The following is a 55,770-nucleotide window of genomic DNA, read 5'->3' as shown; positions in this document are numbered from 1 at the left end:
GAAACGACTGATATTGACGCCGATTCGCTCGCTTCTTAATGCTGTAGAACTTTTGACTGTCCAGTATATATTCCTTAGCTTTTTTAGATTGTTATTTATAATTTCTACATTTTCTGATAATTCCCTCCCCAAATATTCCAATTTTCCTAGGTCAAAGTATCTATCATAATTATATGGTTTAGTGCTAGAGAAATATTTAGAATTCCTGCGGGAGAAATAAATGTACTCGCTCCCGTCAAGTTAACGTAATCGCGTACTTTCCGCTTAATGCGATGTCCGCGACAATGCCCTGCATCGTCTTCGGGTCGACCCGTGAAAGGTTACCGTTGTCCGGACGATCGTTCGGGAATCAAACAAAGAAGTATGCTCGTTCTTTGAATATATCGCCGGGGGAAGCACTTTCTTTCAGCGAAATTACCTGTAGCTATATTGGCTACATTAATTCAGCCAAAAGCAAAAAAAATCTCATGGCTACAAAATGGGTTCAATTTAAGGGTAATGAAAAGCCCAGCCCTCACGCGGACTAGGTTTTCATGATAGAGGCGGGGATCTAATTTCAACCACCGATTGCCTTGTTTAAGACATTCCTGAGCAAGACATTACATTTATCCACCAGACTATTTATTAAAACCTGAATTCATATTTCTTGAACCCAGATTTGAAATAGTATGGGATCCCGCCCAAATATTGATAATGGTTCTTCTGAAACGAGGGACTGCTAAAATTTTTGGAAAATATGAAATAATTAACGGAAGTCCAAACTTGAGCAATGATGGGCATCCACCTGCCAGCGTATGGAGTTGTTCCAACAACTTGGAATTGCCAAATGGATCGATTGCTTTAGCGAAATTTGGCTTATGATATTTTTCCATGACTAATTATTCATCATAGAAATCTCAATGTCTCTGTACTGTGAAGGGTTAAACCCAAACATACTTCCATGAACTGTTTATCCCAAGTAACGTTTGATTCGCAACCAATCAAACTTTTGCTGTTCAAAAGGTCTGTTTCTCTGTCCTAAACTACCGCAATGTAAGACTGGAAACACAGCTTTGTTCTCGCCGATGATTACAGAAGACTCCTGTTCAACTAGTTCCCTGAAGTTTGCGCCTCTGAACCCATATTCACGTAACAATGACTTGGTAGCTTCTTCCCCCTAATGTGACAACAATTTGGTTGAATGATATCAATGAGAGGCTTTAAAAATAAGGTAACACAATTTCGAAACCATGATCCTTTCACTTTGCCGGCTAAACCACCTTCTGTTTTCAGACATAAAATAGCATCCGTAAAAAATAAATCGCCGTGTTTGTTTTTGGAAGTACTTTCGTTAATGTCCACGCCAGCAACATTAAAAGTTTAACTAGCGAACGATTAGTGACGCTGTTGTCCACATCGCATCCCCCCTGTTTTTCAAGGGTTTTAAAATCACCCCAATCCTGACCGACAACCATCACTTTTGCATCCAGACTGCCTTGCCAATCCGTCCAGTGTCCGATTTCATCTGTATCCAACTGTCCGTTCAGGGCTTTGCTTGGATTTTGAAGTTTGCATTGCAAAGGATCACACAATATGCAATCCTTCCGCCGATTCACAAGAGTCTTGTAGGCAATTTGTTTGTTTTCCTTAGTCACAATTATGGCTCCTCATTATTGAGATACAGTAGATAGCGAGCTTTAATACGATTTGGATCCTCATTAATCTCTGTTTATCAGTTATGTGCTAAAACCCGCAGTTTTTATACAATTCCTGATTAAATTGGTTTCTAAACCTAATTATACCATTTTATCTGGACAACTTTTGCTCATGTTTGTAAATTAAATGGATTTCAAATCCAATTGATATATCTCCTTTCAAATTCTCAAAATTATATCTCATATCCCTCACCTTATTTCGTTCAATTTGATGTATCTCCATTCCAATATCAATAATAATAGTAATGCGGCGGTACATACGGATCTCCTCAGCGATAATTCGGATATTTGGTAATGTGCATAAAAAATGACCTCATACAAGTCTGTCAAGAATTTTGAGTAAGCTCTCAAACCGATCTATTAAACTGCTGTGCTGCGGCTTGACATGGCACCTCTGACGTTCCAGCACTTTCAAGTCTTTACCGTTTCAAAATTTATATATGTTCACATTTTTTTAAAAAGCGAAAACCCGCTCTGTAAGCGGGTTTTCAGTACATAGGGAGAGTATCTAACATTTATATTGAAACTACCTCCTTGCGGAATTATTTGTGAGTGTTCAGAAGGATCCAGCAGTACAGCGCATACCATAGACGGAAACATCCCCGCCCAGCCACGCGGCTAAGCGAGGATTGTAATTATTATTTCGTCGCGAACCAAACTCCACCAGTGCCGTCATAATCTCTTGCATAGGCAATAGTAGGATTGGCATCGTCTTTTTTCACGGTAAATACTGCCCAGCCAGTATGAGAGGCACCAGCGTAAAGGTTGGAATCTATTTCATCCTCTAAGACTACGCCCAGTGTAATGTCGTAGTCTTTCCCATCGCTGGAAACGAGCGTAAAATCAACGGAGGATATGTCTGCTTTTGCGCCTTCTTTGTCAATTGAATCGATGCTGATAGTAATTTTAGCAAGCAGATACTCATATCCGTCCTTAGCCTCTTGGTTGAATCTGTTAGCTTGGGATATGATCTTCCAAGCCTCTTCTCCTCTAATCACTTCATCCACGGAAACAGATCCGAAGTACTTTTCAACGATCCATTCCTTCTCGAAATTCACCTTGGTGCCAATGGCCGCTGGATGACTTCTGGATGTTTTCTTTGACGGCGATTCTTGCTTAGGAGCTACTTTCTCAGGTTCTTGTATAGCAGCAGCCTCCTCTCCACCAAGTACAACCTTGTTAGCATCGGCGTCATACGCTACAGATAAACCCATAGCATTACCGATAGACCTCACCGGTAGGTAAGTGTTGCCGTCATAAGTTATTGGGTACAATACCCCTCCCTGCTCGTCCTTTAGATCGATGCTTTTGCCGTTAAGCTCAACCTGTATATCTTTGTTGAGTAGAGCCTTTACCTCCTCCAGGTTGGCTCCGGCATAAGCACCTACGGACATAGCCAATGCCAGAGCGCCGGTGATGATTCCGGTAGACAAGAATTTCTTTCTCAAATTAAACCCTCCCACAATTGGTAATATATTCCTACCCATTGTATCACAATACCGGTTTTTGTTAAGGGCTTCATATCGCAATTCTATTCCGTTGCCCCCAGCAGAAACTATCCTATACAACCAATCCAACTCTGATGCATTCAGTTTTCCGTATAAGCCTTTTCCATAATCGCCAAGCCACCCCATGACCCTGGGCTTAGGTTTTTGTCACACAATGTCGCGATTAATCATAATATTTGATAACTATTTACATTCACATTTTGAACAGAAAGTTATTTGCACCCGGATGAATATGAAATAGTAAGACAGGACTTGTGAGGAGGAGTTACTTTTGGCTAAAAAGAAGCTGGTTATTATGGGAATTGATCATGGGAACGGATACTTTAAGGGGTACAGCAACAAGGTGAAACAATTAGTACTCCCAAGTGGATTCCTTACCAAAGAAAATTCATTAAGAGAAGATTCCACAGGAGAAGGCGAGCCGGTACACTACAATGAATTTGAGTCCATCGATTTTCCAGGGGAACGATACGTGTGGGGCAATGAGGTTAATACAGCAAAAGGCAAGTTCCTTTCCACCTATACAACGGAAGACAGGTACACTCAAAAATATTATAAGTTGCTCAGTCAATTCGGCTTAGCCAGCCTAATCAAGGAAGAAGAAGGGTCCTTCGATGTTATGCTTATAACCGGTTGTCCGTCAAGGCAAAAAGGGACCATTCGCGAACAAGAGCTGATTGAATTATTCAAGGGCAGACACGTTGTATTAATGAATGACAAAGAAAAAACCATTGAAGTAAAGGAATGCAAAGTTTTGCCTCAGCCCCTTGGTAGTATCCTGGATTTATATATTGATGAAGCAGGAAATGTCATCCGTCATGACATCGGAACTTCTTATATCGGCATCGTAGACATTGGTTTGGGTACGACTGATTGCGATGGCATTGATTCATTAAAAGCGGTACCTGACGACCGCCATACCATTCAGGTAGGGGTTCATGAAATATATCAACGTCTGGCAGATTATATAAATACCGTAAATCCCGATGCTTACGCGACACCTAAAACGGTGGAGGTCCAATTTGAAAACGATGTTTATAGAGCTTCCAAACGTCTTGTGATACCGATCAAAGAGGTCAAGGAAAGAATCATCCGTGAAACAGCGGAGTACCTCATCAATGAACTGCAAATACGTTGGCAAAACAGAAGCAAGTTTGACATGGTTTTTTTAACGGGTGGGGGAGCGCAATTAATGGAGCCCTGGTTTAAGGAATTTGTTACAGATATTCATGTATTGCCGGATCACCAAATTTCAAATGCCAGAGGTTTCTTTAAATTCGGACTCTTGCTTGCAAAAGAATACGAGGTTGAGGAAATTCCGGAAACCAACCTTCTTCAAACAACCTAGGGGTGAACCATGTGAAAAAAGTCCAATCCATTAGTTTTCAGATAGACGTAACCGCCCTTCAGAAGAATAGGCTGTTAACACTTTACAAACGACTCCTAAAGAATCGTGCCCTTACACGATTCTGTCGGGAGGCTTTCATTGAGAAAGCCGATCGTTATCTGAACGGGTTGGATCAATCGTATGCACAGCTTAATAAATGCATCAAAGCAAAAGGCATTGAATACGTTTTGGAGGCAATCCAAGAGAAGGAGGCCGGTGTACCCAAAACCGATGTATCCAGTACCGATGTATCCAGCACCGGTGTATCCCGCACAGATGAAAGCGTGATCCAGAAAGTCGCCGAAGAAATTAAACTAGCCATTATAAACGAATTGCAAAAAGAGTCCTCTCCTTCTACCCAACCCATAAATTCTACGAGAGCACAAAATCCAGCTAATAGTAAATTGCACGCTGCATCCCACAAAAAAACAATCACAGCGACGAAAGGAAACAAGGACGTTTTCCAAGATAAGCCTGACCTCGAAAAGTTAAAAGCTTTACTGTCATAAACCCCAAACACGAAAACAGGGGCAGTCCGCTTGCCGGCACAAGCCCCTTTCTTGTTTGATCATTTTATGCCTAACGCTCGGTTGTGGATTTAGCATTAGCTGAAGCCCACAACCTTTTTGTTTTCTCTCCGAATAAACTCGAAACGAAACGTAGGTGTTCCTAGAAAAAATTGGATATCCCCCGCTTGGCCGTGTGGCTGGGTGGGGTCATCTTTTTTATGCGTCTGCGCCAGCCTCCGGCCACTATCTGACTCTTGACAAAAAAAGTTTGAGGCTTTAACCACAGTTTCCCGTACCATTCGACCTCCGCATTACGAATGTCTGCTCCAAACACCTGAATTTAAGTATTTATCCAAAACACTTGACTATGACGTTAGGTCATAGTGCATTATTCTCACTATAAACTACAAGGAGTTAGAGATATGAATATTAAATCATTGCGTTCAGACCGAATTTAACAAAAAGTTTCCCAAGCTTCGCCCGAGGAAAAGCTTGAATTGTTAAGAAACGAAATGATGGCCCCCTTTATGAAACAATGGCAAATTCAACAAATCCCTTTTAGAGCTGAAGAGGCGAATGGATTTGACGTTATAACGTTTAATAGTATGATGCATCGATCCCCTGACCAGATAACCCAGCAGATTTCACCTGAGATAGAGTTGATTTCATCAGATTCTTTTTGGTTAGAGTGTGAGAACGCTGTAAGGAAGGGTCTCAATTTATTTATAGAACATGGAATAAGTCTCCCCGTATCGGAATATTTGTTCACAATTCTACTAGGGAATCCGGAAAGTCGTGCCTTAACCATAAACGAAGGATATAGCGGCTTTGGGGGCATTCCCGGGTTTATCTGGGGTACAATCCTGCCAAATGAGTACACGATTCCTCGAATGAAGGCTGCGCTGGCGCACGAATGCAACCATAATGTTCGATACCAATTTATTCAGTGGGATCACACCGTTAATTTGGGCGAGCTCATTGTAAGTGAAGGATTAGCTGAAAACTATGCTGCGTTCATGTTTGGAGAAGAATTGCTCGGCCCCTGGGTAACGAAAACAAACGCAGAAACACTTAACAGGCACATAAAGCCCGTGCTTAGAGAGAAATTGCAATTAACCGGTTTTGAGAAATTTGCACCGTATCTTTACGGTGACGAGATCGCAAAGCTTCAAAACTTTGAACCGGTCAATATGCCATATAGCGCTGGCTATGCTTGCGGATATTATTTAATCCAATATTATTTAAGAAAAACAGGAAGAACGATCTTTGAAGCCACAATTACACCTGCTGCTCAAATACTGGACGAAGTGAAAGGATTTTGGGATGAAGAAACCATTATTAGCGGTTAAAGATATTGTTCAGATTACAGGCATTACAGCTCGGACCCTGCATTATTACGATAGAATCGATTTATTTAAACCGACACATCTGACGGAAAAGGGGTATCGCCTATATGATCGAAGCAGTTTGGAAAAACTTCAAACCATTTTGTTCTTAAAGGAAATGGATTTTTCCTTGAAGGAAATTGCGGATATTATAAAGCTGACCAAACAAGAACAGAAACAAATATTAAAGAATCAGAGACAAACCTTATTATCCAGAAAACAAAGACTAGAAACAATCATGGTTGCTCTTGATGAATACGTTTCGGGGAATGATATTAGTAATTTGCAGCTCTTCAACAATTCTTCCGTTTTGCCATTGAAAGAGCAGTATGCAAATGAGGCAAGATTCATTTATGGCGAAACAGAGGCGTATAAAGTGTATAACGAAACGATGGGAAAATTATCACCAGATGAAAAAGAGAAACGATTTTCATCCATGGAGGAAATATTTATACAAATTGCGTCTTGTATCCATCAGGATCCTTCCTCGGATGAAGTGCAGCGATTAATCGAGGAGTGGAAAAAAAGTCTAATGCAATTCACTACATGTGATTCAGAGTTATTGGCTTGTATTGCCCATACCTACAAATTCGATGCACGATTCAAAAACTACTTTAATCAATATAGCAATGAAGATTTAGCAGATTTTCTATACAATGCAATTATGCATAATATCAATGGGTTGAACGTCTCTCAATTGTCCTAAAAATCGAATGGCAAATAATGGTTTAATTGAAATCCAGCGTAGCTAAAAATATTGTAGTCTTTAATACCAGGATCCTCATCACGTTTTTCTGTAATGCTATTGGCTATAACATTTTCCACCTCTTCTTCAAATGATAAATAACAGAAATAGATCGTCAAGGCGTATAATACTTTAAATCGTTCAAGTTAGTTTGCATTAAGGCCAAAAGCCCGTGAACCTAATTTTTGCTTATATATTTGCTCTTGAGAGACAACTATTGATTTTGGCATTGATCTAGGCAATGTACATAATATTGAAAACTGGAAACTGTTGTATCTTTCCGGATCTCTCTCTAGTAACTCTTTCAGCAAAGCATTGTGTCCGTGAGGAATATCCGCATAATTACGCCAACGTCCCAATATACCTTCTTCACCGCTAGCCGAGCCAATATATTGTCTACCATCTACTGAATCCAAAATTAGATAGACACCGCTTACGGAAGAAAGCATAAGATGCCATTGTCGGTTTGCATCAGGGTTTTTAATGATTTTTCTTAATTGTTGGTATGACAAAATTATTTGATCAAAACCGGGAAAGGCATTCACATATCCTTCTGGATAAATCTCAACTACTTTTTTTGATTCTCCTTTGCCCAACCATTGATCCCATTTTAAAGTAGATTTTCCCCAGTCGATAATCAGTCGGTTTTCCAAATCTTTAAGCAAATCGATTTTTTTAAGTTGGTATTTGTATCCATACTCATGGTTGTTAAATATATCTTGATACGGAAAGCCAGACGGAAGAGAAATTGCAGCCCTTTCAAGGTATTCTCCAGATCCTATCTTTTCATAAGCTCCAATATATTTAGCCTTGGTGCCTCCTGCACCTATAAAAGCCAAGATGTAATTGCAATCCTTGAATACATCCTTGCTTTGATTGCTTTGATAAAAACAAATAAATCCGCGGTCATGGAGAGTTTCCATACTATAAACTTTATGTTGGTGACGAACAAGTTTTATTGGGTGACTGGTATCAAGATTCCTCATTTGAATAAGTTCACGTAAATTCATTTCATTTCACCTCGGTCACATTTGCTTGCTTTTTACTCTTTCCTTGTAGGAAATCAGAATCCATGCTCCTTAATGGGCGTTTACTCACGTGGACTCCACTTTTCTGCTTTAATATGAAAAAATGGTTCTGACTTCATCTCCTAACAATTATACATCTTCAAGTCAACATAAACCGTACATATAAACCGTACATATGATATGACTGTCTAGTTCAATCACTTAATAATATTTCTCATTCGCCCCCCATAGCATGTGTCACAGGCTGATAGGGATTCCAAATAAGTATGTGGATGTCGCCGTAACCATCCGAACGTTCTGTTTCCATCATTCTCCTCATTCCTTTTCAAATACTTTTGGTTCCCATTTCAAATATACACAGGCATTCCTTATAATTCTAAGACAGTCGCTGTTTACACTACAGAAGCTCTTTGGGATAGCTTCGGAAATCGCATAGAACATGTACTCAGTTTCGAAGAAGCATGTGGCCGGACTCGATTGGGCAGTGAGCAAAAGCCGATTCAAACCGAGGGCTATTTAGAGATTCCCGGATAAGGCGAATCTTTTAAAAAGCAAAAACCGCTTACCCGATTGGATACACCGGGAACCGGCATGCTGGGACCGCTATGGATAAAAAGCCGCACCGGAACAGCCTAGTTTCTCAGTCTGTGTGAGGAGACTCTTCACTACACCTACTATGGTGAAGGTATCAATGGCACTTATCTCCTGACTCGAAGCTATAAAGAAAAGACACCCTTTCGAGTGTCTCCATTACTGAATTCTTGAGCTGTACATTGCTTTTACAATGCGGTAACAAAGCATGAAAAGCCTCGGCGCGGAATGTGCCTTTTCTTTGAGATATAAGAACGCTGAACGATTGCCGCGTTTCGAATTGCATTCGCTGCATGAAGCAATCAAATTCCGAGGAAGATCAGAACCTCCTTTGCTTGAAGGGACGATATGATCTACCGTCGTCGCAGGACAACCGCACCATAAACAAGTATAATGATCTCTTGTTAATGCAGCTTTTCGATAAGCCTGGAATCGAAATGGGTTGTAAAGCAATTTAATGGTCTGCTCGTCGATCCAGACAGCACGGGCTCGGTTGACTTCCCGCCAAGCCCGGTGAGGCAAACATGGAGTTAGCTCTTGCCCATCCACATTAAGAACTGTTATCATCATCTATCACTCCTTCGAAATATGCTTGGAAAATGCAAAAAACCGACCACACGGTCTGGTTTTCCTAGGAGGCATGGGGAGTATCCAACATCCTTATTGAACCTGCTCTCGAAGCTGATCCTGTCGACGACAACCTTATCGGTAATGTTAGATGCCGTGTTTGTCCGCTTGATGCCTTAACCCCGAAGCTCACCCAACCGCTGCCTGCGCGCGGTTGACCCGCGGGGTTCTGCCTCCCCCTCCATAGCACAACAAAAAAACACCCTCTTCGGGGTGTCTTTTGTTGTGCTATGGAGGCGAGGGGAGTTGAACCCCTGTCCGAAGATAACGCCACACAGGCTTCTACGGGTGTAGTTGCAGATTTGATGTCACCCTAGGAGGCCCCCTGCAACTGGGTTCTCTTAAGGTCAGCCTGATTGTCTTCTTCCGTTAGCCCCAGGCGGAGACTAAGCGGCGTATCCCACTATAGTTGAGCCCCTGGCCCGGCACATGGGCGATGCAGAGTAGGAGCGTAGCGACTGCTTATTAGGCAGCCAGAGCTACAGGTTGATTGTTAGTTTTGCCGTTTAAATTTGGCTTACGCGTTTTATAGTGGACGCGAGCCCCACTACCCGCTACCCATGCTCGAACTACCCCCGTCGAATCCATAAACGCCCCCGTAATAAGGCCGATAGGATCGATGGTCAACGTTCGGAATGACTACTCCCGGAACGTCTGCATCATCGAGATCATGAGCCTAAAATAAGCCGTTCCAAGAACGGACTGATACCTCTAGTATACCATAAACCACCCTCATCTGCATGGGCGTTTCATGGAAAGCAAGGAGATCTCTGGCTTTGCTAAACCATTAGAGAACTCCGGCGAGACAGCATATCTATCAAGCATTATCATAAGTGCTGATTGACACCACACGCATCCAGTAAACGGGAATATGAGAGATAAGGTCTTAACGGGACAACCTTCCACAAACCCACGTGATAACAGCGGTCCCAACACAACAACAAATTGCCTGGGAGCTACTTAACGTGCAACCTTCTGCTTCTCCCGCAGCGCTCGTTGGATGTCGCGGTTGGCGTCGCGTTTAGCAGCGGATTGGCGCTTGTCGTACTGCTTCTTCCCTTTGCCCAGTCCGATCAGCAGCTTGGCATAGCCGTTGCGCACGTAAACCTTCAAGGGAACCAGCGTATAGCCTTCCTGCTTAACCGCACCGATCAGCTTGTTGATCTCGGCTCGCTTAAGAAGCAGCTTGCGGGCCCTTGTAGGATCGGTCGGATTGAACCGATTTCCCTGTTCGAAAGGGCTTATATGCATATTGTGCACAAATGCTTCTCCATTACGAATCGTAGCGAAGCTGTCACTGATGTTGGCTCTGCCCCCGCGCAGAGATTTGATCTCTGTGCCGGTAAGCACCAGGCCGCATTCGTAAGTTTCCTCGATAAAGTAATCATGGGAAGCCTTCTTGTTCTGGGCGAGCGTCTTGCTCTCGCTATTCTTGCCCATAACAATCACTCCTTCATCTAACTAGGAGCTAATTGTACCAACTCCCGGGGCATAAATCAAGGGATCTCCCCGGGAGTTTTTCGTTATATCCGATCTTTCACTTCTTCCGCCGCCGCTTCTTCACGCCGGCGTAGAACGGCGCCGCCGCCTTGCGCTTCCGCCTCTTCGCGGCCCCTTCATCCCCGCCCTCCCGGCCGGGGACGAAGACGCCTGCGGCGCGGCTCTTGCGCGCGGCTCCCGCGCGGCCCGCTGCGGCGGCACCTTGGTCCCCCTCCCCCGGAGCGGGGACCAAGGCTTCGCCGGCCGCTTGGCGCTTGGCGCTTCGGCGGCCTGCGCCTTCCGCTCCCTTCTTGGAGCGGGCGGCGGACGAGCCGCCGTTCCGGCCGCGCTTGGCGGCGCCGATCAGCTCGCGGGCCTCTCCCTTCGAGCTGCGGGCTATCGCTTCGACGAGCTCGAAGTCGATCGTATGCTCGTCGAGATTGACGCGAGCTACCCTCACCTTCACCTCATCCCCGATGCGGTAAATTCTCGAGGTCCGCTCTCCGATCAACAGATGCTGCATCTCGTGATAGTGATAATAATCATCAGCGAGATCGCTCAGGCGGATCAGCCCCTCCACCGTATTCTCCAGCTCGACGAACATTCCGAAGTTGGTGACGCTGCTGATGATGCCGGTGAACTCTTCTCCGACTTTATCGAGCATATACTCGGCCTTCTTCAGCGCATCGGTTTCCCGCTCCGCCTCGACCGCTAATCTCTCCCGTTCCGAAGACTGACGAGCGATGTCCTCCATGCGGGAGGCCAAATATTCCGTCCGCTTCTCCGACAAATTCCCCTGCTCCAGCACCTCGCGAATGATGCGGTGGATAATCAGGTCCGGATAACGGCGGATCGGAGAAGTAAAGTGGGAATAGAACTCCGCCGACAAGCCGAAGTGCCCCAGGCTCTCGGCGTCATACCGGGCCTGCTTCATCGACCGGAGCAGCACGGTGCTGATGACCGTCTCCTCTTTCTTTCCCTTGATTTCCTCCAGCAGAGTTTGCAGCGCCCGGGGATGAACCGTATTCCCCTTACCCTTGACTGTATATCCGAAATTTGTAACAAAGCCCATAAAATGCATCAATTTTTCCGAATCCGGGTCTTCGTGAATCCGGTACAGAAACGGCACCTTCAACCAATGAAAATGCTCCGACACCGTCTCATTCGCTTTCAGCATGAACTCCTCGATGATTTGCTCGGCAATCGTCCGCTCCCTTTTGACAATATCCAGAGGCTTGCCGTTCTCATCGACAATGATCTTCGATTCCTGAAAGTCGAAATCGATGGCTCCCCGCTGCATGCGGTAAGCTCTCAGCTTGAGCGCCAGCTCTTCCATCAGCTTGAAATCGTCGACCAGATCTTTGTACCGCTCCAGCAGCTCGGGCTCTTCACCGGTCAAAATTTTGCGCACATTGTTATAAGTCATTCTCTCCGTAGTCCGGATGACACTGGTAAAGATGTCATGGTTAACGACTTTCCCCTTGGTGTCGATTTCCATCTCGCAGGACATCGTCAGACGGTCCACCTTCGGGTTCAAGCTGCAGATTCCATTGGACAGCCTGTGCGGCAGCATCGGGATGACCCGGTCCACCAGATACACGCTGCAGCCCCGATTGTAAGCTTCCCGGTCGAGAGCGGAATTTTCCTTCACATAATAGCTGACATCGGCGATATGCACGCCCAACAAATAATTTCCGTTAGGAAGCCGTTCCACATTGACCGCATCGTCCAGATCCTTCGCATCTTCGCCGTCGATCGTCACGATCCGCTTGTTCCTCAGGTCCCGCCGTCCGCGCAGCTCCTCTTCGCTGATCGTATCGGGCACCGCCTGGGCTTCCGCCATCACTTCGCCGCTGAACTGCTCCGGAAGCTGGAATTTGCGAATAATCGATAAAATGTCCACACCGGGGTCATTCTTATGTCCGAGAATTTCAATGACTTCCCCTTGGGCAGCCGCCCTTCCTTCCGGGTAGCTGATAATTCGGGCTACCACCTTCTGGCCGTGGACCGCGCCCATATATCCTTCCTTCGCCACGAAAATATCCCGGGAAATCCGCTTGTCATCCGGAATGACAAAAGCAAAGCTGTCGTGATCCTCGAAAACTCCGACCACCTGGGTGGTAGCCCGGTGAACGATTTTGATCACTTCGCCCTCGAGCCTTCCTCCCGCCGGGCCCTTCACGGAAATTCGGACGAGAACGGTATCTCCATTCATGGCTCCGCCCATGTCGTTGGCATGAATGTATACATCGGCCAGATCTTTGTCTTCCGGAATCAGGAAGCCGAATCCTTTGGGATGCGCCTGCAGCCGGCCCTTGATCAAATTCAGGCGATCCGGCAGGGCGTACCGCTCGTTGCGGGTCCGGTATACCGTCCCTTCCTCCTCCATCCGGTTTAACATTTTCAGAAATTGTTTATAATCTTGCGAATCGCTAATTTCAAAATGCTGCTCCAATTCGCGATAAGTCATCGGACGATAGTCCGGATCATTCAGCAGCTTCAGTATTTCTTCTTCCGTTATCATTAGCATCTCCTTTAGTCATTTATAAAGTCCCGGTTTATGGCTTCCTACTTCAAAGTATTTACCCAAAGAACAGGGACTAATCCCCCTTACGTACATGAAATCCGTTAAAGGGTGAAAAAAACTTCTGTGTGAGTCAATTAGTGGCGAGCGAAGCATTCAGATACGTTGGCCATACCGTAAACTCGTCCACAAGCGCCCTTTCATCCTCCGCTAATGGAATGTCCATCTTATCGCCAACATATTAGCGTTTTATAATATTCCCTGAAGGGAATTTCCGTTCACACCGGGTTATGTATTCGGATCAAAGCCTCAGAAATACAAAAACAGCAGGAAAACTCCTGCTGCATTCGAATTCGCTCTTTATTTTACGAAATAACCGATCAACAAAGCAACAATGATAAAGCCCGCAGCCAAAACAGCCGTCAACCGGGACAAGAGAAGATCCAGCCCGCGAGCTTTCTGCTTACCGAACAGATGTTCCGCACCCCCGGAGATGGCACCTGACAAGCCTGCGCTTTTCCCTTTTTGAAGGAGCACAACGGCAATCAAGCCTAGCGAAAAGATAATCAAGATGATTTTCAATGCAACAACCATAATTCCACCTCCTAAGACAAGTTCCAGTGCAGCATCGTCCGTCAGCGTTGATTTGTTTCTCCATGAGAAATAAAGCCGAAACCGACACAGCAAACTTATTTTAACATACGCCGGCCCAAAATACAATTAATGTTTGTCCTAATCCCAAAACATTCCATGTCATTAATGGTAAACCATTCTAACCTTTGAAGGCCTTAAGCATTCATGGTTTTGCTTGAAGAAGTCGGCGGCATTTGCAGGCATTCTCCCCTAGAACAACTGGCTCTCGTTAGATGCTGTAACCGGTTTGGGTGCATTCTTGGGCCGGATGAAGGTCATCAGAGCTTTGACTGCGCACCATAAGGAGAATACGGTGAAAAATCCTGCCCACACGATCGCCGGAAGCGGCGTATGTTGGCTCAGCAGAGTGGCATCTCCCGCACTCATCGAATCCTCCCAGGCGTACAGAATCAAGGAGAACGAGCCGAATACAGAATCCTCCAGCATCAGGAAGGAAATGAGCAAATAATAGAAGCGGCCAAGCTTCCGGCCCCCCACCAGCAGGACGACGACGGTCAGCGCGATAAATCCGGCGAGCCACAGCATTCCGAACGAGTTGCGAACGAACAGGATCAGACTCAGTACGGCAATGCCGGTTATGATCGACAATGCGAGCTTCTGCTTGCCCTTGGCGTCCAGGGAGAACATAAACCAGGCAAACAACGAAGAAGTCGTATATCCGGCTAAAGCGACGGGAATGAAGGCCCAGGAATCCTTGACCGCCGACCGGGTTACTCCGCTGTGGTCGGAATACAGCTCAATATACAGCACCTTGCCGGACAGAACCAATGTCGTCAGGGCGTGCCCGAACTCGTGAATCAACGTATTCAAATTGCGGAAGAAGGATGAGAAGGGAATCCATTGGGTCAAAAAGGCGCTCACTATCAAAAAAAGTATCGTTACCAGCCATCTTCCCATCCGATCCCCTCCAGTATTTTTTCGGTCTAATGATGAATTACCACCTTACTACTTAACCTTGCACGGTAAATATGGTTGCCAATGAATCTTCCTTAGTATCAAGCTTTAGGTTAACCGCGACTCTTCCGAGCCACACTTCCGGTCCTTGTTATATTACGTTCCTCCGGACGTTAAGTTTCAGCGTCCTATTTTCGATTGGCCTCATAATAATCCCAATCTATAAGTTAGGCTATGCTGAATGATCTCAGCATAGCCCGTTTGTTTCGCCCTTAAAGCTGGGGCATCCCCTCATCTTCAAGCAGACGTATTATTTAAAGTTCTTCAGGTTGTAAAATGCTTGCTTGCCGCCATATTGGCTGACGCTGCCCAGTTGGTCCTCGATGCGGAGCAATTGGTTGTACTTCGCCACGCGGTCCGTACGGGAAGGTGCACCGGTCTTGATTTGGCCGGCATTGGTAGCTACGGCGATATCGGCAATCGTGCTGTCTTCGCTTTCCCCGGAACGGTGGGAGATAACGGCCGTGTAGCCGGCGCGCTTCGCCATCTCGATAGCATCGAAGGTCTCGGTCAGCGTACCGATTTGGTTTACTTTAACCAGGATCGAGTTGCCTACGCCCTTCTCGATTCCATCGGACAGACGGCTCGTGTTCGTAACGAACAGATCGTCTCCGACGAGCTGAACTTTGCCGCCCAGTTTATCGGTCAGCAGCTTCCAGCCATCCCAATCGTCCTCTGCGCAGCCGTCTTCGATCGTGATGATCGGATATTTTTCTACCCAGGAAGCAAGGAAATCAACGAACTCTGCGGAAGTGAAGGATTTGCCTTCGCCCTCCAGATGATACTTGCCATCCTTGAAGAATTCGGTGGAAGCAACGTCCATTCCGAGGAATACGTCTACTCCCGGCTTATAGCCTGCACGCTCGATAGCGGAAATAATCGTCGTAATCGCTTCTTCGTTGGAAGCCAGGTTAGGAGCGAAGCCGCCTTCGTCGCCTACAGCGGTGTTCAGTCCTTTTTCCTTGAGTACGGACTTCAAGCTGTGGAAAATTTCCGTTCCGATCCGCAGAGCTTCCTTGAAGGAAGGAGCACCGACTGGAAGAACCATGAATTCCTGCACGTCCACGTTGTTGTCTGCATGGGCTCCGCCGTTCAGAATGTTCATCATCGGAACAGGCAAGGTCTTAGCGTTGAAGCCGCCAAGATAAGTGTACAGAGGAACATCCAGCGCTTCCGCAGCCGCACGGGCAACCGCCATCGAAACGGCCAGAATGGCGTTGGCTCCCAGCTTCGCTTTGTTCGGGGTGCCGTCCAGCTCGATCATTTTCTTGTCGATAGCGACTTGGTCGATAGCATCCAGACCGATAATTTCCGGAGCGATGATCGAATTTACGTTATCGACCGCTTTTTGAACCCCTTTGCCCAAATAACGGGACTTGTCACCGTCGCGAAGCTCTACCGCTTCATAAGCTCCGGTAGAAGCTCCCGAAGGAACGATCGCGCGCCCCCTGGCTCCGGATTCCAAAGCAACTTCCACTTCTACGGTCGGATTTCCGCGGGAATCCAACACTTCGCGGGCGTATACATCTGCAATAATAGTCATTTCGTCAGCTCTCCTTTGTCATATTCTATCCGATCATATCATCAGATTAAGACACTCGTCCATATGCGGGGACTCTAACCAGGCCGAACATCATCTTCGTTCGATTTCCTGTGTTAGCTTCGCCCGGACGAAATTACTTACTCACGATCAGAGTTTGGCCGGTCATCTGCTCAGGCTGCTCCAGATTGAGCAAGCTCAGCATTGTCGGGGCGATATCGGCCAGAATCCCGCCTTCCCTGAGGGAAACGTTGTTGTCCGTCACGATAAAAGGCACAGGATTGGTCGTATGGGCCGTAAACGGACGGTCCTGCTCATCGCGGACAATATCCGCGTTGCCGTGGTCGGCTGTGATGACGGCCGTTCCGCCTTTGGCCAGGATGGCCTCCACGAGCTTGCCGAGGCACTCATCCACCGCTTCGACCGCACGAACGGTCGGCTCCACCAGACCGGAATGGCCTACCATATCCGGATTGGCGAAATTGAGAATAATGACATCATGCTTGCCGGACTCAATCTCGCGGAGGGTCGATTCGGTCAATTCGTAAGCGCTCATCTCCGGCTTCAAATCGTAGGTGGCCACTTTCGGAGAGTCGATCAGAACTCTCGTTTCACCCGGCAGCTCTACATCCCGGCCGCCGCTGAAGAAGAAGGTGACGTGCGGATATTTTTCCGTCTCGGCGGTCCTCAGCTGGGTCAGGCCGTTCTGCGCGAGCACTTCTCCGAGCGTATTATCCAGATCCTTCGGCTTGTAGGCGACGAATCCTCCAACCGTTTCACTGAACAGCGTCATACAGACGAAGTGCAGATTGGTTGGGAAATGCTCTCCGCGGTCGAAGGAACGGAAATCACTGTTCGTGAATACCTGGGACAGCTGAATCGCACGGTCCGGACGGAAGTTGAAGAAAATGACGGAATCCTCCGACTCCACCCGGCCCGCCGGTTCGCCGTTCTCATCAACGATAACCGTCGGCAGGACGAACTCGTCATAGACGGATTGCTCATAGGATTGCACGATCGCTTCGATCGGATCGCGGAATTTCGGGCCTTCGCCGTATACCATGGCGCGGTACGATTTCTCTACCCGGTCCCAGCGCTTGTCACGGTCCATGGCATAGTATCTGCCCTGAACGGTAGCAACCCGGCCGACTCCGATTTCCTCGATCTTGCTCAACAATTGCTCCATATAGGTCTTGGCGCTATCCGGTGCCACATCCCGGCCGTCCAGGAACGCATGAATATAAACATCCTGAACGCCTTCCTTCTTGCACAGCTCCAGCAAGGCATACAAATGATCAATATGGCTATGTACGCCGCCATCCGATAGCAAGCCGTACAGATGAACCTTCTTGTTGTTCTGCTTCGCGTGAAGGATAGCCTCCTGCAGCACCTCGTTGCTGTAGAACTCCCCTTCACGAATCGACTTCGAGATGCGGGTCAGGTCCTGATAGACGATCCGGCCGGCACCGATGTTCAGATGGCCTACCTCGGAGTTGCCCATCTGCCCTTCCGGCAGTCCGACGGCCTCTCCGCATGCGGTCAGAGTCGTGTGAGGATATTGCTGCCAGTAACGGTCGTAATTAGGCTTGTTGGCTTGAGCGACAGCATTGCCCTGGACCTCTTCGCGAAGGCCGAATCCATCCAGAATAATAAGCGCCAACGGTTTCGGTCTGGACATCGCTTATCGAGCTCCTTCCACTAGTTGGATGTAGGAATCCGGCTCCAGGCTGGCTCCGCCCACGAGAGCTCCGTCAATATCGGACATCTGCATATACTCGCGGATGTTCCCCGGCTTCACGCTTCCGCCGTATTGAATGCGGATCGCTTCCGCCGTTGCCGCATCGAATTGCTCCTGAACCAACTGGCGAATGTAGCTGATGACGTCATTGGCGTCTTCCGCCGTGGACGATTTGCCCGTACCGATCGCCCAAATAGGCTCATAGGCAATGACTACCTGAGCAGCCTGCTCGGCAGTCAGGCCTTGCAAAGCTCCGGCCGTTTGAGTCTTGCATACTTCCTTCGTGCGGCCGGCTTCTCTTTCCTCCAGCTTCTCGCCCACGCATACGATCGGGGTCAAGCCATATTTAAAAGCGGCATGCACCTTCTTGTTGACGGTTTCGTCCGTTTCAGCGAAATAAGCGCGGCGCTCGGAATGCCCGATGATGACATACTGCACCCCGGTCTCCTGCAGCATCGGTCCGCTGATTTCCCCGGTGTAAGCTCCGCTTTCTTCCCAGTGAAGGTTCTGTGCCCCAACCTTGATCGACGTTCCCTGAAGCGCATCAACTAGCGCGGCCAGTTGGGTATAGGGAGCGCAAATGACGGCTTCTACCCCGTCCACTTCCGCCTTGCCTTTCACTTGAGAGGCAAACTCGCGGGCTTCCTTGACCGTTTTGAACATTTTCCAGTTCCCGGCGATAATTGGTTTTCTCATTTTCATCCGCTCCTTTCAGGCTAGATTATTTATCGTTAAGAGCGACTACGCCCGGCAGTGCTTTCCCTTCCATGAACTCCAGAGAAGCGCCTCCGCCTGTAGAGATATGATCCATCCGGTCGGCCAGGTTGAACTTCTCGGCAGCCGCTGCGGAATCTCCGCCCCCGATAATGGTGTAAGCTTCCGTCTCCGCACAAGCTTCGCCTACCGCGAGGGTGCCTTTGGAGAACGGCTCGATTTCGAACACGCCCATCGGCCCGTTCCATACGACCAGCTTGGATTTTTTAATAACGTCGGCGTAGATTTCGCGTGTTTTCGGTCCGATGTCGATTCCTTCCCAATCCGCAGGAATTTGATCGATGCCGACCACCTTCGTGTTGGCATTCTCGCTGAAATCGTCCGTCACGACAATATCAACCGGCAGCAGGAAATTAACTCCCTTCTCCTTCGCCTTCTTGATAAAGTCCAGAGCCAAATCTAGCTTCTCGTTGTCGACCAGCGATTTGCCGATTTCATGGCCCTGAGCCTTGATGAACGTGTAGGACAAGCCGCCCCCGATAATCAGATTATCCGCGAGGTTAAGCAGATTGTCGATGACATCGATTTTGTCCTTAACCTTGGCTCCTCCGATGATCGCTGTAAACGGACGGTCCGGATTGTTCAGCGCCTTGCCCAGCACCTCCAGCTCCTTCTCCATCAGCAGGCCGGATACGGCAGGGAGATGATGCGCGATGCCTTCCGTCGAAGCATGAGCCCGGTGAGCGGCACCGAAAGCGTCGTTCACATACAGATCGGCAAGCGATGCGAACGCCTTCGCCAATTCGGGATCATTCTTCTCTTCTCCGGGATAGAAGCGGACATTCTCCAGAAGGAGAACGTCTCCTTCCTTCAGCTCGGCTGCCATGGCTTGAACTTTCTCGCCAATAGCCTCGTCGGCTTTGGCCACCGGCTTGCCCAACAGCTCGGACAGACGCTGTGCCGCCGGGGTCAGACGCAGCTCCTCGACAACCTGTCCCTTGGGACGGCCCAGATGGCTGGCCAGAATAACCTTCGCGCCGTTATCGATCAAATAACGGATGGTGGGTAAAGTTTCGCGAATCCGGGTATCGTCGGTAATTTCACCGTTCTGGAGCGGCACATTAAAATCTACACGGACAAAAACCCTTTTCCCTTTGACATCTATATCACGGACGCTTTTCTTGTTCAAGGGAGTCCCTCCTTCTCACATTCGTTTCGGTTTACATTCAAAATTAGAGGAGAATGATTATTCTCCTCTAATTTGTTAGCTTCTTATTACAGGCCTTTAGCTGCGATGTAAATAGCAAGATCGACTACGCGGTTCGAATAGCCCCACTCGTTGTCGTACCAGGAAACGACTTTAACCATGTTGTCTCCAACTACCATAGTGGACAGTGCGTCGATAGTGGAGGAAGCCGGATCTCCGTTGAAGTCGCTGGATACAAGCGGCTCTTCCGTGTAGTTCATGATACCTTTCAGCGGGCCTTCGGCAGCCGCTCTCAATGCTGCGTTTACTTCGTCTACGGTTACGTTCGTTTTCAACTCAGCGACAAGGTCGGTAACCGATACGTTCGGAGTAGGTACGCGGAAAGCCATTCCGTTCAGCTTGCCCTTTAGCTCAGGCAGAACAAGGGAAACCGCTTTGGCTGCTCCAGTAGTGGAAGGAATGATGTTCTCGGCGGCAGCGCGGGAACGACGGGCGTCCTTATGCGGCAGATCCAGTACGTTCTGGTCGTTCGTGTAGGAGTGAACCGTCGTCATCATTCCTTTGACAATACCGAACTTGTCGTTCAATACTTTGGCGAAAGGAGCCAGACAGTTGGTCGTACAGGATGCGTTGGAGATGATGTTGTGCTGGGCCGGATCATACTTGTCTTCGTTAACGCCCATAACGATCGTGATGTCTTCGTTAGTAGCCGGAGCAGAGATGATAACCTTCTTGGCTCCGCCTTTCATATGAGCTTCAGCTTTCTCTTTGGCTGTGAAAATACCCGTCGACTCAACGACGATTTCTACGCCAAGGCTGCCCCAAGGCAGGTTGCCCGGATCACGCTCTGCGAATACTTTAACTTCTTTACCGTTAACAATGATGCTGCCTTCTCCCGCTTCTACAGATCCTTCGAATCTGCCATGAGTGGTATCATATTTGAGCAGATGAGCAAGCATCTTCACGTCTGTCAAATCGTTAATGGCTACGATCTCGACTTCCGGGTTGTTAAACGCTGCGCGGAAAACGTTGCGGCCAATCCGTCCAAAACCGTTAATCCCTACTTTTACCATGGTGTGTTTCCTCCTCATTCTTGTGCTTAATATATATCTCAAGACGAACCGGATAAGGCCCGTCAAGATCACTTGGTTATCCTTTTTCTATCAAAAAACTGGCTTCACTGAAGATGATTCATCATTTCCGTAGCCGCAGCCTCGTCGATGACGAGAACATGCTCCTTGCCGTACTTGAGCACCGAAGCTATACTTTCGCCCTTGCTCCTGCCGCCGGCGACAGCAATCACCTTCGTATTCTGCAAATCTTCCAGCCGGAGTCCCGCGGTAGGCATCTTGTGCACCACCCGGCCTTCCCGGTCGAAATAGTAGCCGAATGCTTCCGCCAGAGCGCCGTCCGCCAGCAGACGATCGATCGTATTCCTGTCCAGCTTGCGTCTCTTGGCCATAACAATAGCTTCTCCGATTCCGTGAACGACAATCCGGGTATCCCGGATGACCTCAATAATCTCGCGGATATTCGGGTCCTGAATCAGAGACTGATAGGCTTCCTCCCCGAGATGATCGGGAACGTGCAGCAGCCGGTACTGGCCTCCGGTTTTCTTGGCCATAATAGATGCGATCGTGTTGGCCTGCAGCTCCACACTCTCCCCGAGGCCTCCCCTGGCCGGCACGAACAGGCTGCCCTTAAGCGGGGTCGTAGGAGTCAGGTGATTGGCTACCTCATGCATCGTGGAACCGCCGGTCACGGCGATCACGCCGGCTTCCTGGGCCATCTTGCGCAGTGCCGAAGCCCCGGCTCGGCCCAACTCCTTCTTCGTGGAAGGAGACTGATCGGAATCACCGGGAACGATGATGACCTTCTCCAATCCGAACGCATCCCGGATCTGCTTCTCCATGTCGGATAAGCCGAACAGCTCTTTAATCATCGGCTCCAGCTGCTCCAACAGCTTCTGGCCCGCCTCACTAACCCTCATGCCGTAGCTTTCCACTTCCAGCAAGCCCTGGGTCTTCAGAAACTCGACCTCGCCCCTTAACACGCGCTCAGTCATATTCAGGGAAGAAGCGAGCGTTCGGCGGCCTACCAGACGAGATACCTGAATGTGATGCAGGATCGTGTATCTTTTTTTCAACATTTCGATCATGTCGGGCATCAACTGCTTTTGAATTTCCAGAATGGCCCTCATGGCTTATATCACTCCCGCCAATCTTAGGATTCCACGCTTTGGCAACCATGGACGCGAAATGTCCCGCATACACATTTTCAGTCCCATATACTCATAAAAAAAAGAACTTTATGGACACATTGTATCCAATTTTCATAAAATTTGCAAGAAGGGGATGCCCTAAAAAATAACCGCACAAAGTGACACATGCCCTTCGAAGCCTATTCCGTCGCACCATGGCCGGGTCGCATTTTTTATTCCCGCAAAATCTTCTCCATCGCTTTTCTCTTTGCCAACTCATCAATTAGCTTATCCAAATAACGAATTTCAACGGGCCATTCCAGGGAACTCCATGCCACCGAACACCCTCCCCACTTATGTAAAATGGAACCCTCTCCCTTTCATTAATCGCCGGTATATAAAAAAAGAAAGTTCACTGAGACATCTCAATGAACTTTCTCCTACTCTATATTAATCAGGCATCGAAGTTTTGGTCGGCTGTGCATATCCTTCCTGATAGGCCTTATCGATTACTTGACGAATGTCTTTGTCCGTCATTCCTTGTTCCTTCATTTGGGCGGACACCTCCGCAATTTCAATACACACGTTGCACCGGGTGCCATGATCATCCCAGACCACCGAACCGTCTTCACGGACTTCCTTAATGAAGCAGTTTTTATTGTTGCTATGTCCGGCCACCTCTCCGCAGCCGCAGTAGCAAGGAATCCAATCGAGAAGCTCCATATTCGCGGCAGCCGTTTGGTACGCATGGACAATCACCTCATGCTTGCCATCCAGAAAGGCGGGCAGTTGATCGGTCGATGCCGTTATTTCCTGAAGGTCTCCGTTCGGCAGACGGGTCACCTTATGGGATTCGTGCCCTCCCGAGTTGGCCTCCTTCGCGCCGCAGGCGGTTGCCAGCATGGAAGCAAGCAGCAGCAAAGCCATCGGAAAAATCCAGCGAGTCCGCACAAGCCGGCGATTTCTCATATTATCGCCTCCTTAGTAAATTAGTCTAAAGACAGCCTCTGTCCATCAAACAAAATCCATTATACAATGAGTAGTGTCACTTTTGCTAGTTGCGTCCTATTCTGATAAGAACAAGCTATTTAAGTAATTGCTATCCTTACAGACTCCCTCCGAATAGCGCATTTCTACTCATAAGACGCCAGGAATTCAGGACAAGCGATAGCGGCAAGGCTTGATTTATACAGCTAGTTTGCTCCTCAAGAGCGAACAACGGAAACTACCTTGAAAATCCGTCTATTTTACCGTCTGCAGGCATCGTTGCAAGCGGAGCGGCACGTCTAACTGTATTTTGTACAGGTAGATTCAAGCGAATGGGCGAAAATGATCAAACTAACTGGATAAACTACAGTTAAAATGGGCACCTTTGGGCGAAACGGATGTTTCGGCGCAAACTAACTGTAGGTTTTCAGGCTGTTGAGAAAAGGGGGTTAAGCAGTTAATTTACGATCCCCAAATACAAAATTGGTTAAACTTGTAAGAAAAGACCGAATCGCATAAGCTGTTCCCGCCAAAGATAGCTTACCTAGATACCGCGCTATCTTCTTGAGGTTCTGTGCGATGGCTGTCATCATTGCCTGCTCTCGGGTCTTCTCGATCCCGCGAAACCGGCAACGGCGAAGCCCATGGAGCTCTTTGGCATCCGCGAAGCTTCGCTCTATCGTTTGACTGCGTAATTTGTACACAGCAATTCCATTCTCGCTTTGTTTGTTCTGGACGACCTGTTCCTTGAAGTCCTCCCATATATGTCGTTGGATCTTTCGTTGTTTTTTTGTTGCTGTACATTGCTCCAGTAGCGGACAAGCTTCACACACAGCAGCATCGGATTTATATTCTCTAAAGCCACTTCGATTTGTGGTAGTGTATGTCAGCTTTTCGCCCATTGGGCATAGATAAGAATCATTTTCCTTGTTATAACTGAAATTCGCCTTAGGTAAAGTGCCTTCTTTGGTCGGGGCGCTGCGTTCTGCAATGACAGGAAACAGGTTCATGCTCAATGTCTTCATACAAATGTAGGGTGTCATATACCCAGAGTCCAAAGCTACGGCTTCTAATGTCTTGGAGAATCCAAACGTTTCAATTTGGCGTGTAAGCCGTTCGATGTAAACCGTGGAGTCATTCACATTACCCGGTGTGACAAAAACATCCGTGATGATATTAAACTTATGGTCAACCGTACGGTGATCAAGATAGAAAAAACCTTCCGGCTTTCCTTTGCGCATCATATACCCACTATCGGGATCGGTCGTACTGACTTTAACTTTCTTCTCTTCAGGCACCTCCTTTGTTGGGGGCAAGGGCTTTTTTCCATGAGTCATCCGGTCTTCGTTAATCGCATTCTCTAATTCGCCGAGATACTCCTGGGGTGTTTCTTGAACGACTTGAATCGTATAGTTATTTTTATTGGCATTAGCCTGAATATGAGTCGAGTCCGAAATCAAAACACGTCCGGCTACCATACGGTGATGAATAGCCAAATGTACCACTTCATCGAAAATATCCTGAAATACATTCGTGCCCGCAAACCGTTTGGTTCGATTCCAACTGATGGTCGAGTGATCGGGTATAGAATCTGAAAAACCAAGACCTAGAAACCAGCGAAAAGCAGCATTAAGAATGATTTCCTGTTCTAATTGTCTTTCGGAACGGATCCCGTATAAGTAACCAATGAGCATCATTTTGAAAAGCAGGATCGGATCAAGTGCCGGACGGCCTTTGTTTTCGCTGTAATAAGGACGCACCTTCTCTATAATAAAGGAGAAGTCCACATGTTCATCGATCAACCGTAGAAGGTGATCCTTGGGTACTAAGGAATCAATGCAAATCATTTCGAGCTGTCCTGAATTAGGATGGGTAGACTTCGTACGCTTCAGCAATGTGTTCACGCGCCTTTTCATTCGTCATTTTAACTAAATTATACAATATTAACGCGTTAAATTGTTGAAATATCCGAAATTTATTGACTTTCTCAACAGCCTGAGGTTTTCCAGTTAGTTTCCATATTTCTTCCGAATATAGAAATCTAACTGTATGAAATCCATTTAGTTTTCAAATTTCACACTATTGAAGCAATTCAACTTTATTCTACCTTGAAAATCCATCCATTTTCATCATCTGATGGTGCCGCTCCAGAGGGCACGGAGGTCTAAATGGATTTTATATTTTATACAGCTAGTTTGCACCTCAAGGGCGAACAATGGAAACTAAATGGAAAAACTCCATCTAGTTTATGCAAAATGGGCAGTATCAACAAAAATATCCCATTCTAACTACATATTTTCCAGTAAGTTTCGTTCATTTTGGCTATTCACTTCAAACTAACTGCATAAAATACAGTTAGCCCCCCGTGTCGCTGACAGAGCTCACACGCTCAAGACTGCTCAAGTCCCAAAAAATCAACGTCGTTCTATACCAGCATGCACTTAATCAGGCCGCTTCTCTATCTCCAAGGAGAGTACATGCGCATTCGGCGGACTTTCTGCAGCGACCCCAAATCGCTAAAATTTGCCACTTGATTTTTTTATGGCAGTATCATATAATTACTTTTGCTTGTCAATTACGATTGTAAAATCATAAGCGCCCGTGGTCCAATGGATATGACGTAGGCCTCCGGAGCCTGAGATCGAGGTTCGATTCCTCGCGGGCGCGCCATTTTATCATTTAAAAGCTAAACACCTTGAACAAGGTGCTTTTTTTATGTCACAGTTTGACCTTTCTTGACCTTTGATAAAATATTAGGTATTATGTATTTAGGTTGAAAATTTAGTCTACACTTAAAGGATCATAATCTGGATAAAATAAGGGAGGAAACGGCTATGAGCTTTATTCCTATGGTTGTTGAACCGGATGCTAGGGGAGAACGCGCTTATGATATCTACTCCCGCCTGCTGAAAGACCGGATCATTTTCTTGGGGACACCTATTAACGATGCCGTTGCAAATACGGTTATCGCGCAGCTTCTGTTCCTGGATGCGCAAGATTCCGATAAAGACATCCATGTGTATATTAACAGCCCTGGCGGATCTATTACTGCCGGAATGGCCATTTATGACACGATGCAGTTTATCAAGAGCGATGTCTCTACGATTTGTGTAGGGTTGGCGGCCTCCATGGGTGCTTTCCTGCTGGCTGCCGGGGAGAAGGGCAAGCGCTTCGCGCTGCCGAACAGTGAAATTATGATTCACCAGCCTCTCGGTGGAGCGGAAGGTCAGGCCAGTGATATCGAAATCCGCGCCAAGCGCATTCTGCGGATGCGGGAGAAGCTTAATCAAATCTTGGCCGACAGAACAGGCCAGCCACTGGAGAAGATTGAGAAGGACACCGACCGCGACTACTTCATGTGGGCCGATCAAGCCAAGGAGTACGGGCTGGTCGATAAAGTGATTCAATCTCTGTAATAGGATGCATCATTCATGCCGGTTCCTCTGGGAACCGGTTTTTTTAAGCATATTAAGAAAGTATAAGAGTTTTCACCCTATATCTGTTCTTATATTTCGTAGGTAAACGCCGCCCGTCCTAAGGACGGCGATAGCCGTTTATCCTTGGCTTCACATAATAGCCAGCACAAAAAAACCTTTCCCAACTCGCCTTCCCTTTAAGTGGAGTTGCGGTTGGAGAAGGTTTCATTGTATGTAGAGCAATTTTTGCTTGATTACTGATTCTCCAATTCTTCTTTGCTGACCAACGCAACTAAAGCGTTTACAGCCTGTTCCGCGTCCGCGCCTTCTGCACTTATGTTTACTTCCGTACCGGAACTGATCGCCAAGCTCATAATTCCCATGATACTCTTGGCGTTTACCCGTTTTTCGTCTTTTTCCACATAAATTTCAGAAGAGAATTTGTTGGCTTCCTGTACAAACAAAGCGGCGGGTCTTGCGTGCAAGCCCGTTTTCAACTTTACGACAACAGGTCGCTTTGTCATGAACCAATACCCCCTACCATTCTTAATCACACCGAATTTTACTCCAGAAAACAACGTTTTTCAAATATTATATCATTTTTCCCACAACTACACTAGAAAAAAAGTCGGCGAACTTATTTTCCTGCCCTAATCTTTTCCGCCATTTCATCAATTTTCCTCAGCCGATGGTTTACCCCTGACTTGCTGACCGTTCCTTTCAACAAATCGCCGACCTCCTTCAGGTTAATATCCGGGTATTGCAGCCGGATCTCGGCGACCTCACGCAGCTTGTCGGGCAAATTCTCCAGGCCGATTTCCTTCTGAAGCAATTTAATGTTCTCGATCTGTCTTACCGCCGCTCCGATCGTCTTATTCAGATTGGCGGTCTCGCAATTGACGATCCGGTTGACCGAATTTCGCATGTCCTTCATGATTCTTACATTTTCGAACTTCAGCAAGGCTTGATGTGCGCCTATCAGGCTTAGGAACTCCGTTATTTTTTCCCCTTCCTTGATGTAGAAGACGAAGCCCTTCTTCCGTTCGATGCATCTGGCATTGAGCTGGAAGCTGTTGGCCAACTGAACGAGTGCCTTGCAATGCTCCTCATACATCGAGGCAATTTCCAAGTGGTAAGAGGATCCCTCCGGATTATTGACCGAGCCTCCCGCCAAGAATGCTCCCCTTAAATAAGCTCTGCGGCAGCAATCCTTACGGATAATCTGCTTGTCGATGCCATCGGTGAACAGGAAGCCCTCCGAGACAATCTTCAGCTCAGCCAATATTTCTTGAACCTGGCTTGGAATTCTCACGATGTACACATTGTTCTTCTTAAGACGCATTTTCTTGCGGACCAGAAGCTCGGTATGCAGCTGGAATTTCTTCTTCATGAGGGAATAAATACGGCGGGCAATGGCGGCATTCTCCGTGGAAATATCCAGAACTACACGCTGATTGGTCAGCTGAACCGTCCCATTCATCCGGATCAGCGCCGCCAGCTCAGCATGCTCGCAGCATTCTTCGCCTTCGATCAGCGTCAATTCCTTCTTCGTCTCCGCCGCAAAAGACATACCGCTCACTCCTTCTCAGACATTCGGCGCTGTACCAAATCATAGATATGGCGGCTTAATTTATCGGCATCATGCCGCAAATAGGTGCGGAACAGCACCAGACGATCCGCAATGACACGGCATCCCCTGCTGGTTACCGCTTCCAGATCAAGCCGCACCACCTCGGCCCCTTCTTCCGCATACTTCTGTTGAACCTGCGGCGGAATGCTGCCGTTATTAACGATAACATAATCGAACAAATCGTGCCCGACATGATCGCAGATAGCTTGCAGATGGTCGCTTACCGAATAATGATCCGTCTCGCCGGGCTGAGTCATGACGTTGCAGACGAAAATTTTGACGGCTTCGGAGCGGACGACCGTCTCAGCGAGCTTCGGAACCAGCAAATTGGGTAAAATGCTGGTATACAAGCTTCCCGGTCCCATAAGAATGGCATCCGCCTCTTCGATGGCTTCAATCGCTTCGTCAAGCGGCTCTACGTCCGCGGGTTCAATAGAGACCCGCTTGATCTTCTTGCCCGCTTGCGGAATCTTGGACTCCCCTTCCACGATCGTCCCATCCTCCATCTCCGCCTTCAAGATGACGGAATGGTTGGAGGCAGGCAGTACTCTGCCGCGAACCGCCAATACCCGGCTTAATTCCCGGACTCCGGATACGAAATCCCCGGTAATTTCCTTCATGGCCGCCAGAATCAAATTCCCCAAGCTGTGGCCGGCCAGGCCGCTCCCGCTATTGAACCGGTGCTGCAGCATTTGGGACAGCATCGGTTCAACATCGGCAAGCGCAGTCAGCACATTGCGGATATCCCCTGGAGGGGGAATCTGCATCTCATCGCGGAGAATGCCCGAGCTGCCCCCGTCATCCGCTACGGTAACGATAGCGGTGATATCGAGCGGCTTCTGCTTCAGTCCGCGCAGCATGACCGACAGTCCGGTGCCGCCGCCGATGACAACAATCTTGGGCCGCGCTCCCTTTCCCCTATCTTCCGCCAAGAACGGTTCCATCCTCATAGGCGATCGCGCTCCGAATCTCTATGGGATACGCGAACCCGTTCGGTATCGCTGGAGCCGAGAGTTTTACCCAAATATTCGGCAATTGCTACGGAACGGTGCTTGCCGCCAGTGCAGCCGATTCCGATGACAATCTGGCTCTTGCCTTCCTTTTTGTACTGGGGAATAAGGAAATGGAGAAGATCCAGCAGCTTGGTCAGGAATTCCTGGGTCTCCGTCCACTTCATAACATAATCGTATACTTCCGGATGCTGTCCGGTATTCGGCCGAAGCTGTTCTATATAATGCGGATTGGGGAGAAAACGAACGTCAAAGATTAAATCCGCATCGATGGGAACGCCGTACTTAAAGCCGAATGAAATGACATCCACCGCCATGACATCCTCGTCCGATTGAATAAAGCGGGAGACAATTTGCTCCTTCAACTGAGCAGGCTTCAGGCTGGTCGTATCGATCACCTGTGTCGCCATCCCCTTCAGTTCCTCCAGCAATTTTCTTTCCTGCAGGATACCGCTGAGGGGCGAACCATCCTTCGCCAGCGGGTGTCTTCTCCGGCTTTCCTTATACCTTTGAACAAGAACCGAATCGATGGCATCCAGAAATAAAATTTCATACGTTATTGTGTAGTTTTCCTTAATATAGCGAAGAGATTCAAAAAGCGCGGTAAAAAATTCACGTCCCCGGAGATCGATAACGAGAGCGACCTTTCCGATCTTGCCGTTAGATTGCTCAATCAGCTCGGCAAACTTGGGAATCAAGACAGGCGGCAAATTATCCACACAGAAAAATCCCAGGTCCTCCAAGCTTTGTACCGCTATCGTTTTGCCTGCTCCGGACATGCCTGTAATGATGACCAGCTTCGCCAGTCCATTCCTCTCTTCCATCCTCCGTCTCTCCTTTCCCCTGCTTCCCTATAGCTACAGCCATTAGCATCCATGCAGTCCCGAAAGAAAGAGCCTTCGAACTCAATCAGCCTGTTACCCTATTCCTATTATGGGATACATTGGAATAAAAATCCATATGATTGCTAAAGCCTTTTACAAAATAATTATTCTGTTATAAGCATTACTTACATTATAGCTGTCTCAGCAGACCGGCCGCTCCCACCATTCCGGCGTCATTGCCGAGCATAGCCGGCACGATGTCGACCCCTTCCCGGGCAGGTGCGGGAGTATACTGCGAGAAAATTTCGCGGATCGGTTCGAACAGAATCTCTCCGGCTCTCGAAACGCCTCCCCCCAGAATAAACCGCTGAGGGTTGACGATAACCGCCAGCATAGACAGAGACCGCCCTAAATAATATGCGGCCCGGTTCACAATCCGGATGGCTGCTTCATCGCCTGCTTTGGCGGCATCGAAGACATCCTTGGCGGTAATTTGCTCCAGCAGCTGCAGGGACGTTTTATCCCCCCGGCCTACGGCATCCTTAGCCATCCGCACGATTCCAGTGGCGGACGATACCGTTTCCAGACAGCCGGTTTGGCCGCAGCCGCATACGATAGCCTCCAAGTCGGGAACGACCTGCATATGTCCCAGCTCGCCGCCCATTCCGGAGAAGCCCTGATGGATTTTACCGTCAATAATAATGCCGCCGCCGACCCCGGTTCCCAAAGTGTAGCAGACCAGATTGGAAATGCCCGCTCCGGCGCCTCCCCAAGCTTCTCCTAGAGCAGCTACATTGGCATCGTTATTGATAATGACCGGTTTGTTAAACCGTTCCTCGAGGATTTGTTTCAACGGCACATTGTGCCAGGCCGGAATATTGGGAGACGACAGGACGATCCCGTTAGGGATATCCAGGAAGCCGGCAACCCCCGCCCCAATTCCTACTACTTGATCTAAAGACAAAGAAGCATCGGCCACCAGCTTGCGGACGTATTCCTCAATTTTGGCAATAATCGATTCCGCTCCCTCGTCAGTCCCCGTAGGCCCTTCATAAGAGTGCAGCAGTTTTCCGGTTTCGTCACATATCCCCACTTTGATGTTGGTGCCTCCTAGATCGACACCGACATACAGATTTCCCGACATTCATGTCACCTCTCCGATTAATGGACTGCCTCTGCCGATTTCTGCTAAACCCTGCACTCATCGGCAAGGATGTTACGGCAGACCGCTTAATGATGATAAGCAATCGGGAAGAAAGGACAAGTTGAACGCAACTCATCCTTTCTTCCTATACGTGCGATAAGAGCCGGAATTTATCCGGAACTTCGCCATCATTCACTTAAGCTTTGACTCCAGTCATGCACCATATTTCCTTCCAGAAACTTCTCGCAGTCCAGAGCGGCCATACAGCCGCTTCCCGCTGCGGTAATCGCCTGCCGGTACTTGTTGTCCTGGACGTCTCCGCAAGCGAAAACTCCCGGAATATTCGTCTCCGAGCTTCCCGGCTTAACCCGAATGTATCCGATCTCGTCCGTATCGATCTGCCCGTTAAGAAACTTCGTGTTAGGGGTATGACCGATAGCAACGAATATACCATCGGCTTCAATGACTTCTTCCGCTCCGGTTTCGTTATTCCTCACCTTCAGGCCGATAACGCCGTTCTCTCCGGAGAGGACCTCAAGAGGAGTACGGTTAAGGCTCCAGGTAATTTTCGAATTCTCGCGGGCGCGATCCTGCATGATCTTGGACGCCCTCAATTCATTGCGGCGATGAACGACATTGACCTCCGTGGCGAAACGGGTCAGGAAGTTGGCTTCCTCCATTGCGGAATCCCCGCCGCCGACCACGATGATCTTCTTGCCGCGGAAGAAGAAGCCGTCACAGGTTGCACAAGTGCTGACTCCGCGTCCGATGCTTTCCTTCTCATTAGGGATTCCCAGCAGCTTCGCCGACGCGCCGGTTGAAATAATAACGGTTTCCGATACGAGCTCGCCCAGTCCTTCGACACTCATCTTGAAGGGGCGTTGGCTCAAATCGATGCTGTTCACCCAGCCCGTCTTAAACTCGGCGCCGAAGCGTTCGGCTTGCTTGCGCATGTTGTCCATGAGCTCGGGACCCATGATTCCATCCGGAAATCCGGGGAAGTTCTCAACATCGGTCGTTGTCGTCAATTGGCCGCCAGGCTCGGGGCCTTCGATGACCAACGGATTCAAATTCGCGCGAGCCAGATAGATGGCGGCAGTCAGTCCTGCCGGACCGGTGCCGATAACTACGGATTTATACATTGTTCTTCCTCCTTACCTGATTGCAAATCCTTCGGAGATAGACCGGATCTTCACATCGGCGGTATCCGGCCTACTTCTCTTCGTCCTGCTTCATGTAGCTGGAAAACTTCGGGAAGATCGCTTCCATCTTCTGCTTCAGTCCGCAGGTTTCATCTATGGACTTCACATGCTTGCAGATCGTGGTTACAGAGATTTGATATCTTTTGGCCACTTCCTCATAGGAGATGGCACGCCGGTGCATCTTGGCGGTCAGGTATTCCAGCGCCGCCGCCCAGCCCTCCGGCTTATGAATGACGGGGACCGAAGGATAAGCTCGGGATAAGTATTCCACCCAGAGGGTCTCCATATCATACTGTTGAATCATATCGTAGCGCTTCTGCATATTTTGGAGCGCCAGCTCCAGCACCCGCTGCCATTTCGGCTCCCATACGGGAAGATCCTGAGAAACCGGCGTTGCAGGAAGAGTGATCGGCTGCCCGGCCATCACCGCCTGCAGCGGCTCATTAACGCCCATGCTCCGCAGCGCGAATAAAGCGACTCTTTTTAAATAATCGTCTTCGCCCGGCTCCAACAGAAACTCCCGTAGCGCTTCTTCCACTTCCGCGTCGGCAATAATGCCGAAGGCTTGGATGACCTGCAGTTTGGCCTCTACATCGCCGTGTCTCAAGGCCCAGAAGAAAGAAGAGCGGACTAGAGGATCCCGTTTAAGACTGTCCGGCAACGCATCCTTCGTCTTGACCATCGTCCGGAACTGCTCTTCGAACGGAAGATGATAGTGATAGCTGAAATAAGGCTTGCCCGCTTCTTCGGAAGGCACCTTCTCCAGCTGACTTAAATAGAAACGCGGGATATCGGAATGCGGGTCCAGCTTCTCGGCTTGCTGCCAATATTTGCGGGCTTCGTTAAGCCTTCCGATGTTATAAGCGGCAACGGCCGTGTAATGGAACAAGCAGGGGTCTTCCCCCGCCTCCCCGCTCTTAATCAGTCTCCTGAACAATACATAGGCGGTCTCGTGCTCACCCAGTATGCCCATCGTCGTAGCCAGCTTAAAGACATGGTCATGATGGAACGGGCAAGTCTTCCTAAGCAGCGACAGCAGCTTCTCCAGCTCCTGCTCTGCCCCGAAATGCTGGTAGAAAATCGCCAGATTGCTTAAAGCATGCAAATTCCCGGCATCCAGCTCCAACACCTGCACAATCGTCTCCATCGCCTTATCAAACTGGCCCATATAGTAATAGGCCAGAGCCAGATTATTGCGCGCCGCCAGAAAATCAGGATACTTCTTAACAAGACGGTTCAGCACCCGGACCGCTTCCCCGAAACGGCCTTCCTCCAACAGGCTTCTGGCCTTGTCATGCTCGAACATGCTTTCCCTGCTCTTGACGAAAGTAAGTCGCGTCGGGCGCTCCAGCTCGTAGCTGAGCAGTTCGATCATCTCTTCGGATTCTTCCAGATACTGTCCGTTGGGATCTTTCTCCAAATACTGGATAATCGCTTTCTCGGCGTTCTCAAAATCCTCCATATTGGCGTAATTGTTCGCCATATAGAAGTAACACTCCGTCATGGACGGATCTACCTCATCTATAATTTGCTTTAAAATCCGGTTGGAATCGGCAAACATGCCCATCTCTGACAATATTCCAGCCAGATTGCAATGGTTGACCGGGTTATCCGGTTCATAATCGACCGCTTTGCGGAAATATTTAAGAGCCTTGTCGTAATGAAGTCGGTCCAACGACCGGACAGCCCTCTCGAAAAAAAAGGTGGCATCCATCTTCAACGAAATCACTTTAGGCTTTGGCTGGTCTGCCACACTCAGTTTCCTTCCCATGGGCAAGGCACCTCCGGCTCATCTGACAAGCGGCTGACCGCTTTATCAGGTTATCAAACAAAAGTATATCATAGTTAATCCGGAATACCTACCGTTAACATCTTCAAGGCTTTTCTTATGCCGATAAAGAGAACAGCGCGCGAACACGGCAAGTGGCTGCCGGTGCTTGGCCCGCTGCATGAATAATTTCTGATTTAGACTCCTCCGTATTTGAACAGGGAGCTGATCGATCCGCCCTCGCGGTTAATACGGATGGCATTAGACAAGAGTGGTGCAACCGACAGCACCTTGAAGCGGTCCGACCTTTCCTCCGGAATGGCGATAGAGTCGGTAATGACCACTTCCTTAATGCTGGGATGATCGAGCCTCTGCAGTGCCGGGCCCGAGAAGACGGGATGTGTAGCACAGACGTATACGTCGTTGGCCCCCCGCTCTTTCAAGCCTTCGACCACGTTAACGATAGTTGTTCCGGTATCAATCAGGTCTTCGATAATAATCGGCGTCTTGCCCTCAACATCCCCAATGATATGAGTAATGACGGATTCGTTATGCGCGGGACGCTTCTTGATCATGATCGCGAACGGCGCGTACAGAATGTTGGCCAGATTCTCCGCGGTCGTGGCTCGTCCGGCATCCGGCGAGACGATAATCGGATTCGGAATGTTCTTCTTCTGGATATAATCGCTGATCAAATCCAGTGCCGTCAGGTGATCGACCGGTATATTGAAGAAGCCTTGAATCGCCGGTGAATGGAGATCAATCGTGATTACCCGGTCCGCACCGACCGTCGTCAGCACATCGGCAACCATCTTCGCAGAAATGGGTTCGCGCGGCGCAGATTTTCTCTCCTGCCGGGAGTAGCCGTAATAGGGGACGACCAAATTGATTGTCTTCGCGGAAGCCCTCTTGGCGGCATCGATCATAACCAGCAGCTCGACAAAATGTTCGTTAATGGGACCCGAGAAGGTCTGTACCAAAAACACATCGCAATTACGGATAGATTCTTCATAAAGGCAATAATGTTCCCCGCTCTTAAACCGTGAGAGCTTCACCCTGCCGAGTGGCTGACCCAGCTCCTTGCTGATTAATTCTGCCAACTTAGGATTGGATGAACCGGAAAATACTTTAAAGTGGTTGCTCATAATACCCTCCCGAAACTTTGTAACCCACCTGCGCAGCATTTTTGATTAACTTACTTTATTATACCGTGACGACGGTTAAATTTCCAAAGCCACATGCCGGAGCAGGGACGAACTTTTCGTGACATTTATCTAAATGCTTGACAACACGAAACAACTGCAATTCCACATTGTCTTAAGCTTGCATGCGAATTCCTTACATTCCGAGGCTTGCTCTCTAAAATTGTGCAATTTTCTTTGCCTCTCCAAACCACGCAATTTACTCCGACTTAATTCCTGGCATCTCAAAATAATGCACTTACAACGGAAATTATCGAACGTTTACATTTAATTAGCCTTGTTGAAGATTTATGGCCCGAAATTTTCGCACTATCCCCTTAATTCTCCAACTTGGGAGGCAGCATTCACATGAGATGACGGTTTCCCATAGGAAACATTGGATTGAAAATTGATATAAAATCCACATGAAGAAAGATTTCTATTCAAGTCTCCCGAAAAGCGGACGAAGATGCATGTTGATTAACATAACGTTCTTCAACAACAGCAATAAGCGGCCGACAACCGGAGGACTTTTCCAGCCCTCTGCCGGTTATCGCGACCGCTGCATGCATCTTTATTTAAATTCACCCGCGGGCTTCTGAATATGCCGGCGGTTCAGCTCCGACAGCACTTCATCCAAAGGAAGCTTGCGGTCTCTCAGCAAGACAAGAAGGTGGAAAATCAGATCGCTCGTTTCATAACGAAGCTCCTCATTGTCCCTGTTCTTGGCCGCGATGATGACCTCTGCCGTCTCTTCACCGACTTTCTTCAATATTTTGTCGACGCCTTTCTCAAACAGATAAGTCGTATAAGCCCCTTCCGGACGCTCCGCATCCCGTTCGGCCACAATCGTTTCCAGCTTGCCGAGGATAGCGAATCGGTCCCCGTCCGAAACACCGGCCGGTTTAGAAGAATCATCAGCCTGTCCCGATGAAGCATTTTCCTTAATCTCAACTTCATTATGAAAACAGGTATACTTGCCGGTATGGCAAGCCGGTCCTTGCGGAATCACCTTTAGTAATAACGTGTCTGCATCGCAGTCATAGTGAAGGGACTTAACCCGCTGCACATGGCCGGAAGTAGCCCCCTTATGCCATAGTTCCCCGCGGGAGCGGCTCCAGAACCAGGCTTCGCCGGTTTCATTCGTTTTGTCGAGCGCGTCTTTATTCATATATGCCATCATAAGGACTTCCTTGCTGATCGCATCTTGCACGATAGCCGGAACGAGTCCGCGGTCATCCCAACGAATCGTCTCCTTCGCCTGTGCGAAATCTACCGCCCGAAGCTCAGCTCCCCCGGTTGTACCTTGACTGCTCTTCGATTCTGTCAACGGATTTCCACTCCTTTCTGCTTCAAGACGTCCTTCACGCCTTGAACCGTCAATTCCTTATAATGAAACACCGTTGCGGCCAATCCCGCATCCGCTTTGCCTTCCGTGAACACATCGTAGAAGTGCTCGGCAGTACCGGCTCCACCCGAAGCGATAACCGGAATGCCTACCAGCTCCGATACCGCCCGGGTCAGCTTCAGATCGAAGCCGTCCTTCGTGCCGTCCGCGTCCATGCTGGTCAACAGCAATTCGCCGGCTCCCAGCTCCTCCGCCTTCTTGGCCCATTCCAGCGCTCGAAGGCCAGTCTCCTTGCGGCCGCCATGCGTATACACTTCCCAGTCTCCCCAGGCTTCGTTATACTTCGCATCAATCGCTACAACGATACATTGGGAACCGAATTTCGCCGCCCCTTCCGAAATCAGCTCCGGCTGGCGGATGGCTGCCGTATTGATTCCGATTTTGTCCGCTCCGGCTCTAAGGAGCCGCTTCATATCTTCCACACTGGAGATGCCGCCCCCTACGGTGAAAGGAATGGAAATCTCCCCGGCGGTTTGACGAACCACCTCGATCATCGTCGCCCGGCCCTCTACGGATGCGGAGATGTCGAGGAAGACCAGTTCATCCGCATTTTCCTTATCATAAAACGCCGCCAGCTCCACCGGATCGCCGGCATCCCGCAAATTAACGAAATTAACACCCTTAACTACCCGTCCATCCTTCACATCCAAGCATGGAATTATTCGTTTCGCCACCATTAATCTCCCCCCTGGATTCAAAATACGCCGCCTTACCGCCGGCTTGATCAGGCAATGTCAAGTACCAGTAGTTTCCTACTCCCTTAAGCAGCGGCACTTTGAAACAAGATTATAGTTACTTATGCCGTCATCGTGGAAATGCCAAATCCCCGGACATTGCCGACCCTTTTACACCAAAGAACCAAAGACCAACTAAAATACATGTCTTAATTGCGAAAATCCGCTAAATCACCAAAAAGACGGGCAAAAATGCATGTCATTCACCGTCAAAATCCGAAAATGGAGTGAATCGGCTAAGTTTTACCTGCACTTTTGTTTGTCCTTGGCTTATTGTGCCTTTAGTCTTCGGAAGACCTGCATTATTGCAGGTCATCGCCTTTCAGGACGGTGACCGCATCCCGTTCGTTCCCCAGTTAACGGCACATTTTCAAATAATTATCCAGCAGCCGCATGCCGACGGCACCGCTTTTTTCCGGATGGAACTGCATTCCGTACACATTGTCCCGGTTCACGATAGCCGTCACCGGGCCGTGGTAATCGGTGGAAGCAAGCAGATCCGACGGTTCCCCCAGTCTTACATGGTAAGAATGGACGAAATAGACGTGGCCCTCCTCCATCCCGGCAAAAAGCGGGCTTTCCCGATGAAAGCAAAGCCGGTTCCAGCCCATATGCGGCACCTTGAAATCGCCGCGGAAGCGGACCGCCCTACCGGGGAGCAGGCCGAGCCCTTCGTGCTCGCCATGCTCCTCGCTCGCGGTGAACAGAAGCTGCATGCCCAGACAAATGCCGAGCAGCGGTTTACCTGAGCGGACGTAGTCCAGAACGGCGTCTCCGAGCCCGGTCTCCCGAAGCTCCCGCATCGCATCACCGAAAGCCCCGACCCCGGGCAGAATCGCGCCATCCGCCGCTGCCAGCCTTACGGCATCGGACGTTACCTCCGCTGTATACCCCAATCGCTCCACCGCTTTGCTGACGCTGTGCAGATTGCCCATTCCGTAATCGATGATCGCGATCAAGTTCTACAGCACCCCTTTCGTCGAGGGGACGCCTTTCACCCGCGGATCGATGCTCGTCGCTTCATCCAGCGCTCTGCCGAGAGCCTTGAATACCGCTTCGATCATATGATGCGTGTTATGCCCGTAATGGACGATAACATGCAGCGTAATCCGGGCTTCAAGCGCAAATTTCCACAGAAATTCATGCACCAGCTCCGTCGTGAAGCTGCCTACCGTCGCCGACGGATATTCTGCCTTATAAACCAGATGCGGGCGGTTGCTGACATCGATGGCCACCTGCGCAAGCGCCTCATCCATCGGCAGGAAAACGTTCGCGTATCGCTTGATGCCGACCTTGTCACCCAACGCTTCGCGAAGGGCGCGGCCCAGACAGATGCCGATATCCTCGACGGTATGATGGTCATCGACCTCTACATCCCCGCGTGCTTGGACCTTCAAATCGAAATGGCCGTGCTTCGTAAACAAATCGAGCATATGGTTCATGAAAGGGACATCCGACTCTATTTCAGACACACCCGTGCCATCTACGTTAAAAGACAGCTCTATATCGGTTTCACCCGTTTTCCGCTCGATCGATGCCTGGCGCAAAGAGCGTTCGTTAGTTTCCGCCATCCCTGTTTTCCTCCTTCTCCAATTCCTTCTCCAGTCGAACCTCGATCGCCCGGGCGTGCCCCTGCAGCCCTTCGTGCTGAGCGAGGGTTATGATTTTGCGGCCGTTCTCCAACAGCGCTTGTCTGCTGTAGTAGATCACACTCGATTTCTTCAGGAAATCATCGACGTTAAGCGGTGAAGAGAAGCGTGCCGTACCATTCGTCGGCAGAATATGGTTCGGTCCGGCGAAATAATCGCCGACCGGCTCCGAGCTGTACTCGCCGAGGAAGATCGCCCCCGCATTCTCGATCGCTCCGAGATAGCGGAACGGCTCCTCGAGCAGCAGCTCGAGATGCTCCGGCGCCAGCCGATTGACCACTTCGATGCCCTCTTCGAGGCTATCGACGGTCAATATGGCGCCGTAATCGTCAAGCGATCGCTGCGCTATCGCTTTCCGGGGCAGCTCCGCTAGCTGGCGCGACACCTCCCGGCGGACTTGCTCCGCAAGCTCCGCCGACGGCGTCACCAGCACCGCGGAGGCCATCTCGTCGTGCTCCGCCTGCGACAGCAGATCCGCCGCCACATAGGCGGGATCAGCGGAGCTGTCGGCCAGCACGACAATTTCGCTCGGCCCGGCGATGCTGTCTATGTCCACGGCGCCAAACACGTAGCGTTTGGCCAGCGCGACATAGATGTTGCCCGGGCCGACAATTTTGTCCACCGCGGGGATGCTCTCGGTGCCATAAGCGAGCGCGGCGACCGCCTGGGCTCCGCCGACGCCGTAAATCTCGGTGATGCCGACCTCGGCCGCCGCCACCAGAATATACGGGTTAATTCCCGGTTGTCCGGCGGTGGCCGGCGGAGTAACCATCACCACTTCCGGTACGCCCGCGACCATCGCCGGAATGGCGTTCATCAGCACGGACGACGGGTAGGCCGCCTTGCCTCCCGGCACGTATAAGCCGACCCTCTTCAGCGGGCGAATCACTTGGCCGAGCAGGCTTCCGTCCGGCTGCGGATCCATCCACGAATTCCGCTTCTGCTTCTCGTGAAACGCCCTTATATTGGCCGCCGCTTCGCGGATTGCCTGCAGGAACGGCTCATCCACCTGCTCATAGGCCGCCTGGATTTCGGCTTCCTCCAGCCGAAGCTTATCAGGCTTAACCCGGTCATGCTGCTCGGTATAATAAAACAAAGCCTGGTCCCCTTCCGTCCGGACCCGCTCGATGATTTCCTTCACCACCCGGTTCTGTTCGGGTGTTCCGTAATCCTCTTCCCTCTTGGTCGAGAAAGATTTAGCCGGTAAGATCCGCATCCCTGTAGCCCTCCTTCTGTATCTATTGTCCTGCTATGACCGACTGCAGACGGTCACAGACGTCCTGTATCCGTTCGTTCTTCATCCGATAGCTGACCCGGTTGGCTATCAGACGGCTGGTGACGTCGAACATCGTTTCCATCTCGACCAGTCCGTTCTCCTTGAGCGTCCTTCCCGTCTCGACCATATCGACAATCCGGTCGGCCAACCCGATAAGCGGAGCCAACTCGATAGAGCCGTTCAGCTTGATCACTTCCACCTGCTGCCCCCGCTCGCGAAAATATTGGGAAGCCACATTCGGATACTTGGTGGCCACTCGCGGATTGGTACTGGGCTGCCAATCGGGCAGACCGATGACCGACATCCGGCATTTCGCAATATTCAGGTCGAGCAATTCGTACACGTCCCGATTCTCTTCCATCAGCACATCCTTGCCGACAATCCCGATATCCGCCGCCCCATATTCGACATAAGTCGCCACATCGACCGGCTTCGCCATGATGAATTCCATCCCGGCCTCCGGCGCGACAATGACCAGCTTGCGCGATTCTTCCAAATCATCCGGAATGGAGAAGCCCGCTTGTTGAAGCAGCCGAACCGCCGGCTGATTAATCCGGCCCTTCGGCATCGCCACTTTGAGAAGGTTCTGCATCCGCCTCTCCTCCTTTATCCGAAATAATACACTTCATCATATAATTTGCCCGCATAATGGTATAAGCCATCGGCATCCGGCTGCTCGGCTTCACCGTTCCATTCTCCATCCACCCGGCGGGCTTCCACCTGGTTTCCGGCTCCCTGCCTTAGCTCGGAGGCGCGAGCGAAAGCGGCCTTCCTGCCTTCGGCCGTGTAAGCCACCAATATCCGGCGCGGTCTTTCCGCCGGAAGCTTCGAGACGGCCTCCAGAATCCGGTCCGTCTTCAAGGCGAAGCCCGTCGCCGGAGCGGGGCGTCCGAACAAAGCAAGCAGATTGTCGTAACGCCCGCCGCTGCATACCGGAAATCCGAGATCGGCCGAATATCCTTCGAAGGTCATCCCCGTATAATAGGAGAAGTCGCCGATCATCGTCAAATCCATCAGCACATGGCTGCTCAAGCCATAGGCCTCCAGCACATCCCAGATTTCGCACAAATGCTGAATCGAGCGCTGAGCCAGCGGGTCATTCGTCACCGAACGCGCCTGCTCGCAGATTTCCTCGCCGCCACGCAATCTCAATATTCCTTCCAGTTCACTGCGCGTCCCTTGATCCAAATCCAACTGTCTAAGCTGCTGGCGATAGCCTACGTGATCCCGTTTCAGCAGGCATTTCTTGAGCGCCTCCTGCTCTTCCAGGCGCCCCGGCAAGGTTTCGTTAAATAATCCGTTTAGGTAGCCTACGTGGCCCAACGCAATTTTAAAGGCATGCACTCCTGCCGCCTGCAGAGTGGCGATTGCCAGAGCGATAACCTCCGCATCCGCTTCCGGAGACCCGTCTCCGACCAGCTCGACTCCCGTCTGGAAAAACTCCGACTCGCGGCCCGCTTCCTGTTCGAAAGCTCTGAATACATTCGAATGGTAAGATAAACGCAGCGGAAAAGGCTCATCCTTAAGGAGAGAAGCCACCACACGCGCTATAGGAGCCGTCAGTTCAGAACGGAGCACCAACGTCCGTCCATTCTGATCCAGCAGCTTAAACAGCTTCCTGTCCATCGTGGAGCTCGCAGTCCCCACCGTATCATAGAATTCCAGCGTAGGCGTAATAATTTGCTGATATCCCCATTTCTCCATACAATCAAGAACGCGAGTCTCGATACTCCGCAGCTTGGAAACCGTTTCGGGCAAGTAATCCTTGACTCCGGTCGGCTTTTCAAATACTTTCGGTTTGGACATAAGCTCCCCCCCTTTATAAAAGTTAATGCTGTCCATTTAGTCTAATAGGTAATCATCCGTAGTAACAACGAACCAAAGCCGGATAAATAATGGCCAACCATAGATAGAAGCGCACCTGCCAGGTAGTCGTACACCCTGCACCCATTATGCACCCGCTTCGCTTTAGTGTGCTACCATACTACCAAATTAAAGAATTAATCGTTACTATACCATGGTATGCGCTTTACCGTCAATGTCAAATTCCTGTTATGTTTAAAAATCCCTTCTTATGACCATTGAAACCATTCACCCGCTCAAAACCTGATTGCAATGATCGATTTAATTTGTTGTAGGTTAACACTTAAATTTAATTGCCGCTTGAACCGGGGCATACGGGGTATTCCTCCGGGCTTTGGCCGCTTGGCCCCTCGAGTGACAGAAACCCCGCCCTTCTGGATAGCTTCCCCAAGACCGGCGACTCGCGGCCAGTCTTAATGGATTTTATACAGTTAGTTTGCTTCTCTTGGGCGAAAAATGAAAACTAAGTGGAAAAACTCCAGCTAGATTATACAAAATGGGCAATATCAGCAAAAATCCCCCATTCTAACTACATCTTTTCCAGTTAGTTACGATCATTTTGGCCATTGGCCCCAAACTACCTGCATAAAATACAGTTAGTCCACCCCTCGCGCCGCTGACAGAGCACCACCGTTAAGGCCTCGCACAACGAGTGCCTCTCCGGCTTGTGCTTGACCACCGTCATGCGACGCCAAACATCGCACCTCGTGCCCAAAAGACCAGCGAATCCCGGCAGACTTAATGGATTTTATACAGTTAGTTTGCTTCTCTTGGGCGAAAAATGAAAACTAAGTGGAAAAACTCCAGCTAGATTATACAAAAAGGGCGATATCAGCAAAAATCCCCCATTCTAACTTCATCTTTTCCAGTTAGACCCCCAAGCCGCTGACCGCGACACCATCAGATGATGAAAATGGATGGATTTTCAAGGTAGTTCCGATCATTTTGGCCATTGGCCCCAAACTACCTGCATAAAATACAGTTAGTCCACCCCTCGCGCCGCTGAAAGAGCACCACCGCTATGGCCTCGCTCAACGAGTGCCTCTCCGGCTTGTGCTTGACCACCGTCTTGCGACGCCAAACACGGCGCGCCGGGAGTCAAGCACGGCGCGGAAAGCCCGTGGTGCTGTGCTGCATAGTCATTGGGTCAACCCACCCCTCGCGCCGCTGAAAGAGCATCACCGCTAGGGCCTCGCTCAACGAGTGCCTCTCCCGGCTTGTGCTTGGCCACCGTCTTGTGACGCCAAACACTGCGGCGCCGGGAGACGCGTACGGTGCGGAAAGCCCGTGGTGCTGTGCTACATAGTCAGTGGTCAACCCGCCCCCCGAGCCGGATCTACTTAATCAGGCCGCTCCTGGTCCGCACGTTCCCGGATGACCCGCAGCGGATTCCCGGCCACGAAGCTGTACGGAGCCACATCCTTGTGCACGACCGACCCTGCGCCGACAACGGCATGATCACCGATCGTCACCCCAGGAAGAATGGTCGTATTTGCTCCGATCATGACATTGGAGCCAATCCGCACTTCCCCCAAGCGGTATTCATGAATCAAATATTCGTGGGCCAGTATCGTGCTGTTATATCCAATAATGGTATTGTTTCCGACATGAATTTTCTCGGGAAAGAACACATCGACCATCACCATAAGAGCGAACGAAGTATGCTCTCCGACCTTCATTCCCAGCACATGGCGGTATATCCAATTCTTCATGCGCAAAGAAGGCAAGTACCGCGAAATTTGTATAAATACAAAGTTCCGTACCGCCTTCCACTTGCTGACCGTACTATAGACTTGCCATAATGCGTTAGGGCCTTCCGTAGGATATCTCTTTACATTTCTCAAGACCGATCCCTCTTTGCTGTTAATTCCAGCAGATCTCTGATGTCGTCCAGCATATAATCCGGCTCGAACCGGTTCAGAAATTCCTTGCCCTTGATCGACCAAGCGACCCCGGCCGCACGGATTCCGGCGTTCTGTGCCGCCTGGATATCATACTGGCTGTCGCCAACCATCAGCGTGCTGTCCGGATCGGCGTCCAGCTTGCGCATCGCCAGCTTTATTCCTTCCGGATCGGGCTTGGCCTTCGTTACGTCATCCAACGTCACAACAACCTGCATATACTGTTCCAGATCGAACAGCTTCAGCCCTTTGACAGCCGTATCCCTCATCTTCGTTGTCACAACACCCATACGGATTCCTTCGTTGTGCAGTTGATCAAGCACTTCCTTGACGTAAGGAAATTCCGTAGTCATCTCATCATGCTTCGCCATATTAAATTCACGGTACTTGTCCACCAAATGATCGACCTGTTCAAGGCCGCTGAACAGCTTCATCTGTTTACCGAGCGGCTCGCCGAAGTAAGGAATAATCTGCTCGCGTGTAACAGGCTGCTCGCTTATTCCCTCCAGCGCGTGAAAAAAAGAAGCAAGAATCAGCTCATTCGTGTTGATTATAGTCCCGTCCAAATCGAACAAAATCGTTTTAATCATGGTTAGCTCCTTATAAGGTTTCAAAACAAGCCCGGTCATTGACTAAACCTGCGGCTCAAGCCGGAATTTAGTAATTCGCTGAGAAAACGGTCATCCACTAGCCAAGCCCAAACGAACCTTGCCGGGGGAGGCATCATTAACATGTCATACATGCTCCTCCCGGATGTCCGTTACCAGCATTTCGCTAGGATTGGACAGCGCTTTGAGGCTTGCTGGATTCGATGGGGTCGGAATATCTGACCTCCGCCAGCTTGGCCTTCCTTCTATAGAAAATCAGAACGAAGCCTGCAATAATTAAGAGTATCGCCAGCAGTTGGGAAATTCGAACGTTTCCATAAGCCATTGCGCCCTGCTCGAACAAGAGATTCATCGGCGACCACAGAATGTTAATTAGTGATACGAGCCATTCCGGACCATTGAACGCCAAGCTGTCCGTCCTAACCGCCTCAATGAAGAAGCGTCCTAATGAATACCACACCAGATAGGAGATAAACAGCTCTCCCGCTCTCATAAACGGCCTCCGGCGGAGCCAGAACAGAAGCAGCAGGCCGGCCAGATTCCATAGAGATTCATACAAGAATGTAGGATGGTAATAAACCCCGTTAATATTCATCTGATTAACAATAAAGTTCGGTAGGTGAAGAGTGTTTTTTAGAAATTCTTCAGTAACCGGCCCGCCATGAGCCTCCTGATTCATGAAATTTCCCCAACGGCCGATCATCTGCCCGGCTATCAGACTGGGAGCACAAATATCCGCAATGCGCCAGAAGTTGTACCCTTTCGCCCTGACATAGAAAAAGGCCCCGATGACCGCCCCGATGAGCGCCCCATATATGGCGATTCCGCCTTCCCAAATTTTAAAAACATCAAGAAAGTTATCCTTGTAGTCGTCCCACTTAAATGCAACGTAATAAGCCCGCGCTCCGACAATCGCTGCCGGTACGCCGATAAGCAGCAGATCCAGGAAAAAATCGGGGTTCAGCTTGAATCTTTTCCCTTCTTGAACGGCCAGCAATAAGCCTATAAGAGCACCCGTTCCAATAATGATTCCGTACCAATTAACACTTATCGGGCCCAAGGAGAAAGCAACCGGGTTAAGTTTTAACAGCAAGGGCGTATCCCCCTTCTCTTAAGAAAATATCAATCCATATTGTCCATCTCTTCGTTCATCGTTTCCGTCAGACGGTTCGTAAATTGCAGTGCGGCGTTGTAGCCCATTCTCTTCAACCGGTAATTCATCGCCGCTACCTCAATAATGACCGCCAGGTTTCGGCCCGGACGGACCGGTATCGTGACGAGAGGAACATCGGTATCAATGATTCGTGTCGTCTCTTCATCCAAGCCCAAACGGTCGTACTGCTTATCCTGCTGCCATGTTTCCAGCTTGCAAACCATCGATATTTTCGTATTGTCGCGAATGGCCCCCGCTCCGAATAAAGTCATCACGTTAATGATTCCGACACCGCGAATTTCAAGCAGGTGCTTGATAAGGTCGGGCGCATTGCCAATCAGAATATTTTCCGCCGTTTGCCGAATCTCCACCGCATCGTCGGCAATCAACCGATGTCCGCGCTTGACCAGCTCGAGGGCGGTTTCGCTCTTGCCTATACCGCTGCTTCCGGTAATTAGGACCCCTATGCTGTATACATCAATCAGAACCCCGTGGATGGTCGTCGACGGGGCGAGCTTCCCTTCAAGAAACCCGGTAATCTTGCTAATCAGCGTTGTCGTGGTCTGCTTGCTACGCAGCACCGGAATTTGCTTCTTGGAAGCTTCCTCGATCAATTCCACCGGTACCGCCAAATCTCTGGAAATACAGATACAAGGGGATTGATTGGCACAGAGTCTCTCCATCCGATCCTTGCGTTCCTCTTCGGACAAGGTTTGGAAAAAAGTCAGCTCGGTCTTTCCTAATATCTGCACCCTTTCATGAGGGTGATAGGCAAAATAGCCGGCCATCTCCAGGCCGGGTCGATATAAATCGGCAACGGAAATCACTCTCTTAAGTCCTTCCTCGCCGCATATGACTTCCATACGAAAATGCCGGACCAGGTCGGAGACCTTTATTTTTTTCGGCACGCTTCCCCACTCCTTAGTTTTCCAATAGTAATATCGTAAAGGAAATGCTCTTTGAAATCAACCGTCCCTGAAATACGGGATGTGACATACTCCACAAAGTGAAGCATACCCTTCGAGCATATTCCGGGTACTTTGCGGGAGCCCCGGAACTTACAAACACAGAAAAAGGCCGGCAAAAGCCGGCCCGAACTTACCACTGTCGATTACTTCGAGAAGATCGACAATGTGGTTTCTTTATCAAAGAAATGCACTTTATTCATATCAAAAGCAAGCTTAACCGTGCTTCCTTCCTTCACACCGGAACGTCCGTCTACACGGGCGATGATGGTGTCCTGACCAAGACCCGAAATGTACAGATACATTTCATGTCCGAGGTTCTCCGCTACCTCGATATTAGCGTCTACGATTGTATTCGGAGAAGCTTCCAGGAAGACAGGCTCTTCGTGAAGATCTTCCGGACGGATTCCAAGAACGAGTTCTTTGCCTACGTATCCTTTTTCCTTCAGAACATTGGCTTTGCCTACAGGAATTTCAACATTGATTCCTTGGGCTTTGAAATACATGCTGCCGCCTTGCTCAGACAATGTTCCGCTGATAAAGTTCATGGAAGGCGATCCGATGAACCCGGCAACGAACATATTAACCGGATGGTTATAAATTTCGTCCGGAGTCGCAGCTTGCTGAATGACTCCCTGCTCCATAACGACGATCCGTTGTCCCATCGTCATAGCCTCTGTCTGGTCGTGCGTTACGTAGATAACGGTCGTACCAAGACGCTTGTGAAGCTTGCTGATTTCCGCACGCATCTGTACACGAAGCTTGGCATCCAAGTTGGAAAGCGGTTCGTCCATCAAGAAGACTTGAGGCTCACGAACGATTGCGCGTCCGAGGGCAACACGCTGACGCTGTCCACCGGAGAGAGCCTTCGGTTTACGATCCAGAAGATGCTCAATATCGAGAATTTTAGCGGCTGCGCGCACTCTTTCGTCGATGTCGGCTTTCTTGAATTTACGCAATTTCAAACCGAAAGCCATGTTCTGATATACGTTCATGTGAGGGTAAAGGGCATAGGACTGGAAAACCATCGCGATATCGCGGTCTTTAGGAGCTACGTCGTTAACCAGGCGGTCTCCGATATAGAGTTCTCCTTCTGTAATTTCTTCCAATCCGGCGATCATACGAAGAGTCGTAGATTTCCCGCAACCAGACCCGCCTACGAGAACGATAAATTCTTTATCCTTGATATCAAGATGGAAATCCTTAACGGTAGGTTCATCGTTACCGGGATATTTCTTAACGATATGATGTAAACGTACTCCTGCCATATGCTCATTCCCCCTACAAAATTTAAGTTTAAGATTTATAAGTCGTATTAGTGATATGACTATATCTTATACCAGCCGGCTATTAAAAGACTATGCACAATATCTACAAAAAAATTATTTTCTTTTCGTAACTTTATACAATAGCAAGGCAATGCGAACTTGAACGGCATCGCGAAAATTGCGGACATCCAGACCTGTCTCCTGCTTAAACTTGTCCAGCCGGTATAACAGAGTATTGCGGTGAATATACAGCTTTTTGGCGGTTTCACTGACGTTGCAGTCGAGCGAAAAGAACGTTTCCAACGCGGCAAGGGTGTCGGAATCCGGAGGGGCATCCGCCTTGAATATTTGCTGGATAAACTCGGACATATCGCCAGCCGGGATTTCATTCAACAGTTTTTCCAAATAAAGGTCCCAGGGAAAATGGATAGGATCTCCCAGTTGATAGATTTTCCCGAGCTCCATCGTCTCTCTCAATCCAATAACGGTGGAGAGCAGTGATTGTGCCGGAATGATGGGATATTGAACCGCCAGGTGGGTTTCCCCCATCCATTCGTTAGCCAGCATCTCATGCAACCCCGAGCATATGGAGCCCAGCGCCTCCTTCAGACTCTCCGCATCCTCCCGGCTCTCCTCCCCGCTTGCTTCCAGCAGCTCTACCGGGCCAAGAATGATCCATTCCTTCTCAAGCAGCGGAATAACGATCAGCTCTGCATCGAAGAAAGAAACGAGCAGCTTCTCCAGTTCCTCTGTCTGCAGAGACAGACGGGAAGCGGAATAATCCCCATGCAGTAAAAAGGGGATCTTCTCCTCGTGCAAATGAAACGCTTCCGCCAATTCTTCCGGGACATCCGCTTCGACTACCCCAATCCGGAGCTGATCGAGCAGCCATTCCTTGATCGCTGCCTTCGGTTCCTTAAGGGCAGCCCCCGTTCCTTCGGCGGCTTCTTTACTATGGCTCAACCGGAACGATTCCAGAATCAGCTCCACTAATTTCCTTTCGGTTTCCGTCATACTCCGACCCACGGAAATAAGCTCGACTTCATCTTCATCGCCTTCCAACAGAAAAAGCATTTCCCCGTCTTGTATAGCGCTTGTATTTCCCGTACTTCCGGCCAACAGGTTCCAATCCTCTGTCGCCATGAATTTAATCCGCAACGGCTTGTCCAGTATAGGCTCCAGCTTGTCCTTAACCCGTTCCCATTTCATGAACCTGCTCCTAATTCTGTATGTAGTTTCCTATCTCACTTAATGATAACGAATGAACGGCGGGAAGAAAACCCTTTCGATAAAAATAGGCATGAGCCAAGATATATATCCGGCCCGGATAATCAACGGATAGCGAGCAATAGAACAATGGATAAGAGGGAGAACACAGCCCCGATCAAATAAAGGAAAGAGACCGTCTGAATTTGACTGAGACCCCATTTCATTAAAGCGTGGTGGGTATGGAGCTTATCGGCTCTATGCAGTCCCCGGCGCTCCTTAAATCTTCTGGCGAACACGATTAGCGTATCGAGGATAGGCACACCCAAAGCGAGGAAAGGAACAAGTATTGACACGACAGTCGCGCTTTTGAACGCGCCGTGCAAGGCAATGACCGCCAAGGTGTAACCCAGAAATACAGCCCCGGCATCACCCAGAAATATTTTGGCAGGGTAGAAGTTGTAGGCTAGAAAGGCTATGCAGGAACCGGCCAGAATGGCGGCCAGAACAGCCGAATCGGGCTGCTGCATGAGCAAGGAAACAATAAGCAGCGTTAAAGAAGAGATAGTTGTTATGCCTGCTGCCAAACCATCGACCCCGTCGATAAAGTTGATCATATTTGTAATGCCGAATACCCAGGCTATTGTGGCGAACCCTGCGAGCCAATCCGGGAATAGAAGCATTCCTTCCCCGATAATATCCGTAATGCCGATCATTTGAATTCCGAACCATAGAGGAACCGTGGAGGCCGCTATATAAATCAGCAAACGGGGCCATACCGGAAATTCCTTCCCCCGTGCCTTGAACCCATCATCTAGTAAACCGGTCGCCAGCAGCAGCGTCCCCCCGATCAAGATCGTCTTCGTCAGGTCCGTCCATCCGCTAAAAAGAAGCATCGGCAGCAGGCAGCCGCCATAGATGGCAATGCCGCCCATCAGCGGAGTGGGAGCGGCATGGGTTTTCCTAGAGGTGGGCCGATCCAGGAAATTCAGCCGTCTTGCCCATTGTCCGAGTGGCGGGACGGCCGCGAGCACTATGACGAAGCTGACTAAGAAAGGCACAATCATGTTCATCTGCGTTGGCTCCTCTCGGGTGCTGTCGCTTGTTTTAGGCTAACCTAAAACAGATTCCATCATACGCTTACCGGCTGGATGGTTTTGCTGTGAACGGGAAATAATTGGACTAACCAATAGATAAAGGAGGGGCTACTATTTACACCATTCCTTATGGCAAAGGTGAGGTTACCTTCCATCTCCCGAATCAGGCCCGCCCGGATTGGCTCTTATATGGTCGGCATCAGGAAGGAGATGACGGACAGAACCTGCTTCTAACTGAAGCTTCTTCCGGGGAATTGATTAAGCGCGCCCTCCGCAACCCTATAGGAACCTTGTCCTTGGCGGAATTAGCCGCAGAACGAGAGCGAGCGGTCATTGTCATTAGCGACATGACCCGCTTATGTCCAAGCCACCTTTTCCTCGAGCCGCTTTTGAACGAGCTTAATGCAGGAGGGATGCCCGACTCCTCCGTTACAGTCATTGTTGCTTTAGGGATTCATAGGAAGCAAACTGAGGATGAGCTTCGCGCTCTCGTTGGCGACCGGGTGTTCCACAGAGTTCGGGTAGTGAACCATTCCCCTGCGGAAGAAGATTGCATTCCGGTAGGAACGACCAGCATTGGCACACCGATTGAAATAAACCGTCTGGTGGTCGAAGCCGATTTGCGGATTCTTACCGGGAATATCGAACCTCACCGATTGGCAGGGATGTCGGGTGGCGCGAAGGCCCTGCTTCCCGGGGTAGCCTCCAGACGCTGTATAGAAGCCAACCATGCCCTCTCTCAGTCGGCCCAAACGGTACCCGGATCGCCGGATAATCAGATCCGCCGAGACATGGAAGAGGCCTTGTCGCTTGTCCCGGTTCACTTTCTTTTTAACGTTATTTGTAATCATAAGAAAGAAATGATTGCGGCCTTTGCGGGAGACGTTATAGATGCCCACCGGGCGGGAGTGCTTCACGCCAAGAAAATTTTTTGCATTCCCTCCGACAAGAAGTACGATCTGGTCATTGCTTCCCCGGGGGGACATCCCAAAGACATTCAGCTGTATCAAGCATTGAAAACATTGCAGAATGCCTCCGCCTTTACGCGAAAGGGAGGAACGATCCTCCTGATTGCCCGCTGTGAGGAAATCTATGGGGACGACACATTCCAATACTGGGTGGAGAATTTCCCCGATCGGGAGCAAGCTGTCCAAAAGCTGGAGAAATCATTCGTGCTTGGCGCACACAAGCTGACGTATCTGAATCCGATTATTCAGAATCACCGGGTCTGCCTATACTCCTCGGTGCCTCCTGAAGTGTGCGAAAGACTTGGCTTCCTTCCGGTGCCGGACCTGCAATCCACTTTAGATAAACTGATCTCTTCCCATTCGGATACTGTGGCCATCCTTCCTTACGGAGCCATTACATTCGCCCGGGAAGCCCCGTGACTATTTGAGGCAGAAGAAGGAAATATGCATTACGGGTTCTCAAATTTGACGCATTATCGGCTTCCGACAATATCTACAATTTTGCGGTTTCCAGATTAATACGAAAGGTGGATTTGACTATGTACCACTGGGTCGGCTGGCCGCTGGACCGGCTATTGATTTTGTTCGTAGCTTTAGCCTTTCTGCTCATCGGCCTGCAAGTCACCATGTCGCATTACCGGCAAAATTTTCACCATAAAGCCATGTGGTCACCTGTCGTTGTATCTCCGCTAATTTTCCTCTCAGGATTAGGGCTGGCCGTTTATCCGTCCGCCTTCTTCCATTATCTTTTTGTCTTTCTATTGTTTGCAGGGGTACTTACCGGAATGGCCGGATTTTATTTTCATTATAGAGGGGTTGGCGTTCGTGTGGGAGGATATGCTTCCCGAAACTTCCTGATGGGGCCCCCTGTCGTCCTGCCGGTTGTATTTCTCGCCATGAGTGCTCTCGGGCTGATTGCCGTGTACTGGAGGTGAAGCGGGTGACATCGCAATCTCATTATCCGACCTACGACGTTATGAGGGAAAAGGAGCACTGGGACAAGCATACGCGCGCCATTGTTGAGGATAGACTTGACCCGGAGCCTGAATATCGTTACCTCAGCCTGCCGGAGGCAGAGACCTTGAGGGCGGTCTGCTCCATACTGGCCGGCGATTATCGGAATGAACCGATTCGCTTCGTGCTGTCTCATATAGACCGGCACCTTCACTCCAATATTGGAGAAGGTCAGCGGAAGCAGGGAGTTCCCCCCGTCAGAATTTTGATTAAACAAGCGATCCAGGCATTCGACTTTATGGCTATGTCGCGTTGGCAAACCCCCTTCCACCAATTGAAGGAAGACCAGCAGCGGCAAATTATGATCGAGCTTAGCGAAAATCGGGCCGACCCTCCCTATGTGTGGACCGGATTGCCGCAAACCGAAGTTTTCAATAAGCTGCTGACTCTGACAGTGGAAGCTTATTATTCCCATCCACTCATCTGGTCGGAAATCGGTTACGGAGGCCCGGCCTATCCTCGAGGGTACATACGCACCGCCATCGGGCAGCTCGATCCTTGGGAGGCAGAGAAAGAACGATGATCCAGCGAAAATATGCAGATGAAGAAGTTGATGTCGTCATTGTTGGGGCAGGGGCGGCCGGCGGAGTGCTGGCCAAAGAGTTAAGCGAGGCGGGAATGAGCGTCGTCGTGCTCGATGCAGGGCCGATGCGGGACCCGCAGCGGGATTTTGCGAGCGATGAGCTCTCTATGCAAAATTTAGGCTGGCAGGAGACAAGACTGGTGGATGGCTGCCATCCGCTGCAAATGGGACATAACAATTCCGGACGAGGCATCGGCGGGGGAACGGTTCATTTCACCGGGGTTTTCCTGCGCTTCCATGAATCGGACTTTCGAACGCGAACCGTGGACGGAGTGGGGGAGGATTGGCCTATAAGCTATTCGGATCTGGAACCTTATTACAGCAAAATTGAAAAAGATATTGCCGTTTCCGGCCCGAATTATTTTCCGTGGGGCAGCTTTCACGGGCCTTATCCTTATCCGGAGCGGGATCCGCTTAGCCCTAACGCTTATCTTTTTCAACAAGGCTGCAGCAAGCTGGGCATCGAAAGTGTTGTCGCTCCTTTAGCTATCCTTTCGGTCCCCTTCGAAGACCGGCCTCCTTGCATTAATCGCGGATTCTGTAATCAGGGATGTATGCCGAATGCCAAATTCAGCACCTTGATTGTTCATATCCCGAAGGCAATTAAGGCCGGGGCAGAGGTGCTTGCAGATTGCCGGGTCACACAAATTACGATGAACCATGACGGGCGGGCCAGAGGAGTCGTCTTCGTTCATGACGGTAAGACCTACGAGCAGAGGGCCAAACTGGTTATCCTTGCCGCCTTTGTCGTCGAGACCCCAAGACTGCTGCTCCATTCGGCCACCCCCCAATTTCCGGATGGATTGGCGAATCGGAGCGGATGGGTGGGCAAAGCGATTATGCCGCACAGCAGCCATGATGTTTACGCCCTTTTCGATGAAGAAGTCCGTCTGTACAAAGGAACTCCCGTACTGGCGACAACCCAGCACTATTATGCAACGGACCGCGACAGAGGTTTTGCCCGGGGCTATTCATTGCATGCGCACGGCGCTAGACCGGTCAGCTTTGCCAAAGGGATATCCGGATCTTTGGAAGGCCCCGTATGGGGAGACAGGCTGCGACAAGCCGCATTAGAATACAATTATTATGGAAGGGTGACGATGGTTGGAGAGGTGCTGCCGCATGAGGGTAACCGGGTAACTTTATCCGATGAGAAGGATGAATACGGAGTCCCGCGGGCGAAAGTTTCTTTTAGCTATGGTCACAACGATTTAGCCATGATTGAACACGCTGTGGATTCGATGAAGTCGATCTTGAAAGCGGCCGGCGGCCAGATTCGCTTTGTTGTCCCGGATACCGCCCATCTCATGGGGGGCTGCAGAATGGGAAATGATCCGGAAACGTCGGTAGTCAACTCCTATGGGCAAACTCACGATATACCCAATCTGTATATTTGTGACGCCAGCATTTTCGTGACTTCCAGTGGGGCTAATCCCACCAATACCGTCATGGCTCTTGCCGCACGGACCGCTGAACATCTGATCAATAGAGCCAAAAGGTTAGATTGATTTGATTCGATTCGCAGGTTATATTTTGACAACGAAAAAAGAGGCCGTATGGCCTCTTGTTCTTGGTCTAAGTAAATGGTGAGCCATGGAGGACTCGAACCTCCGACACCCTGATTAAAAGTCAGGTGCTCTACCGACTGAGCTAATGGCTCTTAATGAGATTATGAATGGTGGGGGATGATGGATTCGAACCACCGAACTCGTAAGAGAACAGATTTACAGTCTGCTGCGTTTGGCCACTTCGCTAATCCCCCATATGAAATCCGATATATACCGGATAATGGTGGCTCGGGACGGAATCGAACCGCCGACACGAGGATTTTCAGTCCTCTGCTCTACCGACTGAGCTACCGAGCCTTATGTATATAATGGCGGAGCTGACGGGATTCGAACCCGCGGTCTCCTGCGTGACAGGCAGGCATGTTAGGCCTCTACACCACAGCTCCACTTCGCATGGTGCCGACGAGAGGACTCGAACCTCCGACCTACGCATTACGAGTGCGTTGCTCTACCAGCTGAGCTACGACGGCTTATGGTGGACGCTGACGGGATCGAACCGCCGACCCTCTGCTTGTAAGGCAGATGCTCTCCCAGCTGAGCTAAGCGTCCATAAGATAGGTAAGAGTATGTTACCACAATTGAAAATAATGGACAAGCTTCAAAAAATAAAATAGCGGCGGAGGGGATCGAACCCCCGACCTCACGGGTATGAACCGTACGCTCTAGCCAGCTGAGCTACGCCGCCATATACAGGTAAACTGTGGCGGAGAGAGAGGGATTCGAACCCTCGCACCGCTTACGCAGTCTAACCCCTTAGCAGAGGGTCCCCTTATAGCCACTTGGGTATCTCTCCATAATTTATTCCCTGAAAACTAGTAGCGAATTTAGCGATTCATCCATTGTGGATCCATGATCATGTATAG

The 55,770-nt window shown here is 49.6% G+C and carries 47 protein-coding genes, 9 tRNA genes, 1 other RNA gene and 2 pseudogenes; 10 read left to right on the top strand and 49 right to left on the bottom strand.

The features are described from left to right. Positions 1-617: 617 nt before the first annotated feature. From ACFQ03_RS21585 to ACFQ03_RS21575, 3 genes are all read right to left on the bottom strand, one after another. Positions 618-872 (bottom strand): hypothetical protein, encoded by a 255-nt coding sequence (locus ACFQ03_RS21585; protein WP_379290892.1) that lies wholly within the window; start codon positions 870-872, stop codon positions 618-620. 396 nt (positions 873-1,268) lie between these two features. After that, a complete protein-coding gene (locus ACFQ03_RS21580; RefSeq protein ID WP_379290890.1) occupies positions 1,269-1,634 on the bottom strand; it encodes a hypothetical protein in 366 nt (121 codons plus the stop codon). Between the two features lie 698 nt (positions 1,635-2,332). After that, the gene (locus ACFQ03_RS21575) at positions 2,333-3,142 is read right to left on the bottom strand and encodes a DUF4352 domain-containing protein (protein WP_379290888.1); all 810 of its coding nucleotides are present in this window, start codon (positions 3,140-3,142) and stop codon (positions 2,333-2,335) included. A gap of 331 nt (positions 3,143-3,473) precedes the next feature. Here ACFQ03_RS21575 and ACFQ03_RS21570 point away from each other — a divergent pair, with 331 nt between their 5' ends. The 4 genes and pseudogenes from ACFQ03_RS21570 to ACFQ03_RS21555 all read left to right on the top strand — a co-directional run bounded on the left by ACFQ03_RS21570 (position 3,474) and on the right by ACFQ03_RS21555 (position 7,189). Continuing rightward, positions 3,474-4,550, top strand: a complete 1,077-nt coding sequence (locus tag ACFQ03_RS21570) for a ParM/StbA family protein (RefSeq protein ID WP_379290886.1) — start codon at positions 3,474-3,476, stop codon at positions 4,548-4,550. Between the two features lie 11 nt (positions 4,551-4,561). Then, positions 4,562-5,098 (top strand): hypothetical protein, encoded by a 537-nt coding sequence (locus tag ACFQ03_RS21565; RefSeq protein WP_379290884.1) that lies wholly within the window; start codon positions 4,562-4,564, stop codon positions 5,096-5,098. A gap of 422 nt (positions 5,099-5,520) precedes the next feature. After that, a pseudogene (locus ACFQ03_RS21560) lies at positions 5,521-6,447 on the top strand (DUF2268 domain-containing protein). Then, positions 6,422-7,189 carry a MerR family transcriptional regulator gene (locus tag ACFQ03_RS21555; protein ID WP_379290882.1) on the top strand — a complete coding sequence of 256 codons (768 nt, stop codon included), beginning with the start codon at positions 6,422-6,424 and terminating at the stop codon, positions 7,187-7,189. The pseudogene ACFQ03_RS21560 and the gene ACFQ03_RS21555 overlap by 26 nt, the downstream one beginning before the upstream one ends. 185 nt (positions 7,190-7,374) lie before the next feature. Here the strand turns inward: ACFQ03_RS21555 and ACFQ03_RS21550 are convergent, their stop codons facing one another. The 16 genes and pseudogenes from ACFQ03_RS21550 to ACFQ03_RS21475 all read right to left on the bottom strand — a co-directional run bounded on the left by ACFQ03_RS21550 (position 7,375) and on the right by ACFQ03_RS21475 (position 25,387). Continuing rightward, complete coding sequence (locus tag ACFQ03_RS21550) at positions 7,375-8,238, bottom strand: GIY-YIG nuclease family protein (RefSeq protein ID WP_379290880.1); 864 nt, start codon at positions 8,236-8,238, stop codon at positions 7,375-7,377. A gap of 768 nt (positions 8,239-9,006) precedes the next feature. Next, the gene (locus ACFQ03_RS21545) at positions 9,007-9,414 is read right to left on the bottom strand and encodes an HNH endonuclease (protein ID WP_379290896.1); all 408 of its coding nucleotides are present in this window, start codon (positions 9,412-9,414) and stop codon (positions 9,007-9,009) included. 288 nt (positions 9,415-9,702) lie between these two features. After that, positions 9,703-10,072, bottom strand: a transfer-messenger RNA (tmRNA) gene (gene ssrA, locus ACFQ03_RS21540). A 362-nt stretch (positions 10,073-10,434) separates the two neighbouring features. Beyond that, complete coding sequence (gene smpB, locus ACFQ03_RS21535; protein WP_144938367.1) at positions 10,435-10,914, bottom strand: SsrA-binding protein SmpB; 480 nt, start codon at positions 10,912-10,914, stop codon at positions 10,435-10,437. A gap of 97 nt (positions 10,915-11,011) precedes the next feature. Continuing rightward, positions 11,012-13,477, bottom strand: a complete 2,466-nt coding sequence (gene rnr, locus ACFQ03_RS21530; RefSeq protein ID WP_379290878.1) for a ribonuclease R — start codon at positions 13,475-13,477, stop codon at positions 11,012-11,014. Positions 13,478-13,837: 360 nt separating this feature from the next. Then, positions 13,838-14,071, bottom strand: coding sequence for a preprotein translocase subunit SecG (gene secG, locus ACFQ03_RS21525; RefSeq protein ID WP_144938361.1), 234 nt, complete (start codon positions 14,069-14,071; stop codon positions 13,838-13,840). A 249-nt stretch (positions 14,072-14,320) separates the two neighbouring features. Next, positions 14,321-15,028 carry a M50 family metallopeptidase gene (locus tag ACFQ03_RS21520; protein ID WP_150960609.1) on the bottom strand — a complete coding sequence of 236 codons (708 nt, stop codon included), beginning with the start codon at positions 15,026-15,028 and terminating at the stop codon, positions 14,321-14,323. 307 nt (positions 15,029-15,335) lie between these two features. Further along, entirely contained in the window at positions 15,336-16,628 is a 1,293-nt protein-coding gene (eno, locus tag ACFQ03_RS21515) for a phosphopyruvate hydratase (protein WP_144938355.1), read from the bottom strand. 133 nt (positions 16,629-16,761) lie between these two features. Beyond that, positions 16,762-18,303: a 2,3-bisphosphoglycerate-independent phosphoglycerate mutase gene (gene gpmI / locus ACFQ03_RS21510; protein WP_144938352.1), complete on the bottom strand. Its 1,542-nt coding sequence runs from the start codon at positions 18,301-18,303 to the stop codon at positions 16,762-16,764. A 3-nt stretch (positions 18,304-18,306) separates the two neighbouring features. Next, the gene (gene tpiA / locus ACFQ03_RS21505; protein ID WP_144938349.1) at positions 18,307-19,059 is read right to left on the bottom strand and encodes a triose-phosphate isomerase; all 753 of its coding nucleotides are present in this window, start codon (positions 19,057-19,059) and stop codon (positions 18,307-18,309) included. A 25-nt stretch (positions 19,060-19,084) separates the two neighbouring features. Further along, positions 19,085-20,266, bottom strand: coding sequence for a phosphoglycerate kinase (locus ACFQ03_RS21500; protein WP_144938346.1), 1,182 nt, complete (start codon positions 20,264-20,266; stop codon positions 19,085-19,087). A gap of 86 nt (positions 20,267-20,352) precedes the next feature. After that, entirely contained in the window at positions 20,353-21,357 is a 1,005-nt protein-coding gene (gene gap / locus ACFQ03_RS21495; protein ID WP_144938343.1) for a type I glyceraldehyde-3-phosphate dehydrogenase, read from the bottom strand. Between the two features lie 104 nt (positions 21,358-21,461). Further along, positions 21,462-22,484: a sugar-binding transcriptional regulator gene (locus ACFQ03_RS21490; RefSeq protein WP_144938340.1), complete on the bottom strand. Its 1,023-nt coding sequence runs from the start codon at positions 22,482-22,484 to the stop codon at positions 21,462-21,464. Between the two features lie 233 nt (positions 22,485-22,717). Beyond that, positions 22,718-22,798, bottom strand: a pseudogene (locus ACFQ03_RS21485) (DUF2200 family protein); the annotation flags it as partial. A gap of 136 nt (positions 22,799-22,934) precedes the next feature. Then, the gene (locus ACFQ03_RS21480) at positions 22,935-23,453 is read right to left on the bottom strand and encodes a PCYCGC motif-containing (lipo)protein (protein ID WP_379290872.1); all 519 of its coding nucleotides are present in this window, start codon (positions 23,451-23,453) and stop codon (positions 22,935-22,937) included. A 467-nt stretch (positions 23,454-23,920) separates the two neighbouring features. After that, positions 23,921-25,387, bottom strand: a complete 1,467-nt coding sequence (locus tag ACFQ03_RS21475) for an IS1182 family transposase (protein WP_379290870.1) — start codon at positions 25,385-25,387, stop codon at positions 23,921-23,923. A gap of 679 nt (positions 25,388-26,066) precedes the next feature. Between ACFQ03_RS21475 and ACFQ03_RS21470 the strand changes: the two genes are divergently transcribed. Both ACFQ03_RS21470 and clpP read left to right on the top strand, forming a co-directional pair. Beyond that, a tRNA-Arg gene (locus tag ACFQ03_RS21470) sits at positions 26,067-26,141 on the top strand. Between the two features lie 164 nt (positions 26,142-26,305). Continuing rightward, a complete protein-coding gene (gene clpP, locus ACFQ03_RS21465) occupies positions 26,306-26,887 on the top strand; it encodes an ATP-dependent Clp endopeptidase proteolytic subunit ClpP (protein ID WP_144940641.1) in 582 nt (193 codons plus the stop codon). A 254-nt stretch (positions 26,888-27,141) separates the two neighbouring features. Here clpP and ACFQ03_RS21460 read toward each other — a convergent pair whose 3' ends face one another. The 22 genes from ACFQ03_RS21460 to ACFQ03_RS21355 form a co-directional block, all read right to left on the bottom strand. After that, complete coding sequence (locus tag ACFQ03_RS21460; RefSeq protein ID WP_144940643.1) at positions 27,142-27,411, bottom strand: HPr family phosphocarrier protein; 270 nt, start codon at positions 27,409-27,411, stop codon at positions 27,142-27,144. Between the two features lie 113 nt (positions 27,412-27,524). Further along, on the bottom strand, positions 27,525-28,457 hold the full coding sequence (gene whiA, locus ACFQ03_RS21455) for a DNA-binding protein WhiA (protein WP_144940645.1): 933 nt from the start codon (positions 28,455-28,457) through the stop codon (positions 27,525-27,527). Positions 28,458-28,462: 5 nt separating this feature from the next. Next, positions 28,463-29,449: a gluconeogenesis factor YvcK family protein gene (locus tag ACFQ03_RS21450; protein WP_225312822.1), complete on the bottom strand. Its 987-nt coding sequence runs from the start codon at positions 29,447-29,449 to the stop codon at positions 28,463-28,465. A gap of 14 nt (positions 29,450-29,463) precedes the next feature. Then, positions 29,464-30,351, bottom strand: a complete 888-nt coding sequence (rapZ, locus tag ACFQ03_RS21445) for an RNase adapter RapZ (protein ID WP_144940647.1) — start codon at positions 30,349-30,351, stop codon at positions 29,464-29,466. Between the two features lie 190 nt (positions 30,352-30,541). Continuing rightward, entirely contained in the window at positions 30,542-31,495 is a 954-nt protein-coding gene (locus ACFQ03_RS21440) for an ROK family glucokinase (protein WP_144940649.1), read from the bottom strand. A gap of 188 nt (positions 31,496-31,683) precedes the next feature. Next, a complete protein-coding gene (gene trxB, locus ACFQ03_RS21435) occupies positions 31,684-32,637 on the bottom strand; it encodes a thioredoxin-disulfide reductase (protein ID WP_144940651.1) in 954 nt (317 codons plus the stop codon). A gap of 70 nt (positions 32,638-32,707) precedes the next feature. Further along, positions 32,708-34,468: a tetratricopeptide repeat protein gene (locus tag ACFQ03_RS21430; RefSeq protein ID WP_379290865.1), complete on the bottom strand. Its 1,761-nt coding sequence runs from the start codon at positions 34,466-34,468 to the stop codon at positions 32,708-32,710. Positions 34,469-34,662: 194 nt separating this feature from the next. After that, on the bottom strand, positions 34,663-35,610 hold the full coding sequence (locus ACFQ03_RS21425) for a ribose-phosphate diphosphokinase (protein ID WP_370451797.1): 948 nt from the start codon (positions 35,608-35,610) through the stop codon (positions 34,663-34,665). Between the two features lie 610 nt (positions 35,611-36,220). Next, on the bottom strand, positions 36,221-36,895 hold the full coding sequence (gene hisIE / locus ACFQ03_RS21420) for a bifunctional phosphoribosyl-AMP cyclohydrolase/phosphoribosyl-ATP diphosphatase HisIE (protein ID WP_186328472.1): 675 nt from the start codon (positions 36,893-36,895) through the stop codon (positions 36,221-36,223). 77 nt (positions 36,896-36,972) lie between these two features. Next, on the bottom strand, positions 36,973-37,731 hold the full coding sequence (hisF, locus tag ACFQ03_RS21415; protein ID WP_144940657.1) for an imidazole glycerol phosphate synthase subunit HisF: 759 nt from the start codon (positions 37,729-37,731) through the stop codon (positions 36,973-36,975). 413 nt (positions 37,732-38,144) lie between these two features. Further along, positions 38,145-38,747 (bottom strand): imidazole glycerol phosphate synthase subunit HisH, encoded by a 603-nt coding sequence (gene hisH / locus ACFQ03_RS21410; RefSeq protein ID WP_144940659.1) that lies wholly within the window; start codon positions 38,745-38,747, stop codon positions 38,145-38,147. Positions 38,748-38,750: 3 nt separating this feature from the next. After that, a complete protein-coding gene (gene hisB, locus ACFQ03_RS21405; RefSeq protein WP_144940661.1) occupies positions 38,751-39,359 on the bottom strand; it encodes an imidazoleglycerol-phosphate dehydratase HisB in 609 nt (202 codons plus the stop codon). Further along, positions 39,346-40,653, bottom strand: coding sequence for a histidinol dehydrogenase (hisD, locus tag ACFQ03_RS21400; protein ID WP_379290862.1), 1,308 nt, complete (start codon positions 40,651-40,653; stop codon positions 39,346-39,348). Before hisD ends, hisB begins: the two co-directional genes overlap by 14 nt. A gap of 22 nt (positions 40,654-40,675) precedes the next feature. Then, a complete protein-coding gene (gene hisG, locus ACFQ03_RS21395; protein WP_144940665.1) occupies positions 40,676-41,305 on the bottom strand; it encodes an ATP phosphoribosyltransferase in 630 nt (209 codons plus the stop codon). A 14-nt stretch (positions 41,306-41,319) separates the two neighbouring features. Beyond that, positions 41,320-42,519, bottom strand: coding sequence for an ATP phosphoribosyltransferase regulatory subunit (locus ACFQ03_RS21390; RefSeq protein ID WP_150960603.1), 1,200 nt, complete (start codon positions 42,517-42,519; stop codon positions 41,320-41,322). A gap of 1,397 nt (positions 42,520-43,916) precedes the next feature. Then, positions 43,917-44,420, bottom strand: a complete 504-nt coding sequence (locus tag ACFQ03_RS21385) for an acyltransferase (RefSeq protein WP_144940669.1) — start codon at positions 44,418-44,420, stop codon at positions 43,917-43,919. Beyond that, the gene (gene ppaX / locus ACFQ03_RS21380; RefSeq protein WP_150960602.1) at positions 44,417-45,067 is read right to left on the bottom strand and encodes a pyrophosphatase PpaX; all 651 of its coding nucleotides are present in this window, start codon (positions 45,065-45,067) and stop codon (positions 44,417-44,419) included. The genes ACFQ03_RS21385 and ppaX overlap by 4 nt, the downstream gene beginning before the upstream one ends. 184 nt (positions 45,068-45,251) lie before the next feature. Beyond that, on the bottom strand, positions 45,252-46,178 hold the full coding sequence (gene lgt, locus ACFQ03_RS21375) for a prolipoprotein diacylglyceryl transferase (protein ID WP_379290859.1): 927 nt from the start codon (positions 46,176-46,178) through the stop codon (positions 45,252-45,254). 29 nt (positions 46,179-46,207) lie between these two features. Then, positions 46,208-47,146, bottom strand: a complete 939-nt coding sequence (gene hprK, locus ACFQ03_RS21370) for an HPr(Ser) kinase/phosphatase (protein WP_144940675.1) — start codon at positions 47,144-47,146, stop codon at positions 46,208-46,210. Positions 47,147-47,349: 203 nt separating this feature from the next. Next, the gene (locus tag ACFQ03_RS21365) at positions 47,350-48,471 is read right to left on the bottom strand and encodes an ABC transporter ATP-binding protein (RefSeq protein WP_144940677.1); all 1,122 of its coding nucleotides are present in this window, start codon (positions 48,469-48,471) and stop codon (positions 47,350-47,352) included. 114 nt (positions 48,472-48,585) lie between these two features. After that, on the bottom strand, positions 48,586-49,680 hold the full coding sequence (locus ACFQ03_RS21360) for a PucR family transcriptional regulator (protein ID WP_144940679.1): 1,095 nt from the start codon (positions 49,678-49,680) through the stop codon (positions 48,586-48,588). A gap of 122 nt (positions 49,681-49,802) precedes the next feature. Continuing rightward, entirely contained in the window at positions 49,803-50,750 is a 948-nt protein-coding gene (locus tag ACFQ03_RS21355; RefSeq protein ID WP_144940681.1) for an MraY family glycosyltransferase, read from the bottom strand. A gap of 116 nt (positions 50,751-50,866) precedes the next feature. On the opposite strand from ACFQ03_RS21355, the gene larA reads away from it, so the two are divergent. The 4 genes from larA to ACFQ03_RS21335 all read left to right on the top strand — a co-directional run bounded on the left by larA (position 50,867) and on the right by ACFQ03_RS21335 (position 54,847). Continuing rightward, complete coding sequence (gene larA, locus ACFQ03_RS21350; RefSeq protein ID WP_379290894.1) at positions 50,867-52,162, top strand: nickel-dependent lactate racemase; 1,296 nt, start codon at positions 50,867-50,869, stop codon at positions 52,160-52,162. Between the two features lie 119 nt (positions 52,163-52,281). Beyond that, on the top strand, positions 52,282-52,677 hold the full coding sequence (locus ACFQ03_RS21345; RefSeq protein ID WP_144940684.1) for a hypothetical protein: 396 nt from the start codon (positions 52,282-52,284) through the stop codon (positions 52,675-52,677). A gap of 5 nt (positions 52,678-52,682) precedes the next feature. Then, complete coding sequence (locus tag ACFQ03_RS21340) at positions 52,683-53,279, top strand: gluconate 2-dehydrogenase subunit 3 family protein (RefSeq protein WP_379290856.1); 597 nt, start codon at positions 52,683-52,685, stop codon at positions 53,277-53,279. Continuing rightward, a complete protein-coding gene (locus tag ACFQ03_RS21335) occupies positions 53,276-54,847 on the top strand; it encodes a GMC family oxidoreductase (protein ID WP_144940685.1) in 1,572 nt (523 codons plus the stop codon). The genes ACFQ03_RS21340 and ACFQ03_RS21335 overlap by 4 nt, the downstream gene beginning before the upstream one ends. A gap of 76 nt (positions 54,848-54,923) precedes the next feature. Here the strand turns inward: ACFQ03_RS21335 and ACFQ03_RS21330 are convergent. From ACFQ03_RS21330 to ACFQ03_RS21295, 8 genes are all read right to left on the bottom strand, one after another. Next, positions 54,924-54,999: transfer RNA gene (locus tag ACFQ03_RS21330), tRNA-Lys, on the bottom strand. Positions 55,000-55,015: 16 nt separating this feature from the next. Next, positions 55,016-55,101, bottom strand: a tRNA-Tyr gene (locus ACFQ03_RS21325). Between the two features lie 27 nt (positions 55,102-55,128). Further along, a tRNA-Phe gene (locus ACFQ03_RS21320) sits at positions 55,129-55,204 on the bottom strand. 12 nt (positions 55,205-55,216) lie between these two features. Continuing rightward, a tRNA-Asp gene (locus ACFQ03_RS21315) sits at positions 55,217-55,293 on the bottom strand. Between the two features lie 8 nt (positions 55,294-55,301). Then, positions 55,302-55,377 (bottom strand) — tRNA-Thr (locus tag ACFQ03_RS21310). A 3-nt stretch (positions 55,378-55,380) separates the two neighbouring features. Continuing rightward, positions 55,381-55,456, bottom strand: a tRNA-Val gene (locus ACFQ03_RS21305). A 62-nt stretch (positions 55,457-55,518) separates the two neighbouring features. Continuing rightward, a tRNA-Met gene (locus ACFQ03_RS21300) sits at positions 55,519-55,592 on the bottom strand. 16 nt (positions 55,593-55,608) lie between these two features. Beyond that, a tRNA-Ser gene (locus tag ACFQ03_RS21295) sits at positions 55,609-55,700 on the bottom strand. Positions 55,701-55,770 lie beyond the last annotated feature (70 nt).

This window comes from Paenibacillus residui, assembly GCF_042677205.1.
Classification (GTDB): domain Bacteria; phylum Bacillota; class Bacilli; order Paenibacillales; family NBRC-103111; genus Paenibacillus_L; species Paenibacillus_L residui.
This window is presented reverse-complemented; position numbering and strand designations above follow the sequence as displayed.

Excerpts from the sequence above, each read along its gene's own strand:
- ACFQ03_RS21585 (WP_379290892.1), bottom strand. The coding sequence starts at position 872 with ATGGAAAAATATCATAAGCCAAATTTCGCTAAAGCAATCGATCCATTT.
- ACFQ03_RS21555 (WP_379290882.1), top strand. The coding sequence starts at position 6,422 with ATGAAGAAACCATTATTAGCGGTTAAAGATATTGTTCAGATTACAGGC.
- ACFQ03_RS21550 (WP_379290880.1), bottom strand. The coding sequence starts at position 8,238 with ATGAATTTACGTGAACTTATTCAAATGAGGAATCTTGATACCAGTCAC.
- ACFQ03_RS21545 (WP_379290896.1), bottom strand. The coding sequence starts at position 9,414 with ATGATAACAGTTCTTAATGTGGATGGGCAAGAGCTAACTCCATGTTTG.
- smpB (WP_144938367.1), bottom strand. The coding sequence starts at position 10,914 with ATGGGCAAGAATAGCGAGAGCAAGACGCTCGCCCAGAACAAGAAGGCT.
- rnr (WP_379290878.1), bottom strand. The coding sequence starts at position 13,477 with ATGATAACGGAAGAAGAAATACTGAAGCTGCTGAATGATCCGGACTAT.
- secG (WP_144938361.1), bottom strand. The coding sequence starts at position 14,071 with ATGGTTGTTGCATTGAAAATCATCTTGATTATCTTTTCGCTAGGCTTG.
- ACFQ03_RS21520 (WP_150960609.1), bottom strand. The coding sequence starts at position 15,028 with ATGGGAAGATGGCTGGTAACGATACTTTTTTTGATAGTGAGCGCCTTT.
- eno (WP_144938355.1), bottom strand. The coding sequence starts at position 16,628 with ATGACTATTATTGCAGATGTATACGCCCGCGAAGTGTTGGATTCCCGC.
- gpmI (WP_144938352.1), bottom strand. The coding sequence starts at position 18,303 with ATGTCCAGACCGAAACCGTTGGCGCTTATTATTCTGGATGGATTCGGC.
- tpiA (WP_144938349.1), bottom strand. The coding sequence starts at position 19,059 with ATGAGAAAACCAATTATCGCCGGGAACTGGAAAATGTTCAAAACGGTC.
- gap (WP_144938343.1), bottom strand. The coding sequence starts at position 21,357 with ATGGTAAAAGTAGGGATTAACGGTTTTGGACGGATTGGCCGCAACGTT.
- ACFQ03_RS21490 (WP_144938340.1), bottom strand. The coding sequence starts at position 22,484 with ATGAGGGCCATTCTGGAAATTCAAAAGCAGTTGATGCCCGACATGATC.
- ACFQ03_RS21480 (WP_379290872.1), bottom strand. The coding sequence starts at position 23,453 with ATGAGAAATCGCCGGCTTGTGCGGACTCGCTGGATTTTTCCGATGGCT.
- ACFQ03_RS21475 (WP_379290870.1), bottom strand. The coding sequence starts at position 25,387 with ATGAAAAGGCGCGTGAACACATTGCTGAAGCGTACGAAGTCTACCCAT.
- clpP (WP_144940641.1), top strand. The coding sequence starts at position 26,306 with ATGAGCTTTATTCCTATGGTTGTTGAACCGGATGCTAGGGGAGAACGC.
- ACFQ03_RS21460 (WP_144940643.1), bottom strand. The coding sequence starts at position 27,411 with ATGACAAAGCGACCTGTTGTCGTAAAGTTGAAAACGGGCTTGCACGCA.
- whiA (WP_144940645.1), bottom strand. The coding sequence starts at position 28,457 with ATGTCTTTTGCGGCGGAGACGAAGAAGGAATTGACGCTGATCGAAGGC.
- rapZ (WP_144940647.1), bottom strand. The coding sequence starts at position 30,351 with ATGGAAGAGAGGAATGGACTGGCGAAGCTGGTCATCATTACAGGCATG.
- ACFQ03_RS21440 (WP_144940649.1), bottom strand. The coding sequence starts at position 31,495 with ATGTCGGGAAATCTGTATGTCGGTGTCGATCTAGGAGGCACCAACATC.
- trxB (WP_144940651.1), bottom strand. The coding sequence starts at position 32,637 with ATGTATAAATCCGTAGTTATCGGCACCGGTCCGGCAGGACTGACTGCC.
- ACFQ03_RS21430 (WP_379290865.1), bottom strand. The coding sequence starts at position 34,468 with ATGGGAAGGAAACTGAGTGTGGCAGACCAGCCAAAGCCTAAAGTGATT.
- ACFQ03_RS21425 (WP_370451797.1), bottom strand. The coding sequence starts at position 35,610 with ATGAGCAACCACTTTAAAGTATTTTCCGGTTCATCCAATCCTAAGTTG.
- hisF (WP_144940657.1), bottom strand. The coding sequence starts at position 37,731 with ATGGTGGCGAAACGAATAATTCCATGCTTGGATGTGAAGGATGGACGG.
- hisB (WP_144940661.1), bottom strand. The coding sequence starts at position 39,359 with ATGGCGGAAACTAACGAACGCTCTTTGCGCCAGGCATCGATCGAGCGG.
- hisD (WP_379290862.1), bottom strand. The coding sequence starts at position 40,653 with ATGCGGATCTTACCGGCTAAATCTTTCTCGACCAAGAGGGAAGAGGAT.
- hisG (WP_144940665.1), bottom strand. The coding sequence starts at position 41,305 with ATGCAGAACCTTCTCAAAGTGGCGATGCCGAAGGGCCGGATTAATCAG.
- ACFQ03_RS21390 (WP_150960603.1), bottom strand. The coding sequence starts at position 42,519 with ATGTCCAAACCGAAAGTATTTGAAAAGCCGACCGGAGTCAAGGATTAC.
- ppaX (WP_150960602.1), bottom strand. The coding sequence starts at position 45,067 with ATGATTAAAACGATTTTGTTCGATTTGGACGGGACTATAATCAACACG.
- ACFQ03_RS21365 (WP_144940677.1), bottom strand. The coding sequence starts at position 48,471 with ATGGCAGGAGTACGTTTACATCATATCGTTAAGAAATATCCCGGTAAC.
- ACFQ03_RS21360 (WP_144940679.1), bottom strand. The coding sequence starts at position 49,680 with ATGAAATGGGAACGGGTTAAGGACAAGCTGGAGCCTATACTGGACAAG.
- ACFQ03_RS21355 (WP_144940681.1), bottom strand. The coding sequence starts at position 50,750 with ATGAACATGATTGTGCCTTTCTTAGTCAGCTTCGTCATAGTGCTCGCG.
- ACFQ03_RS21345 (WP_144940684.1), top strand. The coding sequence starts at position 52,282 with ATGTACCACTGGGTCGGCTGGCCGCTGGACCGGCTATTGATTTTGTTC.
- ACFQ03_RS21335 (WP_144940685.1), top strand. The coding sequence starts at position 53,276 with ATGATCCAGCGAAAATATGCAGATGAAGAAGTTGATGTCGTCATTGTT.